The 45742-nt window shown below is 70.1% G+C and carries 54 protein-coding genes and 2 pseudogenes (1 of these 56 running past the window's edge); 26 read left to right on the top strand and 30 right to left on the bottom strand.

What is annotated here, in order from left to right; all coding sequences use genetic code 11:
• The 4 genes from AB0B91_RS33320 to AB0B91_RS33305 all read right to left on the bottom strand — a co-directional run.
• On the bottom strand, positions 1 to 216 hold a 216-nt coding region (locus AB0B91_RS33320; protein ID WP_358327881.1), incomplete at its 3' end, for a CBS domain-containing protein.
• A 2-nt stretch (positions 217 to 218) separates the two neighbouring features.
• Positions 219 to 902 (bottom strand): CBS domain-containing protein, encoded by a 684-nt coding sequence (locus AB0B91_RS33315; protein ID WP_358327879.1) that lies wholly within the window; start codon positions 900 to 902, stop codon positions 219 to 221.
• Positions 903 to 1045: 143 nt separating this feature from the next.
• Complete coding sequence (locus AB0B91_RS33310; RefSeq protein ID WP_358327877.1) at positions 1046 to 1687, bottom strand: response regulator transcription factor; 642 nt, start codon at positions 1685 to 1687, stop codon at positions 1046 to 1048.
• 116 nt (positions 1688 to 1803) lie between these two features.
• Entirely contained in the window at positions 1804 to 2256 is a 453-nt protein-coding gene (locus AB0B91_RS33305; protein WP_358327875.1) for a MarR family winged helix-turn-helix transcriptional regulator, read from the bottom strand.
• A 110-nt stretch (positions 2257 to 2366) separates the two neighbouring features.
• Here AB0B91_RS33305 and AB0B91_RS33300 point away from each other — a divergent pair, with 110 nt between their 5' ends.
• Positions 2367 to 3242 carry an NAD(P)H-binding protein gene (locus tag AB0B91_RS33300; protein WP_358327873.1) on the top strand — a complete coding sequence of 292 codons (876 nt, stop codon included), beginning with the start codon at positions 2367 to 2369 and terminating at the stop codon, positions 3240 to 3242.
• 6 nt (positions 3243 to 3248) lie between these two features.
• On the opposite strand, the gene AB0B91_RS33295 is transcribed toward AB0B91_RS33300, so the two are convergent.
• A complete protein-coding gene (locus AB0B91_RS33295) occupies positions 3249 to 3428 on the bottom strand; it encodes a hypothetical protein (protein WP_358327871.1) in 180 nt (59 codons plus the stop codon).
• Positions 3429 to 3854: 426 nt separating this feature from the next.
• On the opposite strand from AB0B91_RS33295, the gene AB0B91_RS33290 reads away from it, so the two are divergent.
• On the top strand, positions 3855 to 4661 hold the full coding sequence (locus AB0B91_RS33290) for a universal stress protein (RefSeq protein ID WP_358327869.1): 807 nt from the start codon (positions 3855 to 3857) through the stop codon (positions 4659 to 4661).
• Here the strand turns inward: AB0B91_RS33290 and AB0B91_RS33285 are convergent.
• On the bottom strand, positions 4611 to 5600 hold the full coding sequence (locus AB0B91_RS33285; protein ID WP_358327867.1) for a BtrH N-terminal domain-containing protein: 990 nt from the start codon (positions 5598 to 5600) through the stop codon (positions 4611 to 4613). The two genes, AB0B91_RS33290 and AB0B91_RS33285, sit on opposite strands and share 51 nt — an antisense overlap.
• Before the next feature lie 225 nt (positions 5601 to 5825).
• On the opposite strand from AB0B91_RS33285, the gene AB0B91_RS33280 reads away from it, so the two are divergent.
• The gene (locus AB0B91_RS33280) at positions 5826 to 6476 is read left to right on the top strand and encodes a glycosyltransferase family 2 protein (protein WP_358327865.1); all 651 of its coding nucleotides are present in this window, start codon (positions 5826 to 5828) and stop codon (positions 6474 to 6476) included.
• A 12-nt stretch (positions 6477 to 6488) separates the two neighbouring features.
• On the opposite strand, the gene AB0B91_RS33275 is transcribed toward AB0B91_RS33280, so the two are convergent.
• On the bottom strand, positions 6489 to 6830 hold the full coding sequence (locus tag AB0B91_RS33275) for a hypothetical protein (protein ID WP_358327863.1): 342 nt from the start codon (positions 6828 to 6830) through the stop codon (positions 6489 to 6491).
• A gap of 15 nt (positions 6831 to 6845) precedes the next feature.
• Here AB0B91_RS33275 and AB0B91_RS33270 point away from each other — a divergent pair, with 15 nt between their 5' ends.
• Positions 6846 to 7097 (top strand): hypothetical protein, encoded by a 252-nt coding sequence (locus tag AB0B91_RS33270; protein ID WP_358327861.1) that lies wholly within the window; start codon positions 6846 to 6848, stop codon positions 7095 to 7097.
• 9 nt (positions 7098 to 7106) lie between these two features.
• On the opposite strand, the gene AB0B91_RS33265 is transcribed toward AB0B91_RS33270, so the two are convergent.
• Positions 7107 to 7817, bottom strand: a complete 711-nt coding sequence (locus tag AB0B91_RS33265) for a TetR/AcrR family transcriptional regulator (protein ID WP_358327859.1) — start codon at positions 7815 to 7817, stop codon at positions 7107 to 7109.
• A gap of 71 nt (positions 7818 to 7888) precedes the next feature.
• On the opposite strand from AB0B91_RS33265, the gene AB0B91_RS33260 reads away from it, so the two are divergent.
• The 4 genes from AB0B91_RS33260 (at position 7889) to AB0B91_RS33245 (ending at position 11273) form a co-directional block, all read left to right on the top strand.
• Positions 7889 to 8590: a hypothetical protein gene (locus AB0B91_RS33260; RefSeq protein WP_358327857.1), complete on the top strand. Its 702-nt coding sequence runs from the start codon at positions 7889 to 7891 to the stop codon at positions 8588 to 8590.
• 435 nt (positions 8591 to 9025) lie between these two features.
• Positions 9026 to 9463, top strand: coding sequence for a hypothetical protein (locus tag AB0B91_RS33255; protein WP_358327855.1), 438 nt, complete (start codon positions 9026 to 9028; stop codon positions 9461 to 9463).
• Positions 9460 to 10617, top strand: a complete 1158-nt coding sequence (locus tag AB0B91_RS33250) for a histidine kinase (RefSeq protein ID WP_358327853.1) — start codon at positions 9460 to 9462, stop codon at positions 10615 to 10617. The genes AB0B91_RS33255 and AB0B91_RS33250 overlap by 4 nt, the downstream gene beginning before the upstream one ends.
• The gene (locus AB0B91_RS33245) at positions 10614 to 11273 is read left to right on the top strand and encodes a response regulator transcription factor (protein WP_358327851.1); all 660 of its coding nucleotides are present in this window, start codon (positions 10614 to 10616) and stop codon (positions 11271 to 11273) included. The genes AB0B91_RS33250 and AB0B91_RS33245 overlap by 4 nt, the downstream gene beginning before the upstream one ends.
• A 6-nt stretch (positions 11274 to 11279) precedes the next feature.
• Here AB0B91_RS33245 and AB0B91_RS33240 read toward each other — a convergent pair whose 3' ends face one another.
• Positions 11280 to 11666, bottom strand: a complete 387-nt coding sequence (locus tag AB0B91_RS33240) for a PPOX class F420-dependent oxidoreductase (protein WP_358327849.1) — start codon at positions 11664 to 11666, stop codon at positions 11280 to 11282.
• Positions 11667 to 11712: 46 nt separating this feature from the next.
• Complete coding sequence (locus tag AB0B91_RS33235; RefSeq protein WP_358327847.1) at positions 11713 to 12306, bottom strand: dihydrofolate reductase family protein; 594 nt, start codon at positions 12304 to 12306, stop codon at positions 11713 to 11715.
• Positions 12307 to 12396: 90 nt separating this feature from the next.
• Here AB0B91_RS33235 and AB0B91_RS33230 point away from each other — a divergent pair, with 90 nt between their 5' ends.
• Positions 12397 to 12849: a helix-turn-helix domain-containing protein gene (locus tag AB0B91_RS33230; RefSeq protein WP_358327845.1), complete on the top strand. Its 453-nt coding sequence runs from the start codon at positions 12397 to 12399 to the stop codon at positions 12847 to 12849.
• 265 nt (positions 12850 to 13114) lie between these two features.
• Here AB0B91_RS33230 and AB0B91_RS33225 read toward each other — a convergent pair whose 3' ends face one another.
• The 3 genes from AB0B91_RS33225 to AB0B91_RS33215 form a co-directional block, all read right to left on the bottom strand.
• A complete protein-coding gene (locus tag AB0B91_RS33225) occupies positions 13115 to 14218 on the bottom strand; it encodes a transposase (protein WP_358327843.1) in 1104 nt (367 codons plus the stop codon).
• Positions 14219 to 14855: 637 nt separating this feature from the next.
• On the bottom strand, positions 14856 to 16445 hold the full coding sequence (locus AB0B91_RS33220) for an ABC transporter permease (RefSeq protein ID WP_358327841.1): 1590 nt from the start codon (positions 16443 to 16445) through the stop codon (positions 14856 to 14858).
• A complete protein-coding gene (locus AB0B91_RS33215) occupies positions 16442 to 17335 on the bottom strand; it encodes an ABC transporter ATP-binding protein (protein WP_358327839.1) in 894 nt (297 codons plus the stop codon). The genes AB0B91_RS33220 and AB0B91_RS33215 overlap by 4 nt, the downstream gene beginning before the upstream one ends.
• Positions 17336 to 17564: 229 nt before the next feature.
• Between AB0B91_RS33215 and AB0B91_RS33210 the strand changes: the two genes are divergently transcribed.
• On the top strand, positions 17565 to 18221 hold the full coding sequence (locus tag AB0B91_RS33210) for a CBS domain-containing protein (RefSeq protein WP_358327837.1): 657 nt from the start codon (positions 17565 to 17567) through the stop codon (positions 18219 to 18221).
• A 119-nt stretch (positions 18222 to 18340) separates the two neighbouring features.
• Here the strand turns inward: AB0B91_RS33210 and AB0B91_RS33205 are convergent, their stop codons facing one another.
• The 3 genes from AB0B91_RS33205 to AB0B91_RS33195 all read right to left on the bottom strand — a co-directional run bounded on the left by AB0B91_RS33205 (position 18341) and on the right by AB0B91_RS33195 (position 20483).
• Complete coding sequence (locus AB0B91_RS33205) at positions 18341 to 18769, bottom strand: nuclear transport factor 2 family protein (RefSeq protein ID WP_358327835.1); 429 nt, start codon at positions 18767 to 18769, stop codon at positions 18341 to 18343.
• Positions 18770 to 18846: 77 nt separating this feature from the next.
• Positions 18847 to 19455 (bottom strand): NAD(P)H:quinone oxidoreductase, encoded by a 609-nt coding sequence (gene wrbA, locus AB0B91_RS33200; RefSeq protein WP_358327833.1) that lies wholly within the window; start codon positions 19453 to 19455, stop codon positions 18847 to 18849.
• A 197-nt stretch (positions 19456 to 19652) separates the two neighbouring features.
• A complete protein-coding gene (locus AB0B91_RS33195) occupies positions 19653 to 20483 on the bottom strand; it encodes a helix-turn-helix domain-containing protein (RefSeq protein WP_358327831.1) in 831 nt (276 codons plus the stop codon).
• Between the two features lie 77 nt (positions 20484 to 20560).
• On the opposite strand from AB0B91_RS33195, the gene AB0B91_RS33190 reads away from it, so the two are divergent.
• The 3 genes and pseudogenes from AB0B91_RS33190 (at position 20561) to AB0B91_RS33180 (ending at position 22207) form a co-directional block, all read left to right on the top strand.
• Positions 20561 to 21430, top strand: coding sequence for an alpha/beta hydrolase (locus tag AB0B91_RS33190; RefSeq protein WP_358327830.1), 870 nt, complete (start codon positions 20561 to 20563; stop codon positions 21428 to 21430).
• A 54-nt stretch (positions 21431 to 21484) separates the two neighbouring features.
• Positions 21485 to 21760, top strand: a pseudogene (locus tag AB0B91_RS33185) (carboxylesterase family protein); the annotation flags it as partial.
• A gap of 3 nt (positions 21761 to 21763) precedes the next feature.
• The gene (locus AB0B91_RS33180; RefSeq protein ID WP_358327909.1) at positions 21764 to 22207 is read left to right on the top strand and encodes a carboxylesterase family protein; all 444 of its coding nucleotides are present in this window, start codon (positions 21764 to 21766) and stop codon (positions 22205 to 22207) included.
• A 44-nt stretch (positions 22208 to 22251) separates the two neighbouring features.
• On the opposite strand, the gene AB0B91_RS33175 is transcribed toward AB0B91_RS33180, so the two are convergent.
• The 7 genes and pseudogenes from AB0B91_RS33175 to AB0B91_RS33145 all read right to left on the bottom strand — a co-directional run bounded on the left by AB0B91_RS33175 (position 22252) and on the right by AB0B91_RS33145 (position 27561).
• Positions 22252 to 22416, bottom strand: a complete 165-nt coding sequence (locus tag AB0B91_RS33175; protein WP_358327907.1) for a VOC family protein — start codon at positions 22414 to 22416, stop codon at positions 22252 to 22254.
• 114 nt (positions 22417 to 22530) lie between these two features.
• Complete coding sequence (locus tag AB0B91_RS33170; protein ID WP_358327828.1) at positions 22531 to 23955, bottom strand: ankyrin repeat domain-containing protein; 1425 nt, start codon at positions 23953 to 23955, stop codon at positions 22531 to 22533.
• 159 nt (positions 23956 to 24114) lie between these two features.
• Entirely contained in the window at positions 24115 to 24774 is a 660-nt protein-coding gene (locus AB0B91_RS33165; RefSeq protein WP_358327826.1) for a hypothetical protein, read from the bottom strand.
• A gap of 130 nt (positions 24775 to 24904) precedes the next feature.
• The gene (locus AB0B91_RS33160) at positions 24905 to 25042 is read right to left on the bottom strand and encodes a hypothetical protein (RefSeq protein WP_358327824.1); all 138 of its coding nucleotides are present in this window, start codon (positions 25040 to 25042) and stop codon (positions 24905 to 24907) included.
• The gene (locus tag AB0B91_RS33155) at positions 25039 to 26544 is read right to left on the bottom strand and encodes an MFS transporter (RefSeq protein ID WP_358327822.1); all 1506 of its coding nucleotides are present in this window, start codon (positions 26542 to 26544) and stop codon (positions 25039 to 25041) included. The genes AB0B91_RS33160 and AB0B91_RS33155 overlap by 4 nt, the downstream gene beginning before the upstream one ends.
• Before the next feature lie 150 nt (positions 26545 to 26694).
• Positions 26695 to 26860, bottom strand: a pseudogene (locus AB0B91_RS33150) (thiamine pyrophosphate-binding protein); the annotation flags it as partial.
• Between the two features lie 185 nt (positions 26861 to 27045).
• On the bottom strand, positions 27046 to 27561 hold the full coding sequence (locus tag AB0B91_RS33145) for a MarR family transcriptional regulator (protein WP_358327820.1): 516 nt from the start codon (positions 27559 to 27561) through the stop codon (positions 27046 to 27048).
• 97 nt (positions 27562 to 27658) lie between these two features.
• On the opposite strand from AB0B91_RS33145, the gene AB0B91_RS33140 reads away from it, so the two are divergent.
• Entirely contained in the window at positions 27659 to 28078 is a 420-nt protein-coding gene (locus AB0B91_RS33140; protein WP_358327818.1) for a PPOX class F420-dependent oxidoreductase, read from the top strand.
• A gap of 114 nt (positions 28079 to 28192) precedes the next feature.
• Here the strand turns inward: AB0B91_RS33140 and npdG are convergent, their stop codons facing one another.
• The 3 genes from npdG to AB0B91_RS33125 are packed head-to-tail and all read right to left on the bottom strand — an operon-like array spanning position 28193 to position 32171.
• Complete coding sequence (gene npdG, locus AB0B91_RS33135; protein WP_358327816.1) at positions 28193 to 28846, bottom strand: NADPH-dependent F420 reductase; 654 nt, start codon at positions 28844 to 28846, stop codon at positions 28193 to 28195.
• Positions 28847 to 28877: 31 nt separating this feature from the next.
• Positions 28878 to 29576 carry a 2-phospho-L-lactate guanylyltransferase gene (locus AB0B91_RS33130; RefSeq protein ID WP_358327814.1) on the bottom strand — a complete coding sequence of 233 codons (699 nt, stop codon included), beginning with the start codon at positions 29574 to 29576 and terminating at the stop codon, positions 28878 to 28880.
• A gap of 6 nt (positions 29577 to 29582) precedes the next feature.
• Entirely contained in the window at positions 29583 to 32171 is a 2589-nt protein-coding gene (locus AB0B91_RS33125; protein WP_358327812.1) for a bifunctional FO biosynthesis protein CofGH, read from the bottom strand.
• A 128-nt stretch (positions 32172 to 32299) separates the two neighbouring features.
• On the opposite strand from AB0B91_RS33125, the gene AB0B91_RS33120 reads away from it, so the two are divergent.
• From AB0B91_RS33120 to AB0B91_RS33100, 5 genes are all read left to right on the top strand, one after another.
• Entirely contained in the window at positions 32300 to 32752 is a 453-nt protein-coding gene (locus tag AB0B91_RS33120) for an NAD(P)H-dependent oxidoreductase (RefSeq protein ID WP_358327810.1), read from the top strand.
• Positions 32707 to 32940 (top strand): hypothetical protein, encoded by a 234-nt coding sequence (locus tag AB0B91_RS33115; protein ID WP_358327808.1) that lies wholly within the window; start codon positions 32707 to 32709, stop codon positions 32938 to 32940. The genes AB0B91_RS33120 and AB0B91_RS33115 overlap by 46 nt, the downstream gene beginning before the upstream one ends.
• 142 nt (positions 32941 to 33082) lie before the next feature.
• A complete protein-coding gene (locus AB0B91_RS33110) occupies positions 33083 to 33235 on the top strand; it encodes a nitroreductase/quinone reductase family protein (RefSeq protein WP_358327806.1) in 153 nt (50 codons plus the stop codon).
• A 28-nt stretch (positions 33236 to 33263) separates the two neighbouring features.
• The gene (locus tag AB0B91_RS33105) at positions 33264 to 33389 is read left to right on the top strand and encodes an FCD domain-containing protein (RefSeq protein WP_358327804.1); all 126 of its coding nucleotides are present in this window, start codon (positions 33264 to 33266) and stop codon (positions 33387 to 33389) included.
• A gap of 81 nt (positions 33390 to 33470) precedes the next feature.
• Positions 33471 to 36134, top strand: a complete 2664-nt coding sequence (locus AB0B91_RS33100) for a caspase family protein (RefSeq protein WP_358327802.1) — start codon at positions 33471 to 33473, stop codon at positions 36132 to 36134.
• 4 nt (positions 36135 to 36138) lie between these two features.
• On the opposite strand, the gene AB0B91_RS33095 is transcribed toward AB0B91_RS33100, so the two are convergent.
• Positions 36139 to 36339: an Lrp/AsnC ligand binding domain-containing protein gene (locus AB0B91_RS33095; RefSeq protein WP_358327800.1), complete on the bottom strand. Its 201-nt coding sequence runs from the start codon at positions 36337 to 36339 to the stop codon at positions 36139 to 36141.
• Between the two features lie 96 nt (positions 36340 to 36435).
• Between AB0B91_RS33095 and AB0B91_RS33090 the strand changes: the two genes are divergently transcribed.
• The 4 genes from AB0B91_RS33090 to AB0B91_RS33075 all read left to right on the top strand — a co-directional run bounded on the left by AB0B91_RS33090 (position 36436) and on the right by AB0B91_RS33075 (position 40284).
• Complete coding sequence (locus tag AB0B91_RS33090; protein ID WP_358327798.1) at positions 36436 to 36672, top strand: hypothetical protein; 237 nt, start codon at positions 36436 to 36438, stop codon at positions 36670 to 36672.
• Between the two features lie 6 nt (positions 36673 to 36678).
• The gene (locus tag AB0B91_RS33085; protein WP_358327796.1) at positions 36679 to 37005 is read left to right on the top strand and encodes an AzlD domain-containing protein; all 327 of its coding nucleotides are present in this window, start codon (positions 36679 to 36681) and stop codon (positions 37003 to 37005) included.
• Between the two features lie 87 nt (positions 37006 to 37092).
• On the top strand, positions 37093 to 39366 hold the full coding sequence (locus AB0B91_RS33080) for a hypothetical protein (RefSeq protein ID WP_358327794.1): 2274 nt from the start codon (positions 37093 to 37095) through the stop codon (positions 39364 to 39366).
• A 123-nt stretch (positions 39367 to 39489) separates the two neighbouring features.
• Positions 39490 to 40284: a CPBP family intramembrane glutamic endopeptidase gene (locus tag AB0B91_RS33075; protein ID WP_358327793.1), complete on the top strand. Its 795-nt coding sequence runs from the start codon at positions 39490 to 39492 to the stop codon at positions 40282 to 40284.
• Here AB0B91_RS33075 and AB0B91_RS33070 read toward each other — a convergent pair.
• The 3 genes from AB0B91_RS33070 to AB0B91_RS33060 all read right to left on the bottom strand — a co-directional run bounded on the left by AB0B91_RS33070 (position 40250) and on the right by AB0B91_RS33060 (position 42685).
• Entirely contained in the window at positions 40250 to 40936 is a 687-nt protein-coding gene (locus AB0B91_RS33070; RefSeq protein ID WP_358327791.1) for a response regulator transcription factor, read from the bottom strand. The genes AB0B91_RS33075 and AB0B91_RS33070 overlap by 35 nt on opposite strands.
• The gene (locus AB0B91_RS33065; RefSeq protein ID WP_358327789.1) at positions 40933 to 41580 is read right to left on the bottom strand and encodes an ATP-binding protein; all 648 of its coding nucleotides are present in this window, start codon (positions 41578 to 41580) and stop codon (positions 40933 to 40935) included. The genes AB0B91_RS33070 and AB0B91_RS33065 overlap by 4 nt, the downstream gene beginning before the upstream one ends.
• Positions 41581 to 41668: 88 nt before the next feature.
• Positions 41669 to 42685 carry a LacI family DNA-binding transcriptional regulator gene (locus AB0B91_RS33060; RefSeq protein ID WP_358327788.1) on the bottom strand — a complete coding sequence of 339 codons (1017 nt, stop codon included), beginning with the start codon at positions 42683 to 42685 and terminating at the stop codon, positions 41669 to 41671.
• Positions 42686 to 42867: 182 nt separating this feature from the next.
• On the opposite strand from AB0B91_RS33060, the gene AB0B91_RS33055 reads away from it, so the two are divergent.
• The 3 genes in view from AB0B91_RS33055 to AB0B91_RS33045 are tightly spaced (at most 4 nt apart) and all read left to right on the top strand, a layout consistent with a single transcriptional unit that may run on beyond the window.
• A complete protein-coding gene (locus AB0B91_RS33055; RefSeq protein ID WP_358327786.1) occupies positions 42868 to 44148 on the top strand; it encodes an extracellular solute-binding protein in 1281 nt (426 codons plus the stop codon).
• Positions 44149 to 44152: 4 nt separating this feature from the next.
• Entirely contained in the window at positions 44153 to 45049 is an 897-nt protein-coding gene (locus AB0B91_RS33050) for a sugar ABC transporter permease (RefSeq protein WP_358327784.1), read from the top strand.
• Positions 45046 to 45742 carry the 5' portion of a carbohydrate ABC transporter permease gene (locus tag AB0B91_RS33045; protein ID WP_358327782.1) on the top strand. The gene runs 110 nt beyond the window's last position, so 697 of the gene's 807 nt are visible here — the first part of the coding sequence; the start codon lies at positions 45046 to 45048; the stop codon falls past the right edge of the window. Before AB0B91_RS33050 ends, AB0B91_RS33045 begins: the two co-directional genes overlap by 4 nt.

Here is a 45742-nt window from a genome sequence, read left to right as displayed (position 1 = left end):
CGCCGGGCCGACGGGCCGTACCGAGGCGCGGGGGTCGGGTTCGAACTCGCCGCGCAGCAGGTCGAGTTCGCTGACCACACCGACGAGCCGGTCGGTGTCGTCCACGACGGGGGCGGCGGTGATGTCATGGCCGTGCAGCGTCCGGATGGCCTGCCGTACCGGGTCGGTGCGGCGGACGGTGATGGGCGGGCTGCTCATGACCTCGCGCACGAGCATGGCTATCGGGCCTCCCACGTGGAGTCGTCGTGCTTCCAGGTGAGCTCGTCGATGACGTCGACCACACCGTCGACCCGGCCGGCCATCCGTACGGCGATCGCGGTCTCGGTCTTGCGGTCCATCTGGCCGCTCAAGGTCACCACACCCTGGCGAACCTGGACGGTGACGCCGGAGGTGTCCACCCACAGCCCCCGGTCGAGGACGTCCTCGCGCACCTCGGCGGCGATGTCGTCGTCGCCGCGCAGGAACACCTTGATCAGGTCGCGGCGGCTCACGATGCCCGCCAGATGGCCGTCCGCATCGACGACCGCGAGCCGCTTGACGTCGTGAGCGTCCATCAGCCGGGCGGCCGAGACGGCCGAGGCCTCGGGCGAGACGGTGATCGGCGGGCTCGTCATCAGCTCACCCGCGGTGTCACCAGTGGCCTTCTTCCCGCCTTTGGGGTGACGCAGCCGGGCGCGCAGCGGCGGCCGGTAGCCCTCACGGTAGAACTGCTCGCGGAACTCCTCCTTACGCAGCAGGTCGGCCTCCGACACCATGCCGACGACGTGGCCGCCCTCGTCGACCACCGGGACGGCGCTGATGCCGCCGGCGATCAAGGTCTCGGCGATGTCCTTGAACGGGGTCTTCGCGGTAACCGTGACGACCTTGGCGGTCATCACGTCGGCGACGGTCCTGCGCTTCACGGGTCAGCCCTTCTCGTCTGCTGCTGTCGTACCTTCATCACAGCCCCGCAGCCGGGCGCCTGGTAGGGCCGGAAGTCCCGAACGGGGTGGTCGTTGGTCAGCGCAGGCGGAGCAGCAGACAGTTGCCGGCCGAGCCGCTCCCCTCATTCCCGCCGATCCGCCCGCAAGCGTGCCGAGAGCGCCGCGGCCTGGGTACGGCGCTGCATGTCGAGCTTGGACAGCAGGTTGGACACGTAGTTCTTGACCGTCTTCTCGGCCAGGAACATGCGCTCGCCGATCTGCCGGTTGGTCAGCCCTTCACCGATCAGGTCCAGGATGTGCCGCTCCTGCTCCGACAGCGCCGCCAGCGGGTCCTTCCTGGCGGCGTGCTCCCGTAGCCGCTGCAGCATCGCCGCCGTGGTCTGCGGATCGAGCAGCGACTGCCCCGAGGCGACCGTACGCACGGCGCCCACCAGGTCGGAGCCGTGGATCTGCTTGAGCACGTACCCGGACGCGCCCGCCATCACCGCGTCGAACAACGCGTCGTCGTCGGCGAAGGACGTCAGCATCAGGCACGCCAGCTCCGGCAGCCTGGAGCGGGCCTCGCGGCACACGTCCACGCCATTGCCGTCGGGCAGCCGCACGTCCAGCACCGCCACGTCCGGCTTGAGCGCCGGAATGCGGGCGATCGCCGACTCCGCCGTCCCGGCCTCGCCGATCACCTCGATGTCCTCTTCGGAGCCCAGCAGGGCGGCCACGCCCCGCCGTACCACCTCATGGTCGTCGACGAGAAACACACGAATCATGCTTTGACGCTAACCGGCTGCGGCCAGCACAGAAAAGGGGCGAAAGTCCCTAAGCGGATTCGCCGGTCCAGCCGCCGCGGGCGAAGTCAGGAGCTCGGCGGCTGCGGGATGGTGCGTCAGGTGGCCGGGTCGCGCTGATCGCCGGGGGTGTCGAGCAGGGCGTTCGCCGAGCGGTGGATCTTCCTCAGCGCGCTGAGGAGATGTTCGCGTTCGGTCTCGGTGAGGTCGGCGGTGACCTTCTCTTCGAGGAACTGCCGTTCCTTCTCGATGGGTGCTTGCAGGGCGCGCCCGGCGTCGGTGAGCCACAGCCGGACCAGACGGTTGTCCCGGTCGTCGCGGCGCCTGGTGAGCAGGCCGGCCGCGGTCATCCGGGTGGCCGCCTTGACCACGTTGGGGGTGGTGACGTTCAGTGCGGCGGCGACCTCGCCCGGGGTGCGGCCGTCCTGCCGCCACAGCACCGCGAGCAGGTGATCTTGTCCCAGGTGCAGCCCATGGCGCCGCACAGCCGCGTCGGCCGCCGCCCGCAGCACCTTCGACGCCTTGCTGTGCATGTCCAGGAATTCGGGCACGTCGAGGCCTCCGGTGATGTCGCGAACGCAGCATGGTGCGATTGACAGCAAATCGTGAACCGGTTAGCGTTCTCCTCGATCACTAACCGGTACACGATCTAGGGGTCCTCATGATACTGGTCACCGGCGCCACTGGGAATGTCGGCCGCGAGCTCGTCCGCCAGCTGGACGAGACCGGCGCTCCCTTCCGCATCCTGATCCGCGACCCGGCCCGCGCCGCCTCATTGCCCGAGCGGGCCGAACGGGTCGTGGCGGACCTGAACGACCCGGCGACGCTGCCGCCCGCCTTCGCCGGAGTCGACCGGCTGTTCCTGCTCACCCCCGGCATCGGCCTCGACCACACCTGGCACGCCGTCGCCGCCGCCCAGTCCGCGGGGGTGCGCCACATCGTGCACCTGTCCTCGTTCAACGTTCTCGGCGACCCCATGCCCGCCATGGGTCGCTGGCACCACGAACGCGAGCAGGCCATCCGAGCGTCCGGCGTCCCGGCTACCTTCCTGCGACCCGGCGGCTTCATGACCAACGCCTTCGACTGGCTGCCCACCATCCGCCAGGCGGGCTATGTCCTCGATCCGGTCGGCCCCGGCCGATACGCGCCGATCGATCCCGCTGACATCGCCGCCGTCGCCGCCCTGGCTCTTTCCGAGGACGGCCACGCGGGCCAGGAATACGTCGTCACCGGCGAGGAGCTGTTCACCATCGCCGAACAGGTCAAGATCCTCGCTGCGGCGGCCGGCCGGGATCTCGCGATCCGGGAGGTGACCACCGCGGAGGAGGCCGTCGCCTCCCGATTCCCCAACGGGGCACCCCCGGCGCTGGCCGAGGCCATCATCGAGGGGTTCCACCTCATGCGGGCCGACACCGCCGGGTTCCGTACCGACACCGTGGAGCGCCTGCTCCAGCGCAAGCCCCGCACCTTCGCCGCCTGGTGCGCACGCAACGCCGACGCCTTCCGGACCACCGGCTACGGGGGCGAACGGGGATAGGGTGCCTCAGTCGCCAGGAGCCAGGCTGGCCGAGGTGTGGTGAAGGTTCTCCACGGCTCGGACGAGTGAGAGGTTCGCGGCGGTCAGCGTGCGGACCAGCTCCTCCAGCTTGTCAACCCGCCTCTTCAGCGACAGCAACTCGACGTCGAGCACCGACGACTCCATGATCATTCGCCCGCCGATCATGATCGACTCACCTCCAAGAAAACAGTTCAAGCACATGGTGGGTGTCCGCGGAGGCCGCGCGACAGCGACGAACGTCCCCGGTCGGCAGGACCAAAGACACTGACCGCGCAGGACCGGTGGGCGGATGTTCCGGCGCTGGCGGTGCTGTTCTACGGGGGCTTCGGCTCACGCGCGCCCGGCGGAACAGGGCCGATCGCCTTTGAGGGGAGGGACTTCGGCCTCTAGGGCGGGGGCAGGCCCAGGCGTGTCCTGAAGGTGTGGGAATCGGAACCACACAAGGAGGCTGTGATGGACCTGCCAGAACGTAGGGACATCAGAGGACTACGTCGCCGACGGCCGGTACGTGCTGCGCGCTGAGCTGCCCGGGATCGACCCCGACAAGGATGGGTGACGGCACCGCCCGCCGTCTGGGAGGAGGCAACTGCCATGAACCACATCGTCCTCGGCTATGACGGCTCGGACTTCTCCGTACAGGCCCTGGACTGGGCGCTGGACGAGGCCGAGCTCAGAAAGCTTCCGCTGACCATCGCCCACGCCTGGCAGTGGCCGTACGGCGAAGCCGACGAGGAGGCCAAGGACCATCTGCGTAAGGCAGCCGATCACGTGCTGTGGCACGGCGCCGACTGCGCCCGCTCGACCAGCTCGGTCCTCGGCATCGAGACTGACCTGCACGAGGGCCCGGCGGCACAGCGGCTCGTCGAACTGTCCAGCGGCGCCGCCCTTGTCGTGGTCGGCTCGCGAGGGCTGCACGGGTTGCCCGGGGCCCTCGTGGGGTCGGTGGCCCGATATGTTGCCGCGCATGCCGAGTGCCCGGTGATCGTGGTACGCGGACCAGGGCCGCTGCCCGCCCTCGCGCATCCAGGGCCGATCGTGGTCGCCGACAAGGAGCCGACCGCCTCAGTCCTGGAGTTCGCCGCCGATGAGGCGGACATGCGCCGGCTCGCCCTGGTTACCACCGCCGAGCCCGAGGCCTGGCAGGAGAGCCATCCGAGCGTCGTCCCCATGGTTCAGGAGGGGCACAAGACGCCGACGCTCATCGTGGCGGGTCGCAAGCGGGCCGACCACCTCGGAACGATCGCCCCGCTCCTCCAGCACGCCCCGTCCCCGGTCGCCGTAGTGGGAGCCTTGGACTTCTCCTGCGGCCGGCCCGGGCGGCTTCCGAAAGCCGTCTGTACCTGGGTCTCACTCTTCCAGGCGGTTCAGTGCCTGCATGGCCTCGTACTCAATGCGTGAAAGATCGCTGAGCATGGTGCCTGCCTGCACGAGGCACTGCGGATCGCCCGATTCACCGGCCTTTGTGATCAGTGCTGCGGCTGCCGTCCACAGGCTGGCTGCCTCGCCGTACAGTTCGTGGCCGGTGCGCAGGTGGCTGCTGTCGAGCAGCTCGATGCATTCGGCGAGGAAGTCGCGGTAGAGGTTGCGGAACAGGGCGCCGCCGGTGCCGGCCTTCTCCATCAGGAGGGCGGCCTGCGGCAGGTCCCGTCGCGGGTTGTCAGTGCGCTGGAGCCAGGTGCGTACCAGCTTGGCGGCCTTGTCGATACCTCGGTGGCCGAGGTTGGCGATGGGCGGGTTGAGGAAGGCCTCGGCGCAGGCGGTGATGGCGGGAATGATCCGGCTCCGTGGGTCGGGCAGGTTCCTCGGAACGGTGAGGGTGAAGGAGCGGTGCTTGGCGGTCATCGGGCCGCGCGCGGCCCGGGCCTGGGCGAGGCTGGCCAGGCTGGTGGATACCGCTCCGCCTTGCTGGTCGGTGTCCACCAGGTGGGCGTCGTGGTCGTCATAGCCGTACATAGCGACGAAATGACCGCCGAAGTGCACCTTCGACCCGAAGTAGTCCAGGTAGTAGCTGTCGAGTTGCAGTCCGACGGGGTGGCCGGCGTCGATGGGGGCTACTGCGTTCTCCCATGCCTTGCGGGGCGAGCTGGTTTCCTGGACCAGGAGTTCCAGCTTGAGGCTGGTGGCCAGGTTTCTGGTGAGGTCGAAAGGCTTGACCCGTCCGCCGAGGAAGGGGAAGTCCATGTTCTTGCTGTCCCAGTAGATGAAGGACAGGCCAGAGCCGAGGCCGAAGAGCATGGGCTCGGACAGATCGAGCCCTTGGTGCCGCAGCAGCACTCCCAGCGTTGTCGTCTCGCAGTGCTGCGTACCGCGGACATCGATGTCTGGTGCCGTGGTCATGCCATGCTCTCCTGAACGGGGAGGATCATCCGGGTCATCTGCACGCCATCATGGTGGACTCTCCCACTGTGGGAGAGTCCAACCCCGTACCTCGGCGTCCGTTCAGGGGCAGGCCGAGCGTATGTGCGACCAGGCCCCGCCGGGCCCTGGGAACTGGCGATTTCCCTGAAGGCACGTGACCCTCTCATGGGGATCGAGCGCGTCCTGTGGCTCTAGCGTCGATCTATGAAGCTCGATGTGGTGCTGCCCTGCCTGAACGAGGAGGCGGCCCTGCCCTGGGTGCTCGGGCGTATGCCGGACGGCTTCCATCCGATCGTGGTCGACAACGGCTCGACCGATGGATCCGCCCGGGTCGCCGCCAAGCTCGGTGCCACGGTGGTGATCGAGCCGCGGCGCGGGTTCGGTGCCGCCTGCCATGCCGGGCTGATGGCCGCGACCACGGATGTGGTCTGCTTCATGGACGCCGACGCGTCACTGGACCCCGGACAGTTGCCGCTGGTGGCGGGGCCTGTCCTGGGCGGTGAGGCGGAGTTGGTCCTCGGCCGTCGCATTCTCGGCCCCGGAGTGTCGTGGCCGACGCATGCCCGGATCGGCAACGCCCTGCTGGCCAGGAGGTTGCGCCGCCGGACCGGCGCCCTCCTGCACGATCTCGGGCCGATGCGGGCGTGCCGGCGCGCCGACCTGCTGGCGCTGAGACTGGCCGACCGGCGCGGCGGCTATCCCCTGGAGATGGTCCTGCGCGCGGCCTCCGCGGGCTGGCGGATAGGCGAGGTCGAGGTGAACCACCTGGCCCGGGCAGGCCGGTCGAAGATGACCGGCACCGTGCGCGGCACGCTGCGGGCCATCGGCGACATGCGCCGCGTCCAGGTGGGCTGAGAGAGAGCCGGCTCAACGGAATGCGGCCAGCGCGACCGGCTGCCACTTCCGCCATGTGGCCAGCCGTTCCTCGTACTCGGCCGCGACAGGCTCGTACGACTTGCCGAAGAAGACCCGGGCCGGTGGGTCGTCGGTGTCGGCCAACTCCAGGATCGGCCCGCGCGTCGCCTTCGGGTCGCCGAGCTCCCACCTGATTTCGGTGGCCGCACGGACCTCGGCGTAGGCCGGGTGCTCGGCGCTGGCGCGGACGCTGCCGCCGCCGAAGTCGGTCGAGTACGGGCCGGGCTCCAGGCAGATGACGTCGATGCCGAAGGGCGTGACCTCCTTGCGGAGCGACTCCGACAGCCCCTCCACCGCCCACTTCGACGCGTGGACGCGAGCTACTACGAACTGGAACGCCTGATCGCCGCCGCCATCGGCGAGGACCTGGGCCTGCCGCCCACCGCGCTGGCCCCGCGCCTGACCGCGTACACCGTCGTGGGCGGCCTGCGCGAGCTGTACATGACCCACGAGGCCCACCACCGCGACATCGCTACCGAGGAACTCCTTCCCCTGGTCGACCGCGTACTCGACGTCGCCCGCGCGGGCCTGGCCGAGCTCGCGGCTCGACGCGGCCCCTGACGCGAATGGTCACCTCAGCCGGGCTTCGATGGCGTCCAGCAGCGCGGCCAGGCCGAACTCGAACTCCTCGTGGCTGCCCATGCGGGACAGCTCGTCGGCATGGGCGACCAGGATGGGGTACCGGTCAGGGTCCAAGCCCTCGTAGAGTCTGCGGCGCAGCCGTTGCTCCACCGGGCTCGCGGTGTCCACGCCCAGGTTGAACTGCACCGAGCCGACCACGAAGGTGGCGAACGCCGACGCCGTCGCGTAGGCCTCCCGGACGCTCAGCCCGATGTCGATGAACTGCCCGAGCGAGTGCTCCATCCCGCTCAGAGAGTTCGGGCTCAGGCGTTCGGTGCCGCGCAGGAACGGGACCAGCCCCGGGTGCGCGAGCAGGAAATCGCGGAACGAGTGCGCCTGCCATTCCACGGACTGCCGCCAGCCCAGATCCTCCGGCGGCGGATGCAGGCCCTGCCCCACGGCCCGATCCATGGCGAGGACCATGAGTTCGTCCCGGCTGGTGACGTGCCGATACAGCGACGCCTGACTGCACCGGAGCTGCTGGGCGAGACGGCGCATGGTCAGCGCCTCCGCGCCTTCGGTGTCCAGCACGGACAGCGCGGTGTCGGCGATCAGATCGAGTGACAGCATCCGCCGACGCCGCGGGCGATCGTCGGCGTTCTCGGTCCGGGCCAGCCACCAGGCTGCCGTGCCTGCCCGGATCGGCGTGGCGTCATTCATGCGTACCTATCCCTTGACTACGGCGCACTGCCCCAGGCAGTCCATGACACCTACTACTTGAGGAAGGGCCGATGGAAATCAGCGCAGCCGTGGTCAGCTCGTTCGACCACCCGCCCCGCTACGAGTCGTACGATCTTCCCGCACCCGGCACCGAGGACGAGGTGGTCCTCGACGTGCTCGCGGTCGGGCTGCACCCTCGGGTGCGCACCGGAGCCTCCGGCCGGCACTACACCAGCACCGGCAAGCTGCCGATGGTCCCCGGCGTGGACGGCGTCGGCCGGCTCCCGGACGGCCGCCTGGTCTACTTCGTGGCCGACGACGAGCTGACCGGGCTGTCCACCCTGCTGCTCGACGAGGCCGAGCGCCGCAGGATGCGCCGCGGCCGTGAGGCGCGACAGCTCGACCTCGGATACCCCCAGTCACCGCTCAACGGCCCCGGCGACCTGTCCGGGTACCGGGCGCCCGACGCGCCGCTCACCGGCGCTGGTGAGCAGTCCGTGCGGCTGTTCCAGCTGCTGGCCGGTCCGCAGTGGACGCTGATCGGGTACGAGGTATCGGGCGCTCTGGAGCCGCGCGCCGGAGTGCGCATCCACACCACGGGAGTCCGCGGCGACATCGTGGACCGCGCCGGCCACCTGCGGGACGCGTACGACCTGTCACCCGGCGACTGGGTCCTGATCCGGCCGGACGGATACGTCGCCCTGGTCACCGCCGATCGCACCACCGTCGAATCCTACCTGGACCAGGCCGGGTTACACCGGCCGCAAAGCTGAGGGGAGGCGCCCCGATGTCCGTCGACTACACCGCACCGCACGGTGATACCCCGACGACGGATCAGGACCTGGTTCTGCACGGTCTGGATTCCGCGGCGCACTGCTCACTCCATCTTCGTGCGCTCCAAGCGCGGCCGCGGCTTCTGCGTCGTTACCCCGGCGGGGTTCGAGAAGTTCCTCGAGGAGCCCGGGCATGCCGACGCACCGGACCCGCGACCCGTCGGTCGAGGCGTTGCTGGCCGGCTCCCAGGCGATGGGTTCGTGGCGTCGCGACCACGCCGGCTGCCCGGCTGACGGCCGGAGCGGTCGAGCACAGTGTCCCCCGTGCGAGCTACCCGCAGGTGTCCACCGTGTGGTGACGATCGCGGGCCGCCGGATCCGTAGCGTTCGAGGCGGTCGCGGCGCTCCGGTCGCGGATCTGACGGAGGATTCTTCATGAGACTCGTGTGGCAGCTCCTGGCCGTCGCCGCGGTCGCCTTCATCGGCGGCCAGGGCGTCGCCGCGATGCGGGGGAACCCGTGGCTCACGCTCGCCCTCGGCGTCTTGACGGCCGTGCTCGCGGTGCTCGTCCACGGGTGGGTGGTGCGGCGGACCGAGCACCGCCCGGTCACGGAGGTGGCTCGGAAAGGCGCCGGGACCGCGATCACCCGGGGGGTGCTCATCGGCGTCGCGTTGTTCGGGGCCGTCACCGTGAACATCTACTTCCTCGGGTACGACAAGGTGCACGGCCCGGGCTCGCGTCTGTTCGGCTGCATGCTCGCCGCCGCCTACGTCGCCACCCGCAACCTGTGGGTGCGGATCGGCGTGCACGTCGGCCGGCGCGGCAATGTGGTGCCCCGCTGCCGGCACGCCGCCACTACACTCTCCCGGTGATCGCTTTGGCGCGGGTCCCGGAGCTGTGGCGCCGCATTGACGTCACGCTCCGATACCTTCTGGCCGGACTGCTGCTCTTTGCCGCATCGCTCATGCCGGCGTTCCAGACCTACGGGACGCAGCTCGGCGGCCTGCCCGCCCGCCCGTATGACGTGCTCGCCGTCGTGGCCGTCGCGCTGCAGTGCCTCCCGCTCGCCGGGCTGGGGCGGTGGCCGGTCAGCTGTCTCGCCCTGGTGTCGCTCGGCTTCGCCGTCGACCAGCTCCGCGGCTACCACTCGCTCGCGGGCACCGCGCTGGCCATCGCGCTGCTGGGCGTGGGCTACCGTCTGGAACGGCACCGGCGCGCCACGGCGCTGGCCTTCTCCGCAGCTTACGTGCCGCTGGCGGTCGCGCTTTTCCTGCTCGGTTCGGGCGCCGAATCGCCGGGTGGATTCGTGCTGTTCTACCTATGCCTGGTCCTCGCGTGGGGCATCGGGGCGTGGCTGCGCTCCGTCCGGGCCGCGGAGGCCGAACGCCGCCGTCGCGTCGCCGAGGACACCCGCGCCGCCGAACGTACCCGTATCGCCCGCGAGCTCCACGACGTCGTGACCCACCATGTGACGGCGATGGTCGTGCAGGCCGAGGCGGCCCGCTATCTGACCGCCGCGCCCGATCGCCTCGACCAGACCCTGACCGCCGTCACCGACACCGGCCGGCGGGCCATCACCGACCTGCGGCACCTGCTCGACCTGCTCAACCCCGACCACGGCACCGAGGCCAGAACGCCGCCCATCGGCAGACTGCTCACCCTCGTCGAGCAGACGCGTCAGGCCGGGCAGCCGGTGGACTTCACCGAGGAGGGCACGCCCGCGGAGTTGACTGGCAGCGCCGACCTCGTGGCCTACCGGGTCGTGCAGGAGGCCCTGACGAACGCCCTCAAGTACGCCCACGGCAGCCGTACCTCGGTGCGGGTGCGCCACGGCGAAAAGGAGATCACCGTGGAGGTCAGCACGGACGGTTCCGGCTCGAAGGCCGGGTCCCCCGGCGGGGGCGGGAAGGGCCTGGCCGGTCTCCGCGAACGGGTCGACGTTCTGGGCGGCGACTTCAGCGCGGATCGGCGGACGGGCGGCGGTTTCGTCGTGCGGGCGCGCATCCCCGCGGGAAGCCCGTCGTGACCGCGCCGATCCGCGTCCTGATCTGCGACGACCAGGCGCTGATCCGCACCGGGTTCGCAACGATCATCGACGCGCAGCCCGATCTTGAGGCGGTCGGCGAGTGCGGGGACGGGCAGGCCGCGGTCGACCTCGCCGGCCGGCTGCGCCCGGACGTGGTGGTGATGGACGTCCGCATGCCCGTGCTCGACGGCATCGAGGCGACCCGCCTCCTGGCCGGTGCCGAGGTGGCGCAGCCCGTCAAGGTGCTCGTGGTGACGACGTTCAACCTGGACAAGTACGTGTACGAGGCGCTGCGCGCGGGGGCGAGCGGGTTCCTGCTCAAGGACGCCCCACCGGCGCAGCTGCTGAACGGCATCCGTACCGTCGCCTCCGGCGCCGCGCTGCTGGCACCCGAGGTGACGCGGCAGCTCGTCGGCAGGTACGCGGCGCGGATCCGTCCCGCCGAGGGCACACCGGACGACGTCGCCCTGACCCCGCGCGAACTGGAGGTGCTGCGCCTCATGGCCGACGGCAGGTCCAACAGCGAGATCGCCGCGACGCTGGTGATCAGCCAGGAGACCGTCAAGACGTACGTGTCGCGCATCCTCACCAAGCTCGACCTGCGGGACCGCGTGCAGGCGGTGGTCTACGCCTACCGCAGGGGCCTGGTGACCTGAGACGTCTCAGCCCATGCTCTGTCGATCGAGCTCGATGAGCGCGACGTGCCGCTCGGCGTCGCGGGAGTAGGGGCCGCCGATGTACTTCGCGGCGATCCGGTCGACGATCTCCCAGGCGGCGTCGCCCTCGACCCACTCGACGACCCTGCCGTGGAGGATGACCGGCTGGAACGGGTTGTCGACCGGCGTCAGGGAGACCGCGACCCGCGGGTCGCGCCGCAGGTTGCGCGCCTTGAGGGTATGCGGGCCGGTGAGTATCACGACGTGGTCGCCCTCCGTGCCGATCCAGACGGGAACGGAGTGGGGAGCACCGTCGGGGAGGATGGTGGCGAGGTGGGCGATCGAGGTGCCGTCGAGAACGCGGCGGATGTCGGGGTTGAGCATCGGGATCATCTCCTGGGATGAAGTCTGTGCTGGGTGGGCTTGTAGGTGATGGGGGTCAGCGCTGGACCGCGTAGTGGAGATGGGTGACGCCCGGTGCCGGGACGGCTTCGACCAGGAGCAGGCGTACGTGCTCGGGCAGCGTCTGGAAGAAGGGGCGGCCGCCACCGAGCAGGATCGGCACCTGGTGGAGGATCACCTCGTCGACCAGCCCCGCCTTCAGGGCCTCGGTCGCGACGCCGCCGCCCATGAGGCCGACGTCCTTGCCATCGGCGGCCTCGCGCGCCGCCGCGACGGCGTCCTCGATGCCGGTGGTGACCAGGGTCTGCCGCTCGGTCATCTCCGGCGCCGCCCGATGGCTGAGCACGAACAGCCGGGCCTTCGGGTGTGGGCTGCCGCCTCCGAAGTGGTCGGAGTCCTCATAGGTGTTGCGCCCCGCCACGATCGCACCCACGCGTCCGGCGAGGGCGTCGAAGACGCGGGCACTGGGCTCGCTCAGCCGGAACCCGTCGAACACCTGACTGGGCGTGTCGCCATCGAAGTACCAGTCGAACAGCATCGTTCCGTCGCCCAGCCCGCGCCCGGCGCCCGGGTCGCGACCGGTGAGGTAACCGTCGACCGACACCGCGTGGGCGCTGATGACCTTGCTCATCCACGTGATCCTTTCGGAGTTCCTTGAGGAGACTCCGTTACCGTAACACTGGAAGTTCCGTAAGGGAACCCCAATGGGTAGACTGGTCTCATGCAACGCACGAAGTTCGGGGACATGGCCTGCTCCATCGCGCGCACCCTCGACGTGATCGGAGAGCCGTGGTCGCCGCTGATCCTGCGTGACGTATGGGTGGGCCTGAGTCGCTTCGACCAGCTCCAGGCCGACCTCGGGATCTCGCGCAAGGTGCTGACCGAGCGGCTCAACCACCTCGTCGACCAGGGCGTCCTTGAGCGCCATCCGTACGACAACCGGCCGCGCTACGAGTACCGCCTGACGGAGAAGGGTGCCGAGCTCGTCGACCTGCTCATGGTCATGACCGGCTGGGGGGACAAGTGGCTCGCCGGCGAGGCCGGCCCGCCCGTGCTCTACCGCCATCACGCCTGCGGCGAGATCAGCCACGTCGACCTGCGCTGCGCCCACTGCGGCGAGCCGATGCACGCGAGCGACATCGACCCGCTACCAGGCCCAGGCGCAGCCGCGTGATCGAGAGGGCGTGAACCATGCAGATCATCAAAAAGCCCAGCTTGCCCACCGGGCTGTGCCGCAGGCTGTGGCGGCTCCCCATCCGGCTGTACCGGCCAATCTAGGGCTGGGCCCGCTGCTGGGGCGCCGGATCGTGCTGCTCGCCCACATCGGCCGCGTCTCCGGCCGGCGGCGCCAGGCTGTCGGCGAGGTCATCAACACGGAGAGCACGGCTACGTGGCCGCCTCCGGATTCGGGCCGAAGGCCGACTGGTACCAGAACATCATCAACTACCGCCGGTTGAAGTTGGTGGTTTGCTCTCGCGGTCCCGTCTGGGTGAGGGGAGGCCGGTAGCGTGTGGCTGGTTGATGGCAGCCCAGCCCGCTGCGCCGCGTGTGGCGATGTTGCGGGCCGCGATGTGGTCGGCGTGCCCAGCGAGGCCGCACCGGGTGCAGACGAACCGGCCCCGCGCCGGCCGATTCGCCCTGCTGACGTTTCCGCACTCCGGACACGCCTGCGAGGTATACGCGGGGTCGACCAGGAGGAAGGCGACTCCGGCGCGGGCGGCCTTGTAGCGGGTGAAGGCGGTCTGCTGGGCGAAGGCCCAGGTGTGCAGGGTGCGTCGCTGGAGCCGGTGAGCCCTGACCCGGCCGCGGATACCCTGCAGATCCTCCAGGGCGACACCACGGCCGGTGCGTTCGGCTTCACGCACCACAAACGTACTGATCTGATGGTTGAGGTCGGTCATCATCCGGTGCTCACGCCCGGACAAGCGGCGCAGCACCCGCCGAGCCGCCGGGGTGCCCTTCTTCTGCAGGCGGCGGCGCCGCTCGCGCAGGGTGCGGACGTGGCCGTTGCCGCCGATCGGCCCGGCCAGGGCGGGGCCGGGCAGCACCGCGCCGTCGCAGGTGACCGCCAGATTCGCCACGCCCTGATCCACCCCGACGAAGCCACCGACCGGCTCACGCACCGTCGGCTTGGGGAGAGTGAGGGTGACCTGGAGCAGCCACACCCCGCGCCGGCAGATCAGATCGGCCTCACCGAGCGGCAGCGTGTCGATGGCTTTGAGGTCTTCCGGCCGACCCGCATAGGGGACGGTGACGCGGCCGGTGGGAGTCCACAGCCACACCGTGCGGACGTCACGATTCCAGCTGATCAGCCGGGCGTCGTAGGGGACGGCGCCGTGCGGCCGGAAGATGTGACCCCGTTTCTTGCTGGCGCGCCGGTTGGCGTAGGCACCGGCGACCCGGGCGATCGCCCGCACCGCCGCCTGCGCACCCAGCCCGGCCACCTGCGCCCGCACCGCGTAATAGGCCAGCCAGGTGCAGCTCCACCACAGTGAACGTACGGTACTGCCAGGCCAGCCGGGACACGACGGTGGCCGCCTCATTACACAACAGCACGGCTGCGGCCAGCGCGTTGGCTTGGGCCGGGGCGGGTGTGAGCCGCAGTTGCACGACGCTGGGCAGGCCGTGGCGTTTGGTGGCGGAGCGGCGGATTGCCATCAAGCGTACCTCCTGTCACAGCGTCCTCACCCACCGCACGCATTACCGAGTGTGACCAAGGCTTTCCATACTGTTTTTGAAGAGGGGTGGCGCTTCCTCCCGACCCTGAAAGGACCAGGTCTCCGCACACAATTCAGGAAAACCCCGACGTCACCATCCAGACCGCTCGCCCAGACCCTCCAGGTGACCGCCACCCCGCTCCCCGCCGACGAAGGCGCGGAAATCATTGTTCGGTACGCGCCCCGTCACCCGGCAGCCGCCCGCCAGCCGTACAAGATCATGGGCTTCGAGTCAACGGCAGCGTGGATCCCAGAGACGAGACCTGACACAGTCCCGTCTCGGCAGCGAAGAGCGCAGGTGCTGGTGACGGCGGTGCCGGGGATGTGGTGGCCAGGGGCGCCTGGGCGGTCGACTGCGTGGCGGCACGGTGATCACGCGCATCGGTCCTCGGGGAGCCGGAACAGTCAAGCACGAGCGTCAGAAGAGCGGCCATCGGCACACGGCAGCACATCTCCCGACAAGTCAGTTACCGGCCAGGTCACGCCGCTGGAAGGCGGCGACACCGGCCAGGACGAGCGCCATCGCGACGGCGGTCAACCAGAGCAGCGGCGCCGCGCTCACCTCGCCGCCGGGCACCTGGGGGAGGTGGGCGAAGGGCGACAGGTTCCTGATCCAGTCATCGAGCTGGAGCAGCTCGCCGAGCTGGCCGAGCAGGGCGAAGGCCACCAGAGCCGCCCAGGCCAGGGCGGTGAGCCGGGGCAGTAGGCCGAACAACAGCATCGCGATCCCGGCCAGCACCCACGCCGCGGGCACCTGGACCCAGGCCGCGCCCAGCAGCCGGGGGACCTGCTCGCCGACCTCGCCCGTTCGCACGCCGTGAGCCAGCCCGGCCGCCAGGCCGCCGGCCGTGATGACGAGCGGAGTGCCGCCCACAGCGATGACCAGGTGGCTGAGCGTCCACCGCCAGCGGGGCACGGCCGCCGCCAGCACGGGCTCGGCGCGTGCGCCGGCCTCTTCGCCCTGCAACCGCAGCGTGGCCTGTACGGCGAAACCGCCCACGGCCAGGCCGAGCAGCCCCATCACGGCGGCCAGGAAGGTGTCCACCAGCGCCCCCGCGCCGCCGAGCCGCTGCAGGATCGCGGCGAGCTGAGGGTTGTCGTTGACGATGTCGCCCACGCTCTGGGCCAGCGAGCCGAACATGGCTCCGGCGATCGCGAACCCGATCATCCAGCCCAGCAGCCCGCCCCGCTGCAACCGCCACGCCAGCGCCGCCGCACCGGCCAGGCTCGGCGCGGCGTCCGACGGGCCCAGCCGGGGCGGCAACAGTCCGGCGCCCACATCTCGCCGCCTGGCCAGTAGCGCGGCCAGCCTGACCAGGATGAGTCCGGCCAGCGCCAGCAGGCCGGCCACCCACCAGCGTTCGCCGGCGAAAGCTCGTACCCGCTGAGCCCAGCCCAACGGCGACAGCCACGCCAGCGCCTCGACACCGGCGGCGTCACCCGAAGCCCGCAGCAGGTAGGCCAGGCCGAGCACCGAGACGGCCAGGCCGTTGGCGGTGCGGGCGTGCTCGGTCACCTGCGCGGCCACCACGGCGATGCCGGTGAACACCCACCCGGTCCCGCCCACCGCGAGCCCGAACCCGAGCGCGCCCGAGCCGGGAAGTCCCTGGCCGGTCAGCGCCACGGTGAGGAGGAGCGCGAGGAGGAGGTTGGCGCCACCTGCCACGATCACCGCGGCCGCCGGGATCGCGTGGCGGCCGACCGCGCAGGCCCCGATCAGCTCGGCGCGGCCGGTTTCCTCCTCCGTGCGGGTGTGCCTGGTCACCACCATGATGCTCATCAAGGCGGCCAGGCTGGTGGCGAGGGTGGTCGCACGCCAGGCGGTCAGACCACCCACCGATGTCGCGTCGAAGACCGGGCCGGTGAGCGCCTGCAGCGCGGGGGTCGAGCCGATGGTGACGCCCAGGGCGTGACGTTGTGCCATGCCGGGGTAGAGCTCGCCGATCGCCGAGGCGGTGGCCGCGATGGCACCTGTGATCACCACGATCCAGACCGGCAGGAGCAGGCGGTCACGGCGCAACGCCAGCCGTACCAGCGCGAACGTGCCCGTCATGACGTGCTCTGATAGTGCCGCAGGAACAGCTCTTCCAGGGTGGGCGGTTGGCAGGTGAGGCTGCGTACGCCCGCGTCGGTGAGCAGTCGCAGCGCGCCGCCGAGCCGGGCCGCCTCGACCTCGAAGCGCACGCGGGAGCCGCTGACGGCCAGCTCGTGCACGCCCGCCAGCTCGGCCAGGCCGTCGGGGATCCGGTCGAGCTCGGCGGTGATGGAGCTGCGGGTCAGGTGGCGTAACTGCGCCAGGGTGCCGCTCTCGACGGCTCGGCCGTCGCGGACGATGGTGACCCGGTCGCACAGGGCCTCGACCTCGGACAAGATGTGGCTGGACAGCAGCACCGTACGGCCGTTGCCGCGCTCCTCGGTGACGCACTGGCGGAAGGCGGCCTCCATCAGCGGGTCGAGCCCGGCGGTCGGCTCGTCCAGCAGCAGTAGTTCCACATCGGAGGCCAGGGCCGCGACGAGGGCCACCTTCTGCCGGTTGCCTTTGGAGTAGGCGCGGCCCTTCTTGGTCGGGTCGAGGTCGAAGAGCTCCAGCAGCGCCTTCTTGCGCCGCTGGTCGAGCCCGCCGCGCAGGCGCCCGAGCAGGTCGATGGCCTCGCCGCCGGACAGCGTCGGCCAGAGCACGACGTCGCCGGGTACGTAGGCCAGGCGCCGGTGCAGCTCGACCGCGTCGCGCCATGGGTTGCCACCGAGGAGTTCGGCGTGGCCGGAGCCGGCCCGCAGCAGGCCGAGCAGGATGCGCAGGGTGGTGGTCTTGCCCGCGCCGTTCGGGCCGAGGAAGCCGTGGACCTCGCCCGTGTCCACGGTGAGGTCGAGCCCGTCCAGGGCGCGCACGCGCCCGAAGGACTTGGTCAGCCCGCTGATGAGGATGGCAGGTTCGCCCCGCATGGGCGCCTCCTTGAAGCCGGTCCGATATGACGTTGCCGACCAGGCTTCCCGGCGCTCCAGGATCGACGGTAACAGCACCGACCCCTCCACACCAGACCCACCAAACTGGCGCGAGCCGAGGGTTTCTGCCGAACCGGGACCAAAGACTCGGCGACGAGGGACGTTCGCCCCATGCCGCTCATGTCGCCCGAAGAGCATCGTTGCGGGGGAGAGGTGAGAGGAGACCGCCATGTCCATCAAGGTCAGGGACGTCATGAGGAACGTCGCCATCGCGGTTCTGGAGGACGCGTCGTTCGCCGAGATCGTACGCACGATGCGGCGATACGCCGTCGGAGCGGTCAGCGTGGTCGACGCCGATTGCCGGCCTCTGGGGGTCGTCTCCGAAGACGATCTGCTGCTCAAGGAGGTGAACCCGGCACGGCACGGCGTCTCGATCTTCGAGAGCCGCAAGCGGCGCGAGGAGCACGAGAAGGCAGCCGCGGTCACCGCCACCGCCCTCATGAGCACGCCCGCGATCACCGTGACCCCGGGAGCCCCGGTACGCGACGCGGCGCGGTTGATGCACGAGAGGCGGATCAAGCAGCTGCCGGTGATCGACGCGGTCTCCGGGCGCATCATCGGCACCCTGCACCAGTCGGACGTGCTGCGTGTCTTCACCCGGTCCGCGGGTCAGTTGGAGAGCGAGGTCAAAGCGGTGCTCGGTGACCTGACACCGGTGTCCGTCAGCGTCTCCGGCGGAGTGGTGACGATCAGCGGCCGGGTGGCGCGCGGTTCCCAGGCCGCTCGGCTGGTGGAGGAGATCCGCCGGGTGGAGGGCGTGATCGACGTCGTCTCGGAGCTCACCTACGACAAAGACGACCTCCTCATCGTCCCGCCGCTCTTGTAGGCGCCGGGGTCCAGCCGTCCAGCCCGGGGTCGAGGCGGCCGTCACCGAGCGTCGTGGTGACGGCGGTCGTGCCCTGGGGCGCCGCAACCAGCGCGGCACCCCAAAACGATCAGACCGGCTCACATCCCCGGCGGAAACCAGGCTTGGAGGTTCTGAGGGTTGATCGGCACCGAGATATGTTCGTGCGTGATCAACCACTGGTCATTTGATCGTCGGCAACAAACGGTCGATCGTACCCATATCGCGCTCTGGAGCCCGTTCTTCCGCGTTCCGCGGTCCAGATGAAGCATGTGCGCGAACGCGACATCTGCGCTGGTCACAACGGTAAGGTCGTGCGTTTCCAGGCCAATGGGGCCGTCGTATTCATCGAACCACCGCACAAAGTTGCCACGGACTTCATCGGATCCCGCGAACTGGAGCGGGGGAACGACATCGTAATAAACGATGTCGGCAGAATAATGTGACATGAGTCGATCAATGTCCTTTGTCTGACAGGCAGCGACTCGGCTCTCCAAGAACGCCCTGACCTCGGCATCGTTCGTCGTCATCGCATCCTCCGTTCAAGAAATCTGACCGCGACCAGCTCACCTGGCGACGGCCCTCGTGGTCGGTGTTCCGTGCTGGATCAGGCGGCGCGGCCGGCCTTGAGCGCGGCCGCGGTGTCGACGACGCGGCGGGCCTGGTGACGGGCCGCCTGCAAGATCACCTCGCTGGGCGGGCCGTCGCCGACCACGTGGGAGGTGCCGTAGGGGTTGCCTGACTGGAACTGGATGGGGTTGGTGTAGCCGGGCGGCACGATGATGCCGCCCCAGTGGTAGAAGGTGTTGCCCAGCGCCAGGAGGGTGGATTCCTGTCCGCCGTGGGCGGTGTTGGAGGCGGTGAACGCCGAGTACACCTTGTCCGCGAGCTTGCCCTGGAACCACAGGGGACCGGTGGTGTCGATGAACGCCCTGAGCTGGTTGGCCGGGTTGCCGAACCGGGTGGGAGTGCCGAACAGCACCGCGTCGGCCCACTCCAGGTCGTCGTGGCCGGCCTCGGCGATGTCGGCGGTGTCCCGCAGGTGCCCGGCCCACTCCGCCCTGGCGTTGACCGCTTCCGGCGGGGCCGTTTCGGCGACCTTGCGCAGTCGGACGTCGGCGCCGGCCTTCTCCGCGCCCTCGGCGAGGGCTTCCGCCAAGGCATGCACGGTGCCTGTCGCACTGTAGTAAATGATCGCGACCTTCACGGGTTCCATGATCGGTTTCCTTCTTTCGCGTGCGGTTCGTCGGTACGACGACACAGCCGTGCGAAATGTGAGGCGACGCGCCGACCGGGTACCGCGCGCTCCCCGGCAAACGCGACAGGGAACCGCCGCCACCGTGCCCCTCGCCGTCGCGTCAGGACCTCGGAAGGTCAGGCGCGGCGATCAGGTGCAGATCCTTGACAGGGTGTTCAGTGACCGGCCCATGCGATGTCGTCAACTGCCAGAAACGGCTCGCCGGCCACGTTCGCGGGGGTCACTCCGGTGAACGCCACGACGTCCCGATGCAGGTGGGACTGGTCGGTGTAGCCGCCGTCGGCCGCGACCCTGGCCACGCCTTCACCCGCGACCAGGCGGTGGGCGGCATGGTCGAAGCGGACCAGCTTCACGGCGCGCTTGGGCGGCAGGCCGAGCTGCGACCGGAACCGGGACCACAGCCGCTTACGGCTCCATCCGACCTCGCCCGCGAGTCCGTCGACCCGGACCAGGCCGCGGTCGCCGACGATCCGGTCCCAGGCCCAAGCCACCTCCGGGTCTACCGGCGGCCCCGCCTCGTACCGGCGGGCGAGGAGCGCGTCCGTCAACGCGAAGCGGTCCTGCCACGACGAGACCTTGCCCAGCCGCTCACGGATCCGTGCCGCCTCCCGGCCCCACAGGTCGTCGAGGGCCACCACGGCACCGTCGAGGTCGGCGGGGGAGGCGCCCAGCACCGCGCGTGCGATCACCGGGGACAGACGCACCTGTACGCACTCGACATTCTCCCCCCGCGCCCAGACCGCGCCGCCGGCCCCGATCCCGGGCCCGGCGACGACACTTCCCCGCTGCTGCCGCCCGGCGGCATAGTCGACGACGGGCGAACCGGTGCCGAACTCCAGCAGCAGTGTCACGGCCGGATGCGGGACCATCCGAAGCGCGTCCAGGTCACGGACGCGGAACCCGGCCATGGTGACACCGGCCACCCGGCTGGGCCGCTGCGGGCGCGCGACATCCCACACAGCCCCACCGTGCACGAACGTTCGCACCGCCCCATGCTACGCCAGCCGACCGAGGGGAACATTTGTCCAATCCACCACCGCGCACCGGCGGCGACAGTGGGCTCATGACCATTTCTGACAGCGGACCGCACGTGAAAGACGCCACCGAGGGTACGACCCTGTCCCTGGACGACGGCGACATCTTCGTGTGCCAGGACGGCCCCCGCGACGCCCCCGCACTGCTGCTCATCCACGGGTCCGCGTCCTCGGCCCGCTCGTGGGACGCGCTGGTTCCGCTGCTGACCAGATCCCATCGCGTCATCCGGATCGACCTGCTCGGGCACGGCCGGTCGGCCAAACCGGCCGACCGTAGCTACGCGACCCCGGACCAGGGACACCGGGTCGGCGTGGCCCTGGACCGGCTCGGCGTCGAGCACGCGACGGTCGTCGGCCATTCCAGCGGCGGAGTGGTCGCCACCGCCCTCGCCGAACAGCGATCCGACCTCGTGACCGCGCTCGCGCTCATCAACACCGGACCCAGCCTGGGCGCCTTCATCCCCTCGGCGGCCGCCGCGATCGACCCCGCGCAGTGGCCGCCGACCGACGAGCAGCTCCGCCAGTTCGCGAGCACCGGTTTCAGCCGCGCGGGCTACCAGATCCCGCAGGAGCTCCTGGACGAGGTGCGCGCCATGACCTTCCACTCGCTCACCGCGACGATGCAGGCCACCGTCGGCTACCTTCAGGAGCAGGCGCTCCCGGATCGGCTGACGACCCTCGGCAAGCCGCTACTGGTGATCTTCGGCGAGGACGACCGCAGATGGCGATCCTCATCCGCCGCCGACTACCGCACCGTGCCGGGCGCGAACATCGAGTTGCTGCCCGGTCTCGGACACTCACCCATACTCGAGGATCCGCCGCGCACCGCCGAACTCCTCCTGGCCTTCGCCGCGATCCACGCCACCAGGTCGGCGGGACACCCGGCGGACGGCGGATGACGTCGGGCCGGCAGTACGTACCCCTCCCAAAACAGGTCCAGCGAACATCGCACAGGAGCCACCAGCTACGGCCCGACGGCGCCCAAGGGCGACTACCCGCCCCAGTACGCCCCGCTCTTCCCAGAAGTGGTGATCCCCGGCGAGGACTGCCTGAACCTCAACGTCTGGACACCCGACCCGGACACGACCGGGTTGCCGGTGCTGGTCTGGATTCACGGCGGCTCGTTCACCAACGGATCCGGGTCGGTCGGCGAGTACGACGGCAGCGCGTTCGCGCGTGACGGCGTCGTATGCGTGACCATCAACTACCGGCTGGCCGCCGATGGCTAGTCGCTGGCCGCCTACCGCGCCAACCGGCCGGGAGCCGGTCCGGGCGACCTGCTGGCCGCCGTCGTCACCGACTGGTTCTACGCCGTCCCGTCGATCCGGGTCGCCGAAGCCCGCGCTCGTCAGGGGACGGCGAACACCTGGACCTACCGGTTCGACCACCCCGATCCCGAGGAGAACAACCGGCTGGGCGCGTGCCATGGCGCGGAAGTGCCGTACGTGTTCGGCACCATCGGCCGCGATGACGTCCGGCCGCGCCTGGGCGCCGCGCCGTCGCAGGCCGTCTCCGACCAGGCGCACAAGGTGTGGGTGGACTTCATCACCCGCGGCGACCCGGGATGGCCGGCCTACGACACCAGCCGCCGCGCCACCGGCCTGATCTCCGATCACATCACCGTCGTCGACGACCCGGCGGCGGCCGAGCGCACCTGCTGGGACCGCATCCGGTAACGGTACGCTCGCCGCGACCAGGTCGTGTGAACGGAACCGCAGGCTCAGCGAAGCTCGCCGGTGATGATCCACAGGTGGCCGAAGGGGTCACGGATGCGGCCCGAGCGCTTGCCGTAGGGCCGGTTCTCGATCGGCACGACCACCTCGGCGCCGTGGGCGATCATGCGTTCGCCGACCGCGTCCGGGTCGTCCACCTCGATCTCGAGCAGGACCGCGGAGCCGCCGAGATCACTCGGTGAGAGCCACCCCCACGGTGACGGGCGCCGACGGGGTCTTGAACATCTGGGAACGACCCGCGCCCGGCAGAGTCAGCCAGCCGGTCGCTACTGACTCAAGAGCTCCGCCACCTCCGCCTGGCCGGCGGACTGGGCCCACTCCAGCGGCGTGGCATCGTAATCGTGATCGCGTAGTGACCGGTCAGCTCCCAGCTCCAACAGCGCTCGTACCATCGGCAGGTGACCTGCCCGCGCCGCCTTGTGCAACGCCGCCGACGGAAGGCGTGCGTTCACGTCGAAGCCCAGCGCGCAGGCCAGCCGTACAGCAGGCACCCGGCCGTACTCCGCGGCCTTGATGAGCAGGTCCCGCCGTTTTGTCAGCAGGCGCCGGACCAGTGTGCGGTCGCCGCTCATCAGGCGTTCGAGCTCCCCGCGATCCCCTCGCATGACAGCCGCTTCCACGACATCCAGCCCACGTAGCGTGCCGGAGGCTCCCGCGTCGGCCAGGATCCGCGCGACCTCCGTATGCCCGCCCAGCAATGCCAGCTCCAGGGCCGTGTGCCCGCCGAAGGACGGGTGCCCGTCGCCCTTGGCGTCGGCGGGCGCGCCGTGCGCGAGCAGGCACCGTATCCGGCTTGCCCGGCCACGCGACGCGGCGGTCAGCAGCGTGTTCTTCAGCATGCGGGCCGGAGAGTCCTGCACCTGGCCCAGCCTGGCCCGCCAAGGCCCGCCGTCCCCGCGGCCGAGCCCGAACTCGAGCAGCGACTCCAGATAGCCGGTGTCATCACCCAGGAGTCCGCGGTTGTACAGGGCCTTGCCGTCGTTGGCGTCCGCCCCCGCCCTCAGCAGCACCCGGGCCAGCTCCAGGTCCCGCGGGTGCGGCGGTTGCCCCAGCTCTCCTCCGCCCAGCGCCCCGGCCAACGCGGTGAACGGCGGCGCCAGCCCTTCAGGCAGGTAGCCGGCGTTCGGATCGGCGCCCGCCGTCAGCAGGACCAGCGCCGTCCCCACGGCGTCGGCCTGCGTCACCCGTGAATAGGTCAGGTACAGCAGCGGCTCCCAGCCGAACGGGCCGCCGTGTGCCCGGGCCGACGCGGGATCGGCCGCCACCGCGCGTGCCACCCCGGCGGCGTCGCCGACCGCCGCCATCGTCCACACCGACGCGTCGCCTGTCTGCGGATGGGCGGCCAGCAGCCGCGCCGCGGCCTCGGTGCTCGCGGGTGCGTGGTAGGTCAGGCAGGCCAGCCGCAAGAACTCAGTCGCGGAGTCGGCCGACGGGCCCACCTCGTGTGGCCGGCGCGCGAACTCGCCCACCATCGCCAAGTGCGCGCGCAGCTGCGGCCAGCTCGTGAAGCCGTACTTGCGGGCCACCACCAGTTGGGCGCCGGCCAACCGCAGTTCGGACAGCTCTCCTGGATACCACCCGCCCGCCGTCGCGAGCGCGCGGATCTCGCCCGTACGTACGCCGCGCAGCAGTTGCTTGGCCTCGTTCTTCAGGTGGTCGAGACTGGGGTTTTCGGGCAGACGGTTGGTCACGAAGACCTCCCTTTCGGATATGCCCGACGTCCGCATCTTCGGGCCGAAAAGGAGGAATGACGCAAGAAACGTACTGAGGATCGAGTGGGCTGAGCCCTTCCCGCGGACCGGTCGCGCCCCAAAACGCGAACCTGAGGGTAACCCAATCGCCGCCTGCTTTCAAAGGGTTCTAACCCCGCACGGCCAGGCATTCGGCGCGCAGCCACTCGGTGGGCGTACACCCGGCCATGGCCCGCCACTCCCGGGTGAGGTGCGCCTGATCGGCGAATCCCGGCCGAGCAGCTGAGCGGCCTCCTGCACTCGGGTGGTCCCGGACGGGGCCGCGAGCGTGGTCCGCAGTTTGTCGTGATTGGCCGGTTCGCGGTGCCGGGCCAGGCCGGTGAGCAGGGAGTGTTCGACGAGGGCGCGACGTTGCGGCCAGGACCGGCAGGCCGTCAGACGCTCGGGCAGGTCCGCCATCGCCGGGACGACGTCGGCGAGGTCGGCGATGTGCCCGGCCAGCGCCGACGCCGGGACTCCCAGCAGCGCGCCGGCACCCATCGGGCTGAGCGTCAACCACACGCCGCGCGTACACCCTTCTTGCCGCAGCTCAGCCGCGTTCAGATGGAGCCCGGCCACAACAGCCCGGAGCCGTCTGCGCGAGCCGGGCCGCCCGACCCACGCGATCTCGAGCGAGTCCTCCTCGGGGATCGTGATCGACACCGTGGAGGAGGGAAGCCCGCGATGAACGCCGGCCGAGCCGGGCCCAAGATCGTACGCATCCAGCCTCGCCACGAACGGCGCCAGGGCGGCGGACAGTTGATCGGCAGGCGCGCTCACCCTGTCACAGTATGGGGGCTGGGAGTGCTTGCGCAGGATGGTCACGACCGGGTCAGAGTGATCGCCAAGACCGGGCAGATCTGCTCGGCCTCACGAACATCATCGTGCGTTCGCGGGGCCGGGCTCTCGTTCAGCAGCACGACGATGCGCGGATCGCGGCCAATTGCCGCGAAACCGGCGCCTGCTCGCTGCGGCGGCTCAGCTCCGGCGGCGGATCGAACGGGCATCCCGCCGCACGGGCCATCGGGAACGACAAGGTGTCCGTCATGACATCTCCTTCGCATCGAACACGGTCACGGTGCGCGCTGATACAGAACGGCTACGGCTCGCCGCTCGCGCGGTGAAGGCGCCGACCGCGCAGATGATCGCGAATCCGAACAGCGTGTAGCGGGCCGAGTCGAGCATCGAGCGGCCGCCTAGGTTGACCAGGACGCCGGCGACCGCCGTACCGAACGCGATCGACAAGCTCGTCACCGTGGCGATCGCGGCGGCCGCCCGCCGTCCCTCCTCCGGATCCTGGGTGCTGGACATCACCGCGACGGCCAGGTGCGGATAGGCCAGCCCGATGCCGGCACCCGCGACGAACAACACCGGCACCCAGACGACCACCAGCCAGACCGGCGCGTCCTGGCGCTGCAGCAGCCCCTGAACGAGGAAGCCGAGCGCCAGCAGCAGCGGCCCGATGATCCGCAACCGGCGAATCGTCCGCTCCTTGACCGCCGACGAGCTGACCAACTGGGTCGACGACCACCCCAGCGAGATCGCCGCCCCGAAGAACCCGGCCACGACCGGGGCCAGCCCGCCCAACCGCTGACCGAACAGCGGCACGAACGACTCCACCGCCACGCCGAAGGCCAGCAGCGCCAGTGTCAGATACACCCATTTCAACGGCGAACCCGGCTGGTAGGTCGTACGCGGGAAGACTCGCACCTCGCTCCGCCGCTCATGGACGACGAATCCGGCCACCAGCAGCAGCGCCACCACGATGCCGGACGCGATGGCCATGGCGCCGGGCAGCACCCCCGCCAGACTGACCGCCGCCGTGGCCGCGGTGACCAGTAGCAGCGACACAAGCGGGACGGGTGCCCGTGCATCGCCGCGTTCGCCACGCGGCAGCACCCGCGGGACGAACAGGCCGCACACCGCCGCGATCACCGCCATCGCCACGAACGCCGGCCGCCACGCGCCGAACTGAGCGAACAGGCCGCCAAGCGCCGGACCGACGAAGTTGCCGACGCCGTACATCGCCGACATCAGCGCATTGCCGCGCGCCCACAGCCGCTCCGGCAGAGCCGACCGAACGGCGGCGAAGCCTAACCCGGACAGCAGCCCCGCCCCCAACCCCTGGACGGCGCGGCCGGCCAGCAGCAGCGGCATCACCGGACTCACCGCGCAGGCCAGCGAGCCCACCAGGAACGCGCCGAAGCCGAGCAGGTAGGCACCCACGTTGCCCCAGCGGCCCGAGAGCTGACTGACCAGCATCGTCGCGATCACCATGGCGACCAGGTAGATCGTCATGTTCCACGCGTAGAAGCCGCTGCCGCCGATGTCGGCCACCACGGTCGGCAGCAGGCTGGAGGCCAGATAGATGTTGACCGCGCCGACCAGCACCCCGACGGCCGGCACGATCGCCGCGCCGGCATGCTCCGGGCCCAGCAACTCCCGCCACGACGCCGTCACCGCCGTCCGCTTGCCGGACGCGGCGCGCCGTTCCGCGAGGTCGGACCCGCCCGCGATGGCGGTCGCTTCGTTGTTGTCATGAACACTCATGACGTCAAGCCTGTCGTTGAACAAGTCCCGGAGACTTCTGGCCTTCTGCCACAGGACGGCCGACGAAAAGTCTCAAACCGGGGTGGAATCCCGCCTTGCTCGCCTCCCAAGCACTCGGGCCGGTCATGTCAGTCGAGCAGGGAGACAAGCGCGGTCATAGCCCTCGGCCATGTGGGACGCGCCCTCGACGTGGCGGGCCGGAGTGTGGGCGATCTCGCCGTCACGCCGCAAGGCCGCGTAGAACGGCCGGAACGCCGAACGCGTGGGTGACGCTTTCCCTGCGCAGCACTGCGTCGGCCGCGGTCACGCGAGCCAGATGTACTCCTGAGCGAGAGCGAGGGCTTCGACATCCGGCGAGTCGGGCAGCACGAGGTCGACTCGCGCTCGATGACGGACAGCCCACGGGAGTACGGCTTGCGAGGCTTTCGCTCCCCTCCACCGCTATGTACCGAGCGCCAGCGCGCAGGTCGAGGGCGATCGTGGAGAGCGGCGGAACGACAGTCAGCACGTGTCCGAGAGGGACGATGTCCTGCACCTGGTGATGATCTCGGCCGTGGTGCTGCGGAACAGTTCGCGGTCGTGGGGTGTGAGCTGCGAGGTGAGACGGCCCAGTTCCGTGCTCACCTCGGTGTGGAAGGCGATCGCCGCCTGGCGGCCGGCGTCGGTCAGCGTCACCCGCACCGCGCGCCGGTCGCCGGGTACCGATGATCGCTGGGCGAGGCCGCGCCGTTCGGCACGGTTCATGAGGCCGGTGAGCGCGGCCTTCTCCACGCCGAAGCAGCGGGCGAGTTCGGCCATGCCTCTGGGGCCGCCGAGCAGGACGCACAGGAGCTTGGCCTGGACGGGGGTCAGATCGTGGCGTTCGGAGATGCGTGTGTAGATGCCCTGTACCAGCCCGGTGAGCTGCACCAGCCCGGTGACGACGTCCATCTGCGCGTCGTGCGCGCCATCCGTGATTACGCACCCCTGCTCGGCGACCACCGCCGTGGCCACCATCGCTTGCGCCGTCTCATCCACGGCACTACGGTACAGTACGCATATAGTTAATGGAGCATACAGTCTGTGGTGTTAACTTTCGCCGCCGTGCGCGGATCATCACATGAGGAGGCCCCAGGTGTCTTTCAACGAAGAAGAGCTCGCCTACCTGCGATCCCAGCGACTGGTCCGGCTCGCCACCGTCTCGGCCGACGATCAGCCGGACGTGGTGCCGGTGGGGTTCGAGTTCGACGGCACGTACCTGTACGTGGGCGGCTTCGATCCAGACAAGACGCGGAAATTCCGCAACGTGCGGGACGGGAACACCAAGGTCGCGCTCGTCATCGACGACCTGCCGTCGGCGGATCCGTGGACGCCGCGCTACCTGCGGATCTACGGCGACGCCGAACTCGTCGAACGCCCTGGCCAGTTCGGGCCCGCGTCCTACATGCGGATCACCCCCGCCGTGTCGTGGAGCTTCAACCTGGAGGGGCTGCCGTTCACCCATGACAGCGAGGTCCACGTCCAGCGCACCGTGCATCAAGCCCCGGGCGCGTAGCCGGACAACTCCGGTGCGGGCCACCCATCGTAAAAAGCCGACGTTCGCCACCGTCTCGCCGAGCGGCACGGCGCTCGTGAACCGACGCTCGGTGAGACGGTGGCGGCGGGATCATCACACGTCGGTGATGCGGATTCCCGCGTGTGCCTTGTGGCGGCGGTTGATCGCGATCAGGTTGGCGGTCAGCGCCTCCACCTGGTGGGCGTTGCGCAGCCGCCCGCCGTACACGCCCCGCATGCCCGGCACCGCGTCGGCCAGCGCGCGCACCAGGTCGGTGGCCTCGCGATCGTCGCCCAGCACGAGCACGTCGGTGCGCAGTTCGGGGATCGACAGGTCGGCGAGGTGCACCGCCGACACGTGGTGGAACGCGGCCGTCACCCGGGACTCCGGCAGCAGCTTCTCGGCCTGCTGAGCGGCGCTCCCCTCCTCGACGGGGAGCGCGAACGGGCCCTGCTTGTCGAAGCCGAGCGGGTTCACGCAGTCGATGACGATCTTGCCGGCGAGCTGGTCCCGCAGCGAGGCCAGCAGCTCACCGTGGCCCTCCCATGGCACCGCTACGAGCACCACGTCCGCCATGGCGGCCGTGTCCTGGTTGTCCATGCCGGTCACGCCGTCACCCAGTTCGGCGGCGGCCGCCTCGGCGCGCTCGGCACTTCGCGAGCCGATGATCACCTTGATGCCGGCCGCGGCCCAGCGCAGTGCGAGGCCCTTTCCCTGTGGGCCGGTGCCGCCGAGCACGCCCACGGTCACACCTGTCACGTCGATCAACGTTTCCTCCTGTGGTTAATCGGTCATTCGCTCATCCGCCGGATGCGGCGGTCGTACGGGCGAGGGTGAACTTGCCGAGTCCGATTCCGGCCGCGACGGCGAGATCGGACTCGGTGTCCACGTCGCAGCGCAGTGACGCCAGCGATCCGCCGACCCGCACGGCGCCGGTGGCGACGTGCGCGTCGGCGGAGCGCCGGCCGAAGCGCGGGCGGAGCGGCTCCCCGGGTGCGGCCAGCAGCAGCGTGGTCCCGGTGCCCGGCCGGTCCGCACAGTACGCCCGCCGCCCGGCGGCCTCCTCGATCGCCGCGGACAGGTCCGCCGGGCGTAGCGCGGGCAGATCGGCCTGCAGCGCGCCGACCGTGCTGTTCGGCGCGCGTAGATGCTGCGCGCCGACCTTGCTGTTTGGCGTGCGCAGGTGCTCCGCGCTCACCGTGCCGTTCGGTGCGCCCAGGTACTCCGCGCCGAACGCCAGGGCCGCGTTCAGGCCGGGAAGGCCGCGTTCGTCGACGCACTCCACGCCGGTGCCGGCCAGTGCCGCCGGGATCCGCTCGTCCTCGCAGACCACGAGGACCCGCCGCACCCCGCCGGCCTGCGCGGCCGCTGTCACGGTGTCCAGCAGCAGCGCCAGCACGAGATCGGCGTGCTCGGACGCCGGCACGGCGCCGCGCAGCCGCGACTTCGCCCGGTCCAGTCTCTTGATCGGGACGACCAGGTCCACTTCATACCCCACCCGAAGTCACCCCCTGACCAGCGGTAGCAGGTTCGGCCGCCAAACGCCGTCGTGCTCGCGGCCCGCCGCCAGGCGTTCCGCGGAGACCTCGCCGTACGTGGTCGTTCGCTGGCGGGCCGGGCGGCCGGCGGCGTGCGCCAGGGCCGTGAGGTCGGCGATCGTCTTGTAGCTGCCGTTCTCCGAGCCCGCCATGCGGCTGATGGTCTCCTCCATCAGCGTGCCGCCCAGGTCGTTCACGCCGCCGCGGAGCACGTCGAGCACCCCTGCCGGGCCCAGTTTCACCCAACTCGTCTGGATGTTCGGGATCCGGCCGTGCAGCAGCAGCCGGGCCAGGGCGTGCACGGCCCGGTTCTCCACGTGCGTGGGGCCTGGGCGGGCGATGCCGGCCAGGTAGAGCGGCGCGTTCGTGTGGACGAAGGGCAGCAGCACGAACTCGGTGAACCCACCCGTTCGCGCCTGGAGGTCCCTGATCAGCTTGATGTGGGCCACCCAGTGCGCCGGGTTGTCGACGTGGCCGTACATCATCGTCGACGTCGTCGGGAGGCCCAGCTCGTGGGCCGTGGTCACGACCTCGATCCAGGACGCCGTCGGAAGCTTGCCCTTGGTCAGGATCCAGCGGACGTCGTCGTCGAGGATCTCGGCCGCGGTGCCGGGCAGGGAGTCCACCCCGGCCTCCTTCGCCGCGGTCAGCCAGTCGCGAATGGAGAGGTTGGTGCGCGATGCGCCGTTCACCACCTCCATGGGGGAGAAGGCGTGCACGTGCAGCCCCGGCGCGCGCTTCTTCACCTCGGCGGCGAGGTCGAAATACGCCGTTCCGGGCAGGTCGGGGTGGATGCCGCCCTGCATGCACACCTCGGTCGCGCCGACCGACCACGCCTGCTCCGCCCGCTGCCCGACCTGCTCCAGCGACAGCGTGTACGCGTCGCTGTCCGTGCGCCGCTGCGCGAACGCGCAGAACCGGCAGCCGGTGTAGCAGACGTTGGTGAAGTTGATGTTCCGCGTGACCACATAGGTCACCTCGTCGCCGACGGAGCTCCTGCGGACGTCGTCGGCCAGCGCGGCGAGCGCCGAGATCTCGGGGCCCTCGCCGGCCGACAGCAGCATGAGGCTGTCCTCGTCGGACAGGCCACTCGGGTCGGACTCGGCACGCAGCAGCGCGGCGGAGAACTCCCGGCGAATCCCGCCTGCCGGGCCGGACGACCTCGCGGACGGCATCGCCGCCACCTGGTTCCGCAGGGTCTCCCAGTCCCCGTACACGGAGTCGAAGTCGTCTCGCCGATCCGACGTGCGGCCTTCGGTGTCGATCGACGCGTTCAGGTCGGTCCGCCCGGACGAGATCAGCGCGACCTCCGGCTCCTGCCACGGCAGCCCGACCGGCCGGACGTCCGGCGCGGCCAGACCTGTTGCCGGGTCGGCGAGCGCGGCGACGTGCGCGGCGACCCGTGGATCCAGCCACGGCTCCCCGCGAAGCACGTACTCCGGGTAGATCGGCAGCCGCTCCGCGAGCGAGAATCCCGCCCGCGCGGTGTGCTCGGCCAGCGTCTCCTCCTGCGGCCACGGCCGCTCGGGGTTCACGTGGTCGGGCGTCAGCGGCGACACCCCGCCCCAGTCGTCGATCCCCGCCCGCAGCAGCAGCTCGAACTCGCCGGCGATCAGGTTCGGTGGCGCCTGGATGCGCATCTTCGGGCCCAGCACCAGGCGGGCGACCGCGACCGTCGCGGCGAGCTCGTCGAGCGTGGCGTCGGCCAGGCCGGCCATCGCGGTGTCGGGCTTGGCGCGGAAGTTCTGCACGATGACTTCCTGGATGCCGCCGTACCGCCGGGCCACGTCGCGGATCGCGAACAGGGAGTCGACCCGCTCGGCGAGGGTCTCGCCGATGCCGATCAGGATCCCGGTGGTGAACGGCACCGAGCTGCGCCCGGCGTCCTCGAGCACGCGCAGCCGGACGGCCGGCTCCTTGTCGGGCGAGCCGTAGTGCGGGCCGCCCTTCTCCGACCACAGCCGGGTCGCGGTCGTCTCCAGCATCATGCCCATCGACGCCGACACCGGCTTGAGCCGCTGGAAGTCGGTCCAGGTCAGCACACCTGGGTTCAGGTGCGGCAGTACCCCGGTCTCCTCCAGCACCTTGATCGACATCGCCCGCACGTAGGAGAGCGTGTCCGGGTAACCGGCCTCTTCGAGCCACTCGCGGGCCGCGGTCCATCTGTCCTCCGGCCGGTCGCCGAGCGTGAACAGGACCTCCTTGCAGCCCAGCTCGGCGCCCCGCCGGACGATGTCGAGCACCTCGTCCTCGCTGAGGAACGCCGCCGGCGTCCGCCCAGGGACCGTGGCGAACGTGCAGTAATGGCAGCGGTCCCGGCAGAGCTTGGTCAGCGGCACGAACACGCTGCGGGAATAGGTGATCACCCCTGGCCGGCCCGCCTCGATGAGCCCGGCGTCGCGCACCCGGGACGCGGCGGCCAGCAACTGCTCCAGCTGGTCACCGCGGGCGTGCAGCAGCGTCTCGGCCTCGGTCCTGTCGAGGGTGACGCCGTCCCTGGCTCGACGCAGCGCCCGGCGGACGGCCGACTCGCCGGGCACGACACCCGGGCTCACAGCCACCCCTCCTGCTCGGTCCGCATGCCGTTGTCGGTGGACAAGCTCATGAATCTCCCCTGTGCGAATATAGTTAATGACATGTACAGTATGCGTCGATAACAATAGCGCTCACGAGAGAGCACCACATGCCGAAACTTCTTGTCATCGTCGGAAGCACGCGCCCCACCCGGGCGGCGGACCGTGTCCTGCCCTGGGTCCTGTCGCGGGTCCGTGCGCACGGCGGCTTCGAGGTCGAGCTCGCCGATCTGCGGGACTGGCCGCTGCCGATCTTCGCCGAGCACATGGGGACGATCGGCGACCTGAGCGACCCGACGTACTCCGAGCCGATCGTGCGGGCCTGGAACCAGAAGGTGAAGCAGGCCGACGCCTTCGTCGTCATCACCCCGGAGTACAACCACAGCGTTCCCGGCGGGCTGAAGAACGCCATCGACAGCGTGTGGATGTCGTTCGGGTTCCGCAACAAGCCGGTGGCGGCCGTCGGCTACAGCGGTGCGTCGGGGGAGGGATCCGCGCGATCGAGCATCTGGCGCACATGTTCGTCGAGGCCGAGGCCGTTCCGCTGCGCAACACCGTGGTGATCCCGTACGTGCAGGCGGCCTTCGACGACCAGGACGAGCCGGTCAGCGCCGCGACGGACATCAGCCTGCAGATCACGCTCGACGACCTGGCCTGGTGGTCCTCCGTGCTGAACCAGGCCCGCACCGAAGGAGAGCTGATCCCCGGCGTCATCCGGGCCCGAGCCGCGATGGCCGCCGCCCAGGCATAGGAGGAAGCGACATGAGCTTCAACACACGTGCGGGAACGCGCGGCGCTCAAGGCGGATCCGCCGCAAGGGGGGCGGTACATTCCTGGGTTTCAATGCCCTGGTCCTGACGACCATCGGTGCCAAGAGCGGACTGAAGATAGCCGTGGTCGCCGAGCAGCTGCACGGGGTCGAGCGCGCGGACGCCTGGCAGCAGATCGTGGGCGCCGCGCCCCGCTTCGCCCAATATCAGGTGAAGACCGACCGGGAACTGCCGATCGTCCGCCTGGTTCCCCGATCCGGTCAGAGCACCGCGTGAACGCCGTATCCGGCGGGCACCAGCCGACGTGACCGTCGACCTCGACGACTTCCTCGAGGCCGATCGCGCGTTCCACACGGTGCTGGTGAAAGTCGCGGCGAATCCGATCCTGGACTCGGTGTACGGCTCTCTGCGCGACCGGCAGGGCCCCTAGAGCGCGGGAGGTGACGCCATCGAGATGAATCCCGGTTAGGCTCCACTCGACGCAGCCCGGATCCTTCCCTTGGGAGCTGCCATGGCGGGTGGGACGAACCAGCTCAATCTATGGGTGGTCGACGATTCGGCGGAGCCGCAGGAGCTGGATGAGCTGACCGCCACGCTCCGCGCCGAACTGCTCGACCTGGATGTCGTGGTCGGCCTCTCCCAGGCGGGCGCGACGCCGGAAGGCAGCAAGGCGATCCTGTCCTTCGCCATCGGCGGCCTGACGGTCGCGCTGGCGGGCACCGAGTTGCTCGGCGCCCTCGTGGACGCGGTGACCGCCTGGCTGACGCGGCACCGGGATCGTTCGGTGAAGATGAGCCTCGACGGCGACCTGCTCGAGGTGACGGGCGTGGCCTCGCCGGATCAGCGCCGGCTGATCGATGCGTGGCTGGCCCGCCGCCGTTCGCCGCAGGAGCTCACCGAGGCCACGCCCCGCGGCGGCCGGCGGGTGGCGCTGATCGTGGCCTGCGACGACTACCGCGACTCGGGGCTGCGCAAGCTGCGCGCGCCCGCCATGGACGCCGACGCGCTGACCCGGGTGCTGGGCGATCCGGCGATCGGCGATTTCGAGGTACGTACGCTGGTCAACGAGCCCACACCCGTCGTCACCGAGGCGATCGAGGGCTTCTTCGCCGACCGCGCCCCCGATGACCTGCTCCTGCTGCACTTTTCCGGGCACGGTGTTAAGGACGACAGTGGGCAGCTGTACTTCGCGACCTCCAGCACCAAGCTCAACCTGCTCGCCGCGACGGCGATCTCGGCCGGCTTCGTCAACCAGGCGATGAGCCGCAGCCGCTGCCGCCGCATCGTCCTGCTGCTCGACTGCTGTTACGCGGGTGCCTTCGCGCGCGGCGCGATGCCGCGGGCCGGGTTCAGTACGCACGTCGAGGACCAGTTCGGCGGCCGCGGTCGCATCGTCATCACCGCGTCCAACGCGCTGGAATACGCCTTCGACGGCATTGACCTGGCCGATGACCAGCAGCCCACTCCGTCCGTGTTCACCGGTGTGCTCGTCGAAGGGTTGGAGACCGGCGAGGCCGACCTCAATCAGGACGGGTACGTGGGCATCAACGAACTGTACGACTTCGTCTACGAACGGGTGCGAACGATCACCCCCAAGCAGACGCCGGGCAAGTGGACGTTCGAGGTACAAGGCGATCTGATCGTCGCCCGGCGCGCCCGCCCGGTCGAGCGGCCCAGCGAACTGCCCGCCGAGCTGCGCGAAACGCTCCATCATCCGCTTCCCACAGTGCGCGCCGCCATTGTCGGGGATCTGGAACGCCTGCTGCGCGGCCCACATGCGGGGCTCGCCCTGGCCGCGCGGATCGCCCTGCGGGAACTGGCCGACGACGACAGCCGCATGGTCTCCGCCGCCGCTGCCCAAGCTTTCGCCGGACTGGAAACCACCGCTCAACCCACCCTCCCCGCCGAGCCCGAACCTGCCGTTAAGCCCGAACCTGCCGTTAAGCCCAAACCCACGGCCGAGCCTGTCACCGAGTCCCAGCCCGCCTCTGCCACACCGGTCCAGCCTTCTACCCCGCCTCAAGCGACCAGCCCAGCTCAGCAGCCCGACACTCCGAAGTCACCTGCCATCACAGGTTCGATCGGCGTGACATGGCGGCGCTGGCGGTTACGGACCCGGATCGCCCTCCTGGCGGGGCTGGCAATGGCTGTGGCAGCGGCGGCCATCACCACCGTGATCATGAACGGATCAAAACACGACAGCGACAGCGGCAGCAGCAGGGGCGAGGCGCCGATGACGTCGGTGGCGTTCAGCCCGGATGGCAAGACCGTCGCGATGGCGAGCTACCTCAGAAGCGAGGTCTGGCTACGCGACGCGTCAACCGGAGCCGCCCTGTCCACGCTCACCTCCTCCGGCAACACCAATGGCCTCTACGGCCTGACCTTCAGCCCGGACGGCAAGAAGATCGCCGCGAGCCGCGGCGACAACTCGATCCACCTCTGGGACGCCCGCACCGGCGAATCGATCACCGATCTCACCGGTCACACCGAGGGCCCGCTGGTCAACGGCAGTCGTGCCAGTGTCGTCCGAGCCCTCGCCTTCAGCCCGGACGGCAAGACCCTCGCCAGCGGCGGCATCGATCAGACCATCCGCCTCTGGGACGTGGCAGGCGACCGTACCCGAACCGTGATCACCGGTCACACGGGTGAGGTGTCGGCGCTGGCCTTCACACCCGACGGCAAGACCCTGGCCAGCGCCAGTGAGGACAGGACCATCGGCCTGTGGAACCCGGCGAACGGCCATGCCAGGAGCACCCTCACCGGCGCCCAGGACGGCATCCACTACATGGCCATCAGCTCGGACGGGAAGACCCTGGCCGGCTCCAGCGGCGTCGCGTACACCATCCAGCTCTGGGACCTGACGACCCGTACCAGCAAGGACCTCAAGCCCGGACACACCGACGGGGTCGGCCCGCTGGCGTTCAGCCCGGACGGCACGACGCTGGCCACCGGCAGCTTCGACACGACGATCGTGCTGACGGATGTCGCCACCACGCGCCCGATCGGCACACTGACCGGACACAACGGTCAGATCGCCGCCCTGGCCTTCAGCCCGGACGGCAGGTCCTTGGTCAGCGGCTCCTTCGACGGTACGGCGCGCCTCTGGGATGTCGCGACCCGTCGCTCCCTCGCCACCATGGCCGTTTTGCCCACCCCGACCAGCTCCAGCAGCTGAGCGGTCAATCTTTGATGCGTTTCATGGTGAGATGGGAGTCGACGCGGGAGACCGCGGGCAGCGGCAGGATCTGCCGGCTGAGGAAGGCCTCGTAGGCGATCGGGTCGGCGACCGCCACCCGGATGTAGTAGTCCGGACGGCTGAACATGCGCCTGAACTCCACGACCTCCTCCAGCGCCGCGACCCGGGACTCGAAGTCCTCCACGGTCTGCAGGTCGTTGACCGCGATCCACCGAGAGGACCACCTCCAGAGAACGGCCCAGGGCCGCGGGGCCTGGACTTCGCCCTGACCGCCCTGTCTGTGGTCCTGACGATCGACGCCTGGCGCGCCCAGCGGGATCTGCCCGCCCCCCTGCTGGCCGCGGCCGGCTTCGCCGTCGCCGTGCTCCTGACTCCCGGGCAGGTGCTGCCGACCGCGATGGCCCTGTTCACCGCGGGCCTGCTGATCCGCTACGCCTCCGGCCGCCGCCGTCGCAGTGCCGCACCCGATCACATCCGCCCTGCGCTCCCCGCCGCCGTCTCAGTCAGGGAAGGGTGAACACCCATGCCCAGCCCGCTCTACCTGGCCGCCGCCGTGGCCGTCAGCGCCGGCGTCACCTGGGGTCTGCGCGCCCTGCCGTTCGCCGTCCTGACCCCGCTGCGCCGCTCGGCCGTCCTGCGCTACTTCGCCTGCCAGATGCCCACCGGCATCATGCTGATCCTCACCTTGTACTCCCTGCGCGCGGTCCGCCCCGCCGGGCCGGCCGTCGTGCCCGCCGCCCTGGCCCTGGCCGTCGCGATCGGGCTGCACCTGAAAACCCGCAACGCCGTGATCAGCGTCCTGGGCGCGACCGCCGTGCACGCGGTGCTGTCCGCCCTCTGGCAGATCTGACGGGCGGCACTTGATCATTTCGGTGGTGGCTCGCTAGGGTTGGGCGCCTTTGCCTGATCCCCTCCACTCGTGCCCAAGGGTGTTCCCATGCGCCGTTACCGTTTCGGCAGAATCGCCGCGCTGTTCGCCGCCATCTATGTGGTCGCGGTCGTCCTGTCCGGCGTCCTCGCGCTGGCCACCGGCGACCCCGCGCTGCTCCGCGAGATCGTCACCGGCGGGTGGGACACGGACTTCATGCCCTACACCTGGTGGGTGGAGCTCCTCATGGTCGCGGGCGGAATCCTGCAGGGCTGGGCCTACTGGCAGGTGCTGCGCGGGCGGCCGATCGGCGCGGCGGCGGTCAACGAGAGGCCCGTCCGGTTGTTACGGGCGGCCATGTACCTCAGCGTCGCCTGCACGCTGCTGTATCGGCTGCCGATCCCGTACCAGTGGTGGTTCGGCCTGCCTTCCGACCTGCTCCAGGTCGCCATCGTCGGGCTGTTCTTCGTGGTACTCGCCGGGAGCCTGCCTCGATGGCTGCGGCTGCTCGGGCTCGTGGCGGGGCTGGCGAACGCCGCCATGGGCCTGGCCGCCACTTTCGCCTACGGCCTCGGCCAGTACGACATCGTGCCGTTCGTCTCTCCGTACCGGCTCGGCAATGTCGTCTACCTGCTGTGGCTGGTGCCGGTCCTGGCCGGCCAGGCCAGAGACACGCGCTGGACCCGAGGCACCGTGCGGATGGGCGGGGCCGCGGCGGCGCTGTCGCTGCTGTCGTCGGGCGGCAGTTCGATCGTCTCGTTCGGCGGTTCCGGCGTTGACTACGATCTGTTGCTGCTCATGGTCCTGAGCATCCTGGGTGTCTTCGGGACGGTGTGGCAGGCCCGCTCCGCCCACGACCTGGGCGGCCCGATCCCCGTGCCGTCCCCGGCGCCTCCGGTCCAGGTCGCACCCGCGCGGGCGTGGCCCCTCGCTGCCGTGGCCGTGGTGCTCCCGGTGATCCCCGCGGCCGTCAACCTCGCGGACGGCATGCCCGTGTGGATCGGCCCCAGGGGCGCGGTCGACGACCTGTTCCACGGGTACGTGAGCTACCCGGCGACGGTGCTCTGGGTCGCCGTGGACCTGCTCGTCGGGGTCGGCGCCCCGGCCGTACTGGTCCTGGTCGCGGTCGTACGCAGGACCAGGCGGTTGCTGCGGGTCACGATGCTGCTCCTGACCCTCGCCGCGGCGGCGGGGGTCGTCACCGCGCTCACCACGAAGTCCGAGGCGGACTGGCGGATCATCCCCGACATGACCGAGGAGCGGCTGGCCCTGTACCCGGACGGGCTGTTCGAGCCGGACGAGAAGGGCGACATCCTCTTCGGACTCTCCCCGCTGTGGTACAGCCTCGCGCTCGCCGCCTCCGCCTTCGTCCTGCTCGCCCTGTACGGCGCCCCGCCCGCCGCCCGCCTGCGCCACCACGTGCTCGTGACGGCCCTGGCCACCTCCGTGGTCCTGTGCTTCCTGCCGGCCGCCGACCAGTCACGCGGCCCGATCACCACGGCCGCGAGCTGTTCACCGCCCGAACCCTGGGAGAACGGAGTGGCCACGAAGGAGCCCGCGCCGCTGACCGGTGTACGCGCCTTCATCTGCGCGGTACGTCAGCACAACGCCTTCGATTTCGCCGCCACCACGCCCGACCAGGTGCTGCTCGCCCACGGCCGTCGCCTGTGCGCCGCCTACACCCGCGACGACCCGCGCGAACTGGCCCGGCTGCAGGACACGGAAGGGGAGAACGTCCGTGACCTGAGCTGGGTGCTCGCCGGGATCTGCCCGGCCGCGAACGCGAAGGTCACGGCTGAAGCGGCCGCCGAGGATCGCGAATTCGACGAGACGATGGCCGAGGAGCGCCGCAAATGCGACGCCACCCCGAGTCACCGCCCCCTCATCAAGCCCGCCAAGGCGATCCGCCTCAAGGAGCCGGAGTGGCCCGAGGCGGGGCTGGACCTGTACGACGAATTCGCCGGCGAGGGCAAGAGCACGACAGCCGGCCCGGTCACCGCCGAGCCCGGCAGGGTGACGGTGAGCACGGATTCCGACCTGCACGTCTGTGTCACGCTGGAGACCTACCCGCGCCGCCCACCGGTCGAGACCAAGGGCTGGCAGGACGTGGTCGAGGTCGGCTACGCCAACCAGAGCGGCGAGATGAGCTTCATGGACGGCCTGAGCGGCACCGTACTACCCGACCTGTCGCTCAACGGCCGCAAGGGGCACTACCGGATCCGCGTGCACTTCGCCTGGTCTCCCTGGAAGGGCGAGAAGTACGGCACCCAGCGGCTGCTGATCATGGCGTACCCGGGACCGGGCGACCAGGTCACCACCTATCGCAAACCGCCGAAGCGCTGAATGCTGCTGGAGTACTAGTCCCAGGAGGGGAGAGCCGGACGAAGTACGGACCGTGGGTGGATGGCGGCGGGCGCGCGTTCTTGAACACTGGGCCAGGCCAATTCCCCGAAAGAAGGTCTGTCCGTGTTCGAACAGCTCTCCGATCGCACTTCGTCGATCGTTTTCATCGTCCTGACGCTCACGATCTCTCTGGGCACCGCCAACATCGCCGGAGGGCTCATCCTCGCCATATCGCCGTTGCTCGTCGTGCTGGCGATGCTGCTCGTCATCACGCGAGAGGGCTATTCCCGGCCGGGGTGGCGCCGGCTCGGCATGGGGCGGCTCGGCCTGCGGACCTGGCCGCTCGCGGTCGCCACCACCGCCGGCGTCTGCCTGCTCGCCACCGCGGGCGCCGTCGTGCTCGGCTTCGGCCGGTTCTCCGCGCCGCAGGGCGACTGGGTGCAGTCGGTGATCGCTCTGTCCATCACCGGGCCGATCCTGGCGTTCGCCGAGGAGATCGGCTGGCGGGGCTACCTGCAGCCACGGCTCGCGTTCCTGGGCGAGCGCTCGGCGATGCTGGTCGTCGGGCTGGTCTGGATCGCCTGGCACCTGCCGTACATCCTGCTCACGCCGTACTACCACAGCGAAGGGACCCGCAGCCTGGTGCTGCTGCTGTTCGGTGGCTCGGTGATCGCGTTCTCGTTCCTCTTCGGGTACCTGCGCGTCCTGTCCGGCAGCGTGTGGCCGGTCGTGCTGGCCCACTTCGCGCACAACGCCACTTTCGCCCTGCTGCTGGAGTACGCGGTCTCGACCGAGCAGCCTGTGGTGGTGCGTGAATACCTGGCTGGTGACACCGGGTTGTTCGTGCTCGCCGGCACGGCGGCCTGCGCCCTCGCGATCGGGATCAGTCGGTCAGTCCCTGTGCCTGCGCGAGGATGACCGCTTGCACCCGGTCACGTAGCTCGAGCTTGCGCAGCACCGAGCCGAGATGCGTCTTGACGGTCGACTCGGCCAGCTGCAGCCGCGCGGCGATCTCCGCGTTGGTGAGTCCCAGGCCGACCGAGGCGAGGATCTCGCGTTCGCGGGTGGTGAGACGCCCCAGCCTGGACTCGGCGGCGGGCGAGCGCTCGGCGGATGTGGTCACCGGCGGCGCGAGGACGAACGAGTCGATCAGGCGGCGTACGAGCCTCGGCGCGACAGGCGTCTCCCCGGCGGCGGCGGCCCGGATCGCCGCCAGCAGTTCCGCCGCGCCCGCGTCCTTGAGCAGGTAGCCGGCCGCGCCCGCTCGAAGGGCGGCGATGAGCAGCTCGTCGTCGTCGAACGTCGTCAGCATGACGACGTGTGGCGGGTCGGGTGTGGCCAGCAGCCGCCGGGTGGTCTCCACACCATCGAGACCTGGCAGGCGAACGTCCATCAGGACGACGTCCGCACGGTGCTCGGGCCGCCGCAGGGCGTCGAGGGCCGTCTGCCCGTCGCCGGCCGATCCGACGACCCGCAGATCCGGGGTGGCGTCGAGGATCATCGCGAATCCGGTGCGTACCAGCTCCTGGTCGTCCACCAAGAAGACGCGGATGAGGTGCTGGGGAGTCATGGACTGACGAGGCTCACAGGGCGCAGCGCGGGGACGGGGATCGTGGCGTCGACCACGAATCCGCGGCCAGGGCGTGGGCCCGCCTCCAGCACTCCGCCCATGGCGCGCAAGCGCTCGCGCATTCCGTCGAGACCGTAGCCAGGTGGGGAGGCGGTCGCGTCGGCGCGACGGCTGCCGACGCCGTCGTCCTCGGCTCGAACCATGATCCCCCCTTGTGTCCTGGCGACGGTCACGTGCGCTGTGGCGTGCGGGCCGGCGTGCTTCAACACGTTCGTCAGTGCTTCCCGTACGACACGGAGCACAGTGAACCGTATCGCGGAGGGAACGTCGTCGAACACGGCCGGCTCGGCCTCCACATCCACGGCGAGTCCCGTCGCCCGTACCGAGTCCACTAGCTGCCGGAGCTCGGCGATTCCCAGCCGGGCCCCGTGCGGCTCGTCCGTCCCGTCGGCGTCGCGGAGCACCTCGATGACGCCACGCACCTCGGCCAGGGCCGACCGCGCGGTACGCCCGATGGTGGCGAAGACGCTTCCCGCGTCCCCGCGGTCCCAGGGCCGCGCGTGCTCGGCGGCGTACTCGGCACCGTCCGCCTGCACGATCACCACGGTGAGACAGCGTGCCCGCCGGGACGAGGGTTCAGCCATGCGCCTTTCCCGTTTCGGGAGAGTTGGGGGATGTCGAATCGATTCGACCTGGACGATAGGCGTCTCCTGGTCCGATGGTCAAGAGCCGTCAGGCGCGTGGCCGGGCGGGCCCGGTCGTGCCGCGGAGCGAGATCGGCGGGGCGGCCAGGAGGTGGCGGTGCGGGGTGCCGGGGTCGGCGATGCGCTGGATGAGCAGCTCGACGGCGCGGGCGCCCATCTCGTCCGCGGGTACGTCGGCGGCGGTCAGCGGGGGGTGCAGGCTCTCGGCCCAGTGCTGGGCGGCGACGCCGGCGATGGAGAAATTCCCGGGCACGGTCAGGCCCGCTTCGTCCAGTGCGCGGTACATGCCGAAGACCGCCGCCTCGTTGATGGTGGCGATGGCGGTCAACTCCGGGTGCTCGTCGAGGAGTTGCCGAAGGCAGGACTGTCCGGCCTGGGCGTCGTCGCCGCAGCAGACCCGCACACCGTTCAGCCCGCGTTCGGCGACGGCCCGGTCGAAGCCGGCCTGCGCGCGGTGGCCGGGGCCGTACCCGGCGGCGACCAGTTCGGCGCTGCGATTGACCAGCGCCACCTGCCGGTGGCCGAGGTCGGCCAGGTGGTGGACGCATTTGGCGATGAGCGTCTCGTAGTCGATGTCCACCCAGGACATGTCCTCCGGGCGGCGGGTACGGCCGATGCCGACGAACGGCAGACCACTCCGCAGCAGCCGGGCGACCCGGTCGTCCTCCAGCCGGATCTCCATGAGGATGACGCCGTCCACGCGCCGGCCGGTGACGACGCGCTCGAAGGAGCGGTCGTGCTCGCCGCCCGAAGGTGACAGCAGAACGTCCAGGTCGGCGCGGGCGGCGGCGTCGACCACGCTGGCCACGAAGCCGAGCTGCATGTCGGTCAGGCGCTGGCTGGCCGGCGGGATGACCAGGCCGATGGTACGGGTGCGGCCCTCCTTCAGCGCCCTGGCGGCGGCGTTGGGCCGGTAGCCCAGCTCGTCGATGACCGTCTGGATGCGGCGCTTGGTCTCCTCCGACACCGGGCGCTTGCCGGTGAGCGCGTAGGAGACGGTGCTGCGCGACACGCCGGCCCGCTTGGCGATCTCTCCGATGTTCACCCGTGCTCCTCATCCGATCCGCCGGTCGGCGACCATCGTAGGTCGAATCGGTTCATGACGTGGTGCTCCGTGCCGCGGATGTGCCGCCTCGCACATCCCCATTGACTCGCGCGATGGAGCAGGCCTATGTTCGGTCGAACCGATTCGGCGAATCGATTCGACTTCGTTCGGAGGTCAGCTCAATGAGATCAGCGGCAAGGAGCCGGCGTGCGGCCGGCGTGGGTCTGGCGGTCCTGGCCGCCCTGGGCGGGCCGGTCGCCTGCTCGTCATCGTCCGGCGGCGTCGGCAGCGGTGCTTCGACGAGCGCGAGCCAGGCCGCCGGGGCCGGGACCTACACGATCTGGGACCCGTACCCGCAGTACGACAAGAGCTCGGAGTGGGTGAAGCTGCTGGACAAGTGCGGTAGCGACGCCGGGGTGAAGGTGGAGCGCACCGGTTACGACACCAGCGACCTGACGAACAAGGCGCTGCTGGCGGCCCAGCAGGGCAACTCGCCGGACGTGCTGATCGTGGACAATCCGGTGGTCTCCACGCTGGCCGAGGCCGGGGTGCTCACCACCACCGAGGAGAACAAGCTCGACGTCTCGGCGATCGCGCCGAACCTGCTGGCGGCCGGCCAGAGCGGTGGCAAGACCTACGGCGTCCCGATCGGTGCCAACACCCTCGCCCTGTACTACAACAAGGACGTGCTGAAGAAGGCCGGGGTGGACATCGCCTCGGTGAAGGACTGGGCCTCGCTGACGGCGGCGCTGGCGAAGGTGAAAGCGGCCGGCAAGAAGGGCATCACCTTCTCGGCGATCGGCACCGAGGAGGGCAGCTTCCAGTTCCTGCCCTGGTTCTGGGGCTCGGGCGCGAACCTCACCAAGCTGGACTCGCCTGAGGGCGTCTCGGCGGTCGCGCTGTGGGCGGACTGGCTCAAGAAGGGCTACGCCCCCAACTCCGTCATCAACAACACCCAGACGACCAGCTGGCAGGAGTTCGCCACCGGCGACTTCGCCTTCGCCGAGAACGGCACCTGGCAGCTCGCCAACGCCAAGAAGGCCGGCTTCGGCTACGGCATCGTCCCGGTTCCCGGCAAGGACGGCGGCACCACGCCCGCTCCCACCGGCGGCGAGTTCGTCAGCATTCCCGTGCAGTCCGACACCGGCCGCTACACCACCGCCCAGAAGCTGGTGACCTGCCTGACCAGCGCCGACAACTCGCTCACCACGACGACCACCCTGTCCTACATCGCGCCCACCGAACAGGTGCAGGCCAAGCAGGTGGCGGCCACGCCCGACCTGCGGGTGTGGGTGGAGGCGGTCAAGGCGGCCAAGGGGCGCACCAGCGACGACCTCGGCACCAAGTACCCGAAGATCTCCGAGCCCCTGTGGGGCGCGGTGCAGGCGGCGCTGAGCGGATCCAAGTCTCCTCAGGAGGCCATGGCCGCGGCGCAGTCGGCCGCGGCGAGCGCGATCCAGTAGCAGCATGAACCGAACCACACAGCGGTCCAGCCAGTGGGCGGCATGGGCGTTTCTCGCCCCGGTCGTGCTCTACCTGCTGGTGTTCTACGCCTATCCGCTCTACCGCAACGTCGAGCTGAGCCTGCGCGACTACACCGTGCGCTCCTTCGTGCGGGGCGACGCCCCGTTCGCCGGGTTCGCCAACTACGCCAAAGTGTTCGCCGATGCCACCTTCTGGCCCGCGCTGTGGCACACGGCGGTGTTCACCCTGGTCTCGCTGGCCTTCCAGTTCACCATCGGGCTCGCGCTGGCGTTGTTCTTCCTGACGAACTTCCGGCTGTCGGCCACGCTCAGGGGGTTGTTCCTGGTGCCGTGGCTGCTGCCGCTGATCGTGTCCGCCTCCACCTGGTCGTGGCTGCTCAACAGCGACTCCGGCGTGGTCAACGCGGTGCTGTCGGGGCTCGGGATCGGCCCGGTGAACTGGCTGACCTCGCCGGACTGGTCGCTGTGGTCGGTCATCATCGCCAACATCTGGATCGGCATCCCGTTCAACCTCGTCGTGCTGTACTCCGGGCTGCGGGCGATCTCGCCGGCCATCTACGAGGCCGCCGCGCTGGACGGGGCCAACGGCTGGCAGCGGTTCTGGCGGGTCACCTTCCCGCTGCTGCGCCCCGTGTCGGCGATCACGCTGCTGCTCGGCCTGGTCTACACGCTGAAGGTGTTCGACATCATCTGGATCATGACCAAGGGCGGGCCGAGCGGGGCCTCCACCACGTTCGCCACCTGGTCCTACCGGCTCGGGTTCGGCAACCTCGTGCCCTCGTTCGGGCCCGGAGCCGCCGTCGGGAACCTGCTCATCGTGGCGGCGCTGGTCTTCGGGCTGATCTACATCCGCGCGCAGCGCAGGCAGGCTCTGGCATGAGGCGCCTCAAGAGCGCGATCGGCCTGGTGCTCACGGCGGTGATGCTGTTCCCGATCTACTGGATGATCAACGTCTCGTTCACCCGCGATCAGGACATGCGTAAGACCCCGCCGAGCTGGTTCCCGGTCAACGGCACCCTGGACGGCTACCGGGCGGTGCTGGACCAGCAACTGCCCTACCTGGGCGTGAGTCTGGTCGTCGGGCTCGGCACGGTGGCGCTGACCCTGCTGCTCGCGGCGCCGGCGGCGTACTCGCTGGCCAAGCTGCGCCCACGTGGCGGTGGGGCATTAGGCTTCGTGCTGCTCATCGCGCAGATGATCCCCGGGATCATCATGGCGATGGGTTTCTACGCCATCTTCCTCACCACCGGCGTGCTCAACACCGTTCCCGGGCTGATCGTGGCCGACTCCACCCTCGCCGTGCCGTTCGCGGTGCTCATCCTGACCGCGTTCATGTCCGGCATCCCCGAGGAACTGCTGCAGGCGGCCCGCACCGACGGCGCCGGCGTGGTGCGCACGTTCACCTCGATCGTGCTGCCGGTCAGCCGCAACTCGATCATCACGGTGTCGCTGTTCGCCTTCCTGTGGGCGTGGTCGGACTTCATCTTCGCCAGCACCCTCGACCAGGGCGGCGACCACCAGCCCATCACGCTGGGCATCTACCACTACATCGGCAACAACAACCAGGAGTGGA

It is taken from the genome of Nonomuraea sp. NPDC049141 (assembly GCF_040648415.1).
GTDB lineage: Bacteria > Actinomycetota > Actinomycetes > Streptosporangiales > Streptosporangiaceae > Nonomuraea.
Note: the sequence above shows the minus strand (reverse complement) of the source record. Positions and strands in the feature narration are given on the sequence as shown.

What these genes read in the sequence shown, in the direction of transcription:
- AB0B91_RS33310 (WP_358327877.1), bottom strand. Translation starts at nt 1,687, where the DNA reads ATGATTCGTGTGTTTCTCGTCGACGACCATGAGGTGGTACGGCGGGGC.
- AB0B91_RS33300 (WP_358327873.1), top strand. Translation starts at nt 2,367, where the DNA reads ATGATACTGGTCACCGGCGCCACTGGGAATGTCGGCCGCGAGCTCGTC.
- AB0B91_RS33295 (WP_358327871.1), bottom strand. Translation starts at nt 3,428, where the DNA reads ATGATCGGCGGGCGAATGATCATGGAGTCGTCGGTGCTCGACGTCGAG.
- AB0B91_RS33290 (WP_358327869.1), top strand. Translation starts at nt 3,855, where the DNA reads ATGAACCACATCGTCCTCGGCTATGACGGCTCGGACTTCTCCGTACAG.
- AB0B91_RS33285 (WP_358327867.1), bottom strand. Translation starts at nt 5,600, where the DNA reads ATGACCACGGCACCAGACATCGATGTCCGCGGTACGCAGCACTGCGAG.
- AB0B91_RS33280 (WP_358327865.1), top strand. Translation starts at nt 5,826, where the DNA reads ATGAAGCTCGATGTGGTGCTGCCCTGCCTGAACGAGGAGGCGGCCCTG.
- AB0B91_RS33265 (WP_358327859.1), bottom strand. Translation starts at nt 7,817, where the DNA reads ATGAATGACGCCACGCCGATCCGGGCAGGCACGGCAGCCTGGTGGCTG.
- AB0B91_RS33260 (WP_358327857.1), top strand. Translation starts at nt 7,889, where the DNA reads ATGGAAATCAGCGCAGCCGTGGTCAGCTCGTTCGACCACCCGCCCCGC.
- AB0B91_RS33255 (WP_358327855.1), top strand. Translation starts at nt 9,026, where the DNA reads ATGAGACTCGTGTGGCAGCTCCTGGCCGTCGCCGCGGTCGCCTTCATC.
- AB0B91_RS33240 (WP_358327849.1), bottom strand. Translation starts at nt 11,666, where the DNA reads ATGATCCCGATGCTCAACCCCGACATCCGCCGCGTTCTCGACGGCACC.
- AB0B91_RS33235 (WP_358327847.1), bottom strand. Translation starts at nt 12,306, where the DNA reads ATGAGCAAGGTCATCAGCGCCCACGCGGTGTCGGTCGACGGTTACCTC.
- AB0B91_RS33230 (WP_358327845.1), top strand. Translation starts at nt 12,397, where the DNA reads ATGCAACGCACGAAGTTCGGGGACATGGCCTGCTCCATCGCGCGCACC.
- AB0B91_RS33225 (WP_358327843.1), bottom strand. Translation starts at nt 14,218, where the DNA reads ATGAGGCGGCCACCGTCGTGTCCCGGCTGGCCTGGCAGTACCGTACGT.
- AB0B91_RS33220 (WP_358327841.1), bottom strand. Translation starts at nt 16,445, where the DNA reads ATGACGGGCACGTTCGCGCTGGTACGGCTGGCGTTGCGCCGTGACCGC.
- AB0B91_RS33215 (WP_358327839.1), bottom strand. Translation starts at nt 17,335, where the DNA reads ATGCGGGGCGAACCTGCCATCCTCATCAGCGGGCTGACCAAGTCCTTC.
- AB0B91_RS33210 (WP_358327837.1), top strand. Translation starts at nt 17,565, where the DNA reads ATGTCCATCAAGGTCAGGGACGTCATGAGGAACGTCGCCATCGCGGTT.
- AB0B91_RS33205 (WP_358327835.1), bottom strand. Translation starts at nt 18,769, where the DNA reads ATGACGACGAACGATGCCGAGGTCAGGGCGTTCTTGGAGAGCCGAGTC.
- wrbA (WP_358327833.1), bottom strand. Translation starts at nt 19,455, where the DNA reads ATGGAACCCGTGAAGGTCGCGATCATTTACTACAGTGCGACAGGCACC.
- AB0B91_RS33190 (WP_358327830.1), top strand. Translation starts at nt 20,561, where the DNA reads ATGACCATTTCTGACAGCGGACCGCACGTGAAAGACGCCACCGAGGGT.
- AB0B91_RS33160 (WP_358327824.1), bottom strand. Translation starts at nt 25,042, where the DNA reads ATGACGGACACCTTGTCGTTCCCGATGGCCCGTGCGGCGGGATGCCCG.
- AB0B91_RS33155 (WP_358327822.1), bottom strand. Translation starts at nt 26,544, where the DNA reads ATGAGTGTTCATGACAACAACGAAGCGACCGCCATCGCGGGCGGGTCC.
- AB0B91_RS33120 (WP_358327810.1), top strand. Translation starts at nt 32,300, where the DNA reads ATGCCGAAACTTCTTGTCATCGTCGGAAGCACGCGCCCCACCCGGGCG.
- AB0B91_RS33115 (WP_358327808.1), top strand. Translation starts at nt 32,707, where the DNA reads ATGTTCGTCGAGGCCGAGGCCGTTCCGCTGCGCAACACCGTGGTGATC.
- AB0B91_RS33100 (WP_358327802.1), top strand. Translation starts at nt 33,471, where the DNA reads ATGGCGGGTGGGACGAACCAGCTCAATCTATGGGTGGTCGACGATTCG.
- AB0B91_RS33085 (WP_358327796.1), top strand. Translation starts at nt 36,679, where the DNA reads ATGCCCAGCCCGCTCTACCTGGCCGCCGCCGTGGCCGTCAGCGCCGGC.
- AB0B91_RS33080 (WP_358327794.1), top strand. Translation starts at nt 37,093, where the DNA reads ATGCGCCGTTACCGTTTCGGCAGAATCGCCGCGCTGTTCGCCGCCATC.
- AB0B91_RS33070 (WP_358327791.1), bottom strand. Translation starts at nt 40,936, where the DNA reads ATGACTCCCCAGCACCTCATCCGCGTCTTCTTGGTGGACGACCAGGAG.
- AB0B91_RS33065 (WP_358327789.1), bottom strand. Translation starts at nt 41,580, where the DNA reads ATGGCTGAACCCTCGTCCCGGCGGGCACGCTGTCTCACCGTGGTGATC.
- AB0B91_RS33055 (WP_358327786.1), top strand. Translation starts at nt 42,868, where the DNA reads ATGAGATCAGCGGCAAGGAGCCGGCGTGCGGCCGGCGTGGGTCTGGCG.
- AB0B91_RS33050 (WP_358327784.1), top strand. Translation starts at nt 44,153, where the DNA reads ATGAACCGAACCACACAGCGGTCCAGCCAGTGGGCGGCATGGGCGTTT.